This is a genomic window from Pantoea sp. ABR1s, from assembly GCF_057812235.1.
This window is the reverse complement of sequence record NZ_CM173823.1, coordinates 1,549,631-1,607,301: the sequence shown is the minus strand read 5'-3', so window position 1 is coordinate 1,607,301 and position 57,671 is coordinate 1,549,631. Positions and strand designations below refer to the sequence as shown.

Genomic DNA, 57,671 nt, shown 5'->3' with positions numbered 1-57,671 from the left:
AACAATCCCTGCTCTTTGCGGTTTTCGGTGAGGAAACCGATGCCGCGTGCAATCGCATCGCGCGGTGAATGGATGGTGACCTTTTCGCCATCGATCCAGATCTCGCCCTCTTTCGGCTTGTGCACGCCAAAAATCAGCTGTGCCAGCTCGCTGCGGCCTGCGCCCACCAGCCCGGCCAGGCCGACAATCTCTCCGGCCCGCACTTCAAGACTGCTGGGATGCACTTTGCCACCGTCGGTAAGGTGATTGACCGCCAGCCGGATATCGCCCAGCGGGATAGCACGGTCTTTGTTAAACAGGTCGCTGAGCGGCCGTCCGACCATCATCCGCACCAGTTCGCTGGCGTTAAGCTGATCACGGGTCAGGCTGCCTACATACTCCCCGTCGCGCAGCACGCTGACGCGATCGGACAGCTCATACACCTCCGCCATGCGGTGGCTGATATAGATGATCGCCATGCCTTCGCTGCGCAGCCGTTTGATGAGCGCGAACAGCTGTTCGGTTTCGCGGTTGGAGAGCGCGGCGGTCGGCTCATCCATCACCAGAATGCGGCTGTTGCGCTGCAGCGCGCGGGCGATCTCCACCTGCTGCTGCTCGGCGATGCTCAGACGGCTGACCAGATCCCAGGCGCTGAACTGCGCGCCGAGCCGGTCAATGACCCGCTGCGCCTCTTCGGCCATCTGCCGCCGCCTGACCAGCCCGCCGGGCGCGATTTCGCTGCCGAGAAAAATGTTCTCCGCCACCGTCAGGTTGGGTGCCAGGTTGATCTCCTGATAAATCAGGGTGATCCCGGCGGCCAGAGCCTCTTTCGGCCCTTTCAGCGCCCAGGGCTTGCCTTCAATTAAAATTTCCCCGCTGCTGGCGGTATAGGCACCGGCCAGAATCTTCATCAGTGTGCTTTTACCCGCGCCGTTCTCCCCCATCAGCGCGTGGACCTCACCGGGATAAACCGTGAGATCGACGCCCTTCAGGGCATAAAAGCTGCCGAAGCGCCGGGTAATTCCCCGCATTTCCAGTATCGGTGTGGCTGTCATCGCCTCGCTCCTGCGGACTGTGGATAGCCGTCAGTAAAGCAACGCCAGATAAACGGAAAATGTCAGCGCCCATTCATATTTGTCATAAACGCCCGCCTGCACGCTCCTATACTCGGCCCATCGTTGCAGTGAATAAGAGGTCGTGGGATGCAGCGCACTTATCCGTGGCAGGCCGGGGCGCGTGGCCGCCTGTTGCTGTTCAATCTGCTGGTGGTGTCGGTCACGCTGATGGTCAGCGTGGTGGCGATCTTCGGCTTTCGTCATGCCGGGGCGATTCAGGAGCAGGCACAGGCGCAGACCCTGGCCGACATGAACGGCAGCCTGGCGCTGGCGCGGGATACCGCCAACGTGGCGACAGCGGCAGTGCGGCTGTCACAGGTGGTGGGCGCGCTGGAGTATCAGAGCGAATCACAGCGGCTGCAGCAGAATCAGCAGGCGTTGCAGCAGTCGCTAAGCCTGCTGGCCAGTGCGCCGCTGGCGGCGCGTCAGCCGGAGCGCATCGCCCGGATCCGCGCCCGCAGCCTGATGCTGGAACAGACGATTAACAGCCTGCTGCTGACCGGCCACCAGCGTCATCTGCAGCGCAACAACATGCTGAGCGACCTGTGGCAGACGCAGATTCTGCTCAGCCATATCGACCAGCTGGTGCAGCGGGAACAGCGGACGCTGCCGGATGCCGCGCTGCGGGAGCAAACCGAACGGCTGATCACCATCGCGATCCGCACACCCTCGCCCATCGCCGTCATCGAACAGCTCCAGCAGGTGATGGCGCAGTGGCGCAACGTGCCGCTGACGGGCGTGACCGGCGAAAACGTGCAGCGACTGCTGGCCACCCAGCAGCGCCTGCTGCCGCTGGCAGAGGCGCTGGAGCAGAGCGACCTGGCGATCGCCTATGCCACCTACCGGATTAAAGCGCTGGTGGCGATGCTGAATGAAGATATCAGCGCCTCGGTGCAGCAGGTGGCGTTACAGAGTGAGGCGCGCACCCTGGCGACCCACCGTGAGCTGGATTCCATCATCGGCTTTATCGCGCTGTTTGCGCTGCTGGCGCTGGCAATTACCGGCTATGCCGGTATCTACATCTACCGCAATCTCGGGTCGAGCCTGACGGCGATTGCCGGGGCCATGACGCGGCTGGCGCAGGGCGAGCAGAACGTCAGCGTGCCAGGGCTGCAACGTCGCGACGAGCTGGGCGAGCTGGCGCGGGCATTTAACGTCTTTGCGCGTAATACCGCCTCGCTGGCTCACACCTCACGGCTGCTGAAAGAGAAGAGTAATCAGCTGGAGTCCACCTTTCTGGCGATGCGCGACGGCTTTGCGCTGTTTGATAACAACGGGCAGCTGGTGGTGTGGAATGCCCAGTATGCGGAGCTGCTCGGCATCGCGCCGCATGAGCTGCATCGTGGCGTTCCCTGGCAGCAACTGCTGGCGCCGCTGGCGGTGGATCTGCACGATCCCGGTGAACCGCAGGAGATCCGGCTGGCCGATGGTCGTACGCTGGAGCTGCGCTTCAGCCCAATCCCGCGGCGCGGCATGGTCAATACCGTGCTGGACCGGACCTCGCGTAAAACGCTGGAGGAGGCGCTGCAGCACAGCCAGAAGATGAAGGCGGTCGGCCAGCTGACCGGCGGACTGGCGCACGACTTTAACAATCTGCTGGCGGTGATTATCGGCAGTCTGGCGCTGACCGAAGGCCAGCTGACGCCCGGCCCGCTGGCCAGCCGGATTGAGCGGGCGCGGCAGGCGGCCGATCGCGCTGCCCAGCTGACCCAGCGGCTGCTGGCGTTCTCACGCAAGCAGGCTCTCTATCCCCGTGCGGTGTCGGTGGTGACGCTGGTGGATAATCTGCAGGGGCTGCTGCAGCACTCGCTGCTGCCCGGCCAGCAGCTGATTATTGATGCGCAGCGTCCCGGCTGGCCCGCCTGGATTGATGCCAGCCAGCTGGAGAATGCGCTGATGAATCTGGTGGTGAATGCCCGCGATGCGATGCATCAGCAAAGCGGTGAAATCCGGCTGCGCATCTGGAATCAGCGTCGTCTGGAGGGGGATGAAAAGCGTGACAGGGTCACAATCGAGGTGATAGACCACGGCTGCGGCATGTCGGCCGGGGTTCGTGAGCAGGTGTTTGAGCCTTTTTTCACCACCAAAGCTACCGGCAGCGGCAGCGGGCTGGGCCTGTCGATGGTCTATGGCTTCGTGCGGCAGTCTGGCGGCCAGATCGAACTGGAAACCGCGCCAGGCCAGGGCACCACGGTGCGACTGCTGTTGCCACGCGCGCCGGAAGCTGCCGCCGCCGCAGTGATCGCCCCGCCATCGCCTGTGCACATTGAGACGGACATTGCGGCTGCCAGTAACCGGCTGGTGCTGGTGCTGGATGATGAACCGGCGGTGCGCCAGACACTCTGTGAGCATCTGCATCAACTGGGTTATCTGACGCTGGAGTGTGGTGACGGTGAAGAGGCGCTGGCGCTGCTGCGCCAGACACCTGATATCGACCTGCTGATCAGCGACCTGATGCTACCCGGCGAGATTAACGGCGCGGAGGTGATCCGCCAGGCGCAGCAGAACTGGCCGCAGCTGGCGACGCTGCTTATCAGCGGTCAGGACCTACGCCACCAGCCGGTGACGCTGCCGCTGTGCGAACGGCTGGCGAAGCCCTGGCAGCAGGCACAGCTGGTGCAGGCGTTACAGCGCGCCTGGCAGCGCAGCGAACGGCTTAATCGCGCCCAGCAGGCTGCCACAACGGTACCGGCTTCCCACTGATGTAGCGCTTGCGCAGGCGGCTGGAGATCACATCCATCACCATCACTACCACCACCAGAATCAGCGTCAGGAACATCACCACATCCCAGTTCCACAGGCGCATATTCTCAGCGTAAACCAGGCCGACGCCCCCGGCACCGACAAAGCCCAGCACCGCCGCTGAGCGGGTATTGGATTCTATCTGGTAAAGGCTCAGCGCCAGAAACTGCGGGAATGACTGGGTGAAGATGCCGAAGCGGTGTTTCTGCAGGCTGTTGGCGCCGACGGCGCCCAATCCGCGACCCGGTGAACGCTCCACCGCTTCGTGCCCTTCGGCGTAGAGTTTGCCGAGCAGACCGACATCCTGCAGGATAATCGCCAGCACCCCGGCCAGCGGCCCCATGCCGACCGCCCGGACGAAGATCAGCCCCCAGATCGCCATGTCGATACCGCGCAACACGTCAAACAGACGTCGCATCAGAAACGCCAGCGGTTTCGCGGTTCGGCTGTGCATCACGTTGCGCGCCGCCAGAAACGACAGCGGCAGCGCCAGCAGCGAGGCAGTCAGCGTGCCGGCAAAGACAATCCCTAAGGTGATGCCGACCTGCGACAGATAGTAGCCAAACGGCCAGTTCAGAAAGTCGTGCCAGACAAACATCCGCAGGAAATAGCGCCCCAGCTGCTGACAGCCCATCAGCAGGCGCGACCACTCCAGACCAAACACCGAAAAGAAAAAGAGGTAATAGAGCAGCACCGCCAGTGTGATCAGCGCCAGGCGACGCAGATAGCGCGGCTGTGCGGCGAAGAGTTCACGATGCTGCTGCTTCATTAGCGCGATATCGGGAACGGGGCTTATCATGTCCTGTCTCCTGTCACACGGCGACGAAGCTGGCCGGAGAGCGTATCCAGCAGCGACACCACAATCAGGATCAGCAGCAGCGTAATACTGACCTGATCGTAGCGGTCCAGTTTGATGTTGGTCATCAGCTCCTGGCCGATGCCGCCTGCACCGACCAGCCCAAGGATGGTTGAGGAGCGGAAGTTAATCTCCAGCCGCATAAAGCTGTAGGAGAGAAAGACCGGCTTAACCTGTGGCCAGAAGGCGAAGCGCATCCGCTGCAGTTTGCTGGCTCCGCAGGCGGCCAGGCCGCGTACCGGCTTATCCGACGCCGACTCAATCGCCTCGTAAAACAGCTTGGTCAGGCTGCCCACGGTGTGCAGCGCCAGCGCCAGAAAACCGGGGATCGCCCCGATGCCAAACGCCATCACAAACATCACCGCCCACGCCAGCTCCGGCATGGTGCGCAGGAAGGCGACAAAGGCGCGAATCGTCATCCGCACGCTGACCGGCGTCTGAGTGTTGTCGGCGGCGAAAAAGGCCAACACCGCGGCCAGTGCCACCGCCACCAGCGTCGAAGCCAGCGCCAGTTGTAGTGTTTCCCAGATCAGCGGCAGCTGGATCGGCAGACGGTAGCCCCAGTAAGCCAGCGAGCCTTCGGTCTTGCCGTCGGCAAAGAGCAGCGGCAGATGCAGCACCGGCAGGATTTCGTGCAGGTAGTCAAAGAAGTGCGGCAGCGACTGCCAGACGTTAAGCAGATTAAATTCTGCCACCCTGCCCGCCGCCAGGTAGAGTGCCACCAGCAGCAGTGACCAGAGCAGCGTGTCTCGTTTCTGCTGGCGACGGATGCGTTGGTAGTAGTGTTCGAATTCGGTCAAAGGGGATCTCCGGCGCTAAAGCAGCGGGACGCAGGCGAGTTTGCCGCGTCCCGCTTTCCCCGCCTGAGCGGAGAAGATAAGAAGTAGCTGGATTTAGCCGCGGCTGCCTTTCATCAGGTCGCGCTTCATATCGATGATGTTCTGATAATCGGCAACCGTCGCCTGACCGATATGCTGCTCGCCGCCCACCGCTTTCACGAAGCAGGCGTGATCTTCCTTATCCAGCTTTTTAATCGCCGACACCACTTTCGCTTTAAAGTCAGCGGGCAGCTTGTTGCTGACCAGCACCGGACCGTTGGGGATCAGCGGTGACTGCCAGATAATGCGGATCTGCTTCATCAGATCCGGATGGTCCATGCGGATCAGACGGCCAAACGCGCCAGAGGTATAGCCGCTGTTGTAGTCACCGACCAGTGAGGTCCAGGTCACTGCGCCATCAAACTGGTTATTCAGCACGCCCAGAATGTCCTGCTCATGGCCGCCGGAGAAGGTCACGCTGGAGAAGGTGTTGTTATATTTGTCATCCACTGAGCCGCCGAACATCTTCTTAAACGCCTGGTTCGGCATCAGGAAGCCGGACGTCGAGTCGGGATCGGCCATACCGAAAGATTTCCCTTTCAGGTCTTCCAGTTTTTTGTAGGGGCTGTCCGCTTTGACGATCACCACCGAGTGGTAGCCGCGTGACTGATCTTTGTCATCCACCACAATGCCAACCACATCCACCGCTTTCGGGTCCTGAATGTAGACCGACGCAAACGAGGCTGGCGACATGCTCAGCACCATATCGATCTTGCCACCCAGCAGACCCTGAATCACGCCAGAGTAGTCGGAGGCGTTGCGCATCTGGGTATCCACACCCAGCTCTTTATCAAAGAAGGTCTTCACACACTGATTATCGCCAATCTGCTGGGTGGCGTTCTGACCGCCCAGAATCCCCAGATTAAGCTGTTTCGGCGCATCCGCTGCGCTGACACCAAACGCCATTACACTGGTCAGGAGTGCTAAAGAAGTCAGTTTCATTCGGGGTTGTTCTCTTGCTGTGGAAGTTAATGGATTTGGTTAAGTTCATCGCCGTACAGCTGGTGCAGCAGGCTGTCGGTCAGTCCTGAAGGATGGCCGTCAAACAGCACCACGCCGCGCTGAATGCCAATCACCCTGGTGCAGTAGCTTTTCACCAGCTCAATCGAGTGCAGGTTGACCATCACGCTGATGCCCTGCTCGCTGACCTGACGCAGCACATCCATGATGCGCTTGGTATTTTTGGGATCGAGTGACGCCACCGGCTCATCGGCCAGCAGGATTTTGGGGTTCTGCATCAGGGCACGGCAGATCGCCACACGCTGCATCTGACCGCCAGAGAGGTTTTCCGCCCGCTGCAGCGCCTGCGGCAGCATGTTCATCCACTGCAGCAGTTCGATGGCGTGCGCCCGGTCATTGTCGGAGAAGATTTTAAAGAAGGATTTCAGCGTACCGGTCTGGCTCAGACGGCCCAGCAGCACGTTGGTCAGCACGTCGAGGCGTGGCACCAGACAGAAATCCTGAAAGATCATGCCGCACTGGCTGCGCCATTCGCGCAGCTGGCGGCTGTTGAGCGTAACCACGTTACGATCCGCTTCGCCATGATGCAGACTGATAATCGCGCCGGAAGTCGCTTCAATCGTGCCGTTGAGCATGTGCAGCAGGGTCGATTTACCCGCGCCAGAGCGGCCAATCACCGCCACCAGCTCACCGGCGTGCAGGTCGAAGCTGACCTGATCCAGCACCTGAGTGTCGCCGTAGGCTTTGCTCAGTTTCTGCACCGACAACACTTTTTGTCCGCTAAGGCTGGCCGGTGGCAGGTCGTTGTCGACCACCGTTTTCAGAAGTGCCTGTGCCATGGTTTCTCCGTCATCGCTGATTGCGTTCTGCGGGTTATTAAGGCGTGACGCGATGAACACGAGATGACAGTCAGATGATCAAACCGTGACAGGCCAGTGCGCGCCGCACAGCAATGTCTGGCCGTCATGGGCAGCCAGCACGCCGTCCGGCAACGGGTTCTCAGCTAACCAGTTATCCATCTCATGACTGAGATGGGTGAGCCAGGTCTGACGCGGCTGGAGCATCTCTGCTATCGCCAGCGCCTGGGTCACATCATTATGGTTACGCGGCTCTGGGCGCGGCGGATCGTTGCAGTCAATCACCAGTTGATCCAGCGGCTGGCCGCGCAGGAAGTCGGCGGTGTCGGGTGGCAACCCGCAGGTATCACACAGCCAGGCGAGCCGGGTGCCGTGCCAGTCGAACAGATAGCCATGCGTCAGCTTCGAGTGTTGCAACGGCAACGGCGTGACCTGCAGTTCTCCAAAGGCGTGCGCTACAAACGGCGTTAAGGCGGGACGGAAATCGAGCAGGCCAGGATGTTTATAGAGATCGTCACAGCCTCGCGGATCGGGTGGACCCCAGACCGGAATCGGCGCACCCACTCCCCAGCGCAGTGCAAACAGCCCCTGCACATGATCCATGTGGTAGTGGGTCAGCAGAATGCGCGTCAGCGTGCCGGGCGGGAAGCGCGACGCCAGCAGCGGCAAGCCGGCATCCAGCAGGATGCGCTCGCGACCAAACTCAATCAGCGCGCTGCAGGGTGCACGCGCGTAGCCGCTGTTGAGCTGCGCACGCTGACAGGCGCGACAGTCGCAGCCCGGCAGCGGTGCGGCAGTGACCCCGCCAGTACCCAGAAAAGTGAGTTTCATTGATGCGCCTTTGGTAGCGGATGTCGATGCCGGACTGTCACCGCCGGTGCCAGGATAAGAGAGTGTCATTGATGCGCCTCCAGTATCTGACGCAGCAGGCACACGGTATCCGCCAGCGCGCCGTCGTTGTTGAGGATAAGGCAGCCATCGGGCTGTGGCTGTGCGGCGCGCGCCAGCCGCCGGGCGATCTCCGCCTCATCTTCCCGTCCGCGCTGGCGCAGCCGCGCTGCCAGCACGGCGGGTGTGACCTGCAGACAGACCGGCAGCAGCTGCGAGCCGAAACGGGCCTGCGCCTGCGCCAGATGCAGCCGCGAACCGTTCACCACCACATTCTGCCCGCGCAGCAGCCACTGCTCCGTCTCACAGCCAATGCCATAGCTGAAACCGTGCGCCTGCCAGCTCACCGCGAACAGTCCCAGCGCGGCGCGGCGGGCAAACTCCGCCTCGGTCAGCGCCACATGGTTTTCACCGCCCGCATCGGCGGCGCGGGTAATGTAGCGATGGGCGATCAGGAGCCGTGGCGGAGGTGCTGCCCGCAGCGCATCCAGCAGGCTGTCCTTACCCGAACCCGAAGGACCGGTGAGCCAGATCAGCCGCGCCATCAGTACACCTGCCGGCCTTTGCTCCAGACATGCCGCACGTGCGGGTAGCCGTGTGCGGTATGCGCCAGCACCAGATCGGCGCGGCAGCCTTCGGCGATTACCCCGCGATCTTCGAGCCCTAAGGCGCGCGCCGGGTTACAGGTGACCAGCGCGATCGCCTGCGCCATGCCGAGGCTATTGCGCTCATCATCTGCCAGCCGGAACGCTGCATCCAGCAGGCTCGCCGGATAGTAATCGGAGGAGAGAATATTCAGCAGGCCGTGTGACGCCAGCTCCCAGGCGGCGACGTTGCCGGAGTGCGAGCCGCCGCGCACGATGTTAGGCGCGCCCATCAGCACCTGCATATTGCGATAACGCGAGGCGCGTGCCGCCTCCAGCGTAGTAGGAAACTCCGCGATGCGGCTGCCTGCCGCATGGGACTCCTCCACGTGTGCCGCGGTGGCATCATCATGGCTGGCAATGGCGATGCCATGTTCCCGGCAGAGTCCGGCAATCGCCTGACGATTGGGCTGTGACCATTCTGCCGCCAGGGTGAGCTGGTCATGCTCGAACTGATCCATCTCCGCGTCGTTGAGCTGATATTTGCCCTTATAATATTCGCGATACTTCGTCAGGGATGCGTACTGACGCTGACCCGGCGAATGGTCCATCAGCGACACCAGCGCCAGCTCCGGCGTGCCCATCAGCGCTTCAAACAGCGGCGCAGTGGTGGGATGCGGCAGTTCACAGCGCAGATGCAGCAGATGCTCGGCCCGGTTCAGTCCTTTGCGGTTGCTGTCGCGGATGGCGTCGATCATCTTGCTGAGGTTATCCAGCCGGTGCCCGCCGTCGCGCACATCCCCGACGCCAATCGCATCCAGCACCGTGGTAATGCCGCTGGAGACCATCAGCGCATCGTGGCTGCTCATCGCCGAGTGTGCCGGCCAGTCCACTTTCGGACGCGGCGTGAAAAACTTATCGAGGTTATCGGTGTGCAGCTCCACCAGACCCGGCATCAGCCAGGCGCCTTCGCCATCCAGCGCGCCCGGCTGCTGGCTGGTGGTTTCGCTGAAGCTGCTGATGCGCTCGTCGCGAAACTCCAGCGATCCGGTTACCACTTCGTTTTCCAGCACCAGTCTGACGTTATTGATGATCATGCCTGCGCTCCTGTCTCGATTGGGTGCATCAGGTGCAGCCGGTCCGCTACCCGCTCGCGCACCGCCCGATCGTGAAAAATACCGACGATGGCGGCACCACGGGCGCGCGCCTGTTCAATTAGGCTCACCACCGCCTCGCTGTTGACACTGTCGAGCGAGGCGGTGGGTTCATCCAGCAGCAGCACCGGATAGTCGGCGATAAAGCCGCGAGCGATATTGACGCGCTGCTGCTCTCCGCCAGAGAAAGTGGACGGGGCCAGCGACCAGAGACGCTGCGGCACGTTGAGCCGGGTCAGCAGTTCGGCGGCACGTGCTTCACATAAGGCGCGCTCGACGCCGCGCTCCAGCAGCGGCTGCATCACAATCTCCAGCGTCGGCACGCGCGGGATCACCCGCAGAAACTGGCTGACCCAGCCCAGCGTGTCGCGGCGCAGGGCGATAATCTGGCGCGCCGATGCCTGCGCCATGTCGATCCACTCGCCCTGATGCGCGACCCGAATGTGGCCGCTGTCGGGCTGATAGTTGCCGTAAAGCGCGCGCAGCAGTGTGGATTTACCGCTGCCGGAGTGACCGTGCAACACCACGCATTCGCCCTCGCCTGCCGTCAGGCTGGCGTTGTGCAGCACCGGCAGCGCCGCGCCGTTCTGGTTATGCAGCACAAAGGTTTTACACAAATTCTCGACCCGCAGGCGCGGAGTGATAGTTGTCATTTAATTGAGCACCGAAGAGACCAGCAGTTGAGTGTAAGGATGATGAGGATCGTCCAGCACGCGGTCAGTCAGACCGCTCTCCACCACCCGCCCCTGCTTCATCACCAGCAGGCGATGCGCCAGCAGTCGCGCCACGCCGAGATCGTGGGTGACAATCACCACCGCCAGATTCAGTTCGCGCACCAGCGTCCGCAGCAGATCCAGCAGTCGCGCCTGCACCGACACATCCAGCCCGCCGGTCGGCTCATCCATAAACATCAACTGCGGCTGCGTCACCAGGTTCCGTGCGATCTGCAGCCGTTGCTGCATACCGCCGGAAAAGGTGGTGGGCAGATCGTCGATGCGACCAGCGTCAATCTCCACCGCCTGCAGCCAGCGGCTCGCTTCGGCGCGGATATCGCCATAGTGGCGCTGTCCGGTCGCCATCAGCCGTTCGCCGATGTTACCGCCCGCGCTGACCTGCGAACGCAGCCCGTCCATGGGATGCTGATGCACCACGCCCCATTCGGTACGCAGCAGGCGACGGCGATCGCTTTCACTCATCTGATAGAGGTCGCGATTCTGATAGAGGATGCTGCCCTGCTGCGGCGTCAGACGCGCTGACAGGCTCTGCAGCAGCGTGGTTTTACCGGAGCCGGACTCGCCGACAATGCCCAGCACTTCACCGGGATAGAGATCAAAACTGACCTGCTCAAACCCTTTGCCCGGCGCATAAAGGTGGGTGAGCTGGTTCACCGCAAGCAGCGGCTGTTCACTGTGCATGTTGCTGTTCCTGCTGCTGATGGCAAAAGTCGGTGTCGGAGCAGACAAACATCCGCGTTCCCTGATCGTCCATCACCACCTCATCGAGATAGCTGTGGCGCGAGCCGCACAGCGCGCAGGGTTCATCCCACTGCTGCACGGTGAACGGATGATCGTCGAAGTCCAGGCTTTCCACACGGGTGTAAGGCGGCAAGGCATAGATGCGCTTTTCACGCCCGGCACCAAACAGCTGCAGCGCGGGCATCATGTGCATCTTCGGGTTGTCGAATTTGGGAATGGGCGATGGATCCATCACATAGCGATCGTTGACCCGGACCGGATAGGCGTAAGTCGTCGCGATGTGGCCGTAGCGGGCGATATCTTCATACAGCTTCACCTGCATGATGCCGTACTCCTCCAGCGCATGCATGGTGCGGGTTTCGGTTTCGCGCGGCTCGATAAAGCGCAGCGGCTCCGGAATCGGCACCTGGAAAATCAGGATCTGATCCTCTTCCAGCGGCGTTTCCGGGATGCGGTGCCGGGTCTGGATCAGGGTGGCATCGGCGGTGCGCTCGGTGGTGGCAGCATTGCTGACCCGCTTAAAGAACTGGCGGATCGACACCGCATTGGTAGTGTCATCTGCGCCCTGATCGATCACCTTCAGCACATCCTGATCGCCAATCATGCTGGCGGTGATCTGGATGCCGCCGGTGCCCCAGCCGTAGGGCATCGGCATCTCACGTCCGGCGAACGGCACCTGATAGCCGGGGATCGCCACCGCTTTCAGGATGGCGCGGCGGATGGTGCGTTTGGTCTGCTCATCGAGATAGCCGTTGTTATAGCCGGTGAGTTCAGCCATGGTTGCGCTCCTGATAATCGTGCTGCAGCTGTTTCAGCAGTTCCAGTTCCGCCTGGAAATCGACGTAGTGCGGCAGCTTGAGATGCGAGACAAAGCCTGCGGCTTCCACGTTGTCGGCGTGCGACAGCACAAACTCTTCGTCCTGCGCCGGGCTGGTAACACGCTCATGCTGTTCGCTGCTTTGCAGCGCCCGGTCCACCAGCGCCATCGCCATCGCTTTACGTTCGGCGCGGCCAAACACCAGCCCATAACCCCGGGTAAAGTGCGGCGCAGTCTCGTCGCTGTGGGCAACGCCGTTGACCATTTCACACTCCGTCAGCAGCAGCTCACCGATCTCCAGCTCAAAACCCAGCTCTTCGGGACAGATACTGACGCTGAGAGTGCCGGTGCGGATCTCGCCGGCAAACGGATGGGTGCGGCCATAGCCGCGCTGGGTCGAGTAGCCGAGCGCCAGCAGAAAGCCTTCGTCGCCACGCACCAGCTGTTGCAGCCGCGCGGCGCGTGAGGCGGGAAAACTCATCGGCTCGCGGGTGATATCGACAGGCTCGCTGCCGTCATCCACCTCGGCGGCGGCCAGCCCTTCATCGCTCATCATGCTGAACATGTGCGGGCACTGATCAGGCACCGAACGATCGTCACGCGGCGCGGCGGGCGTTTCGCCATTGGCCAGCAGGGTGAAGTCGAGCAGCCGGTGGCTGTAGTCGTAAGTTGGTCCCAGCACCTGGCCGCCCGGCAAATCTTTATAGACCGCCGAGATGCGGCGTTCGATCCGCATCGCACCGGTCGCCAGCGGCGTGCTCTCCGCCAGGCGTGGCAGCGTGGTGCGATAGGCGCGCAGCAGAAAGATCGCCTCGACCAGATCGCCGCTGGCCTGCTTAATCGCCAGCGCCGCCAGCTCAGGATCGTAAATTCCTCCTTCGGTCATCACCCGATCCACCGCCAGTCCCAGTTGCTGCGCCACCTGATCGCAGCCGAGTTCGGCTAACGCCCGATCGCCGCGCCGCAGATCGGCCTGCAACTGATGGGCGTTCGCAATGGCTTTTTCGCCCCCTTTCACCGCGACATACATCAGCACACCTCCACAACGGTGGTGCGCGGCACGGCCATAATCGCTTCGCCACAGGTGAAGATCAGATCCACGCCCTGTGGAAACGGATGCGGACGAGTGCGCAGATATTCCAGCACGCTTTCGGGCAGCTGTGGCGCGATGGCGCGGGTTTCCCGCAGGCCAGGGCCGGAGAGGCGCAGCGTCAGGCCGCCATTCAGCGACGGCACTTCGATAATCAGCGTGGTGCTTTTTTCCGGTGACATATTGTCACCCGCTGCGAACTGCGTCGGGTCGGGCTGCGCCGCTGCATGGCTCAGGGCAAAAGGCGCATCCTGCTGCGTGGTGATCGGCGCACCGGTATGGAAGCGCAGATTGTTGCGCAGCTGTTCGTTGTCAATTTCCGCATCCAGCCAGACCGGGCTTTCCTGATCGACCAGCGTCAGCAGCAGCGCCGTGGCCGCCGGTGACAGTGCGCCCCAGCCCTGTTGCAGCGGCAGCGAGACCATCACGCCCGGTTCGCTCATCGCTTTCAGAATGCGGCGAAACGCGCGCTGCGCATCCGCCACCGGATGGTTAAAACTTGCCAGTAAAGTCATCAGTTATCTCCGCGAACCAGCGTAAAGAAATCCACTTTGCTGCTGGCGATCTCGCGGGCGCGCAGCTGTCGCTGCTCATCGCGCCACGCCGCCAGCGGGGTAATAATCTTCTCTTCCAGCAGTTGCCGGGTTTCCGGCTGCTGTAAAAGCGCATCCAGCAGGGCACAGCGTTCGGCATGGGCTTTGTCGCGCCCTAACAGGTAGCTGTAACCCAGAGTGCCGTCGCTGAGCTGCACCACCGCGCGCGTCACCGTGGCATCGCCCATCACAAAGCGTTTGCCGGTGGCCCCCATCCGCGCCTGCAACCGTGTCAGCCCGATCTCTGCCGGACGGATCAGGGTATAGGCGGGCTGGAGGTTAAGCGCCTGCCAGTGCGTCTCAAGCAAGGCGGCGCTGCTGTGCGCCAGCACCGACAGCCAGCGCTGGCGATCCGTTTGCTGTTCCATTAGTGCTCCAGAGTCAGTTCAATCATGTCGCCGCGCGTCAGGCTGACGGAGTATTCCGCCACCGCGCCATCACTGGTTTTGTTCAGGGTCCGCACGCAGAGCAGCGGCGAATGCAGCGCGATGTCGAGCTGCCGACACTCTTTGGCCTGCGCCCGGCGGGTGCTGATGCGGGTCTGGGTGCGCACCAGCTGCTTGCCGGTGTGCTCCACTAAGAAGTCGTGCAGCGATCCACTGTTAAATTGCTGAAGCTGTGGCCACCAGCTGAGGTCGGCGAGGAAATGGTTGATCAGGCAGAGCGGCACGCCGTTGGCGCGACGCAGGGTGCGCAGATGAATGACGTTGTCGCCCTCTTTCACGCCCAGCGCATTGGCAACGTCGTTGCTGGCCGGACGCAGCACCGCCAGCAGCCGTTCGCTGGTGGGATGACTGCCCTGCTCCAGCAGGTTCTGGCTGAATCGCGCCTGAGCATGCAGCGGATAGTCATAAGGGCGCATCAAAACCAGGATGCCGACGCCGTGACGGCGCTGCAGCAGCCCTTTGTGCACCAGCTCATCCACCGCCCGACGCAGCGTGTGGCGATTCACCTCATAGTGATCGGCCAGCTGTTGCTCGGAAGGAAGATAGTCGCCGCAGCGGTAGCGCTCTTTGAGCGCCTGCTCCAGTTGTGCGGCAACAGCCTGATAGACAGTGGTCGGATGTCTGGATAACTCCATCACGATGAAATCCTCACGGGTTACAGAGTGGGAACGCAGTGAAAAGACGCTGCGGGATGGTGTTAGCTTGAGGGGATCAGATGACAGAACCGTGACGCGGGGGTGAAGGAGAGGTGAATGTGGTAGTCAGGGATTTACAGCAAGCAGGCATTGAGCCTGTTCGCATAGAACGACTGGCTGCCTGGTGTACACTGGAACGAACTAACGTTGCGCTTAAGGAGAGAATATGTACGGACCGGATCCCGCCAATCCCCATCCAATGGAAGGCTTCCCACAGGTTTGTTTTATCAAAAATACGGTGAAAAACCCCAACATCATAATCGGGGATTTTACTTATTATGATGACCCTGAAGACTCAGAAAACTTCGAGCGCAATGTCCTTTATCACTTCCCCTTTATTGGTGACAAACTGATCATGGGTAAATTCTGCGCGATAGCCAGGGGCGTTCAGTTCATCATGAACGGGGCAAACCATAACATGGCAGGTTTCTCCACTTTTCCGTTTTACATTTTCGGAAATGGATGGGAAACAGCCCAGCCTCAGGCCGGCGATCTGCCCTATAAAGGCGATACGGTGATTGGTAATGATGTATGGGTGGGTTATCAGGCGCTGATTATGCCAGGCGTTAAAATCGGCAACGGCGCAATAATCTCGTCACGTTCTGTTGTGACGTCGGATGTCCCGGCCTATTCGATTGTGGGTGGCAACCCGGCCAGAGTGTTCAGGCAGCGTTTTACCGATGAAACCATATCCCGACTAGAGAAGCTGGCCTGGTGGGACTGGCCGGTAGAAAAGATTACTCAAAACCTACCGGCAATTATCTCCGCAGACCTTGAAGCACTGCCAGATGAATAGCCGGGCAGAAGTGGAATAAACGCTGTCCGCTGCTGACATAGGGCGACGATCATCCGACACGGGTTCGCATAATTTCGCGCAGATTGATGTATCAATGTGTCTGCTTTAGCACTGGAGCGCAGGTTAAAACAGGAGTTGTTATGCTCTACATCTTTAGTGGCCTTCCGGGTTGCGGAAAAAGCACTATCGCTAAAATGTTATCTGAAAAATTAAAAGCGGTGTATTTACGCGTCGACACAGTTGAACAGGCTCTGCGTAATAGTTCAGCAACTTTCAGGGATATTGGCCCTGAAGGCTACTTCATCCTTTATGAGCTTGCGCGGGACAATCTCAGACTGGGATTACCTGTTATCACTGACTCGGTGAATGACCTTAACCTGGTACGTGATAGTTTTCGTGATATCGCACTATCATCAGGTGTTCCCTTTCTGGAAATTGAAATCCTCTGTTCGGATCCCGAACAGCATCGTGCGCGTGTAGAGAACAGAATCTCAGATATCCCTGGCTTAAAAGTGCCTGACTGGCAAGCCGTTGTGCATCGTGTTTATGAACCGTGGAGCAGAGAACATCTGAAGCTGGATACGGCTGAATTATCGCCTGCTGAGTGTGTTGATATCATCCTCCAGACGAGCATTTAGCCCTGACCGCGTTTAGCCCGCACCCTTAACGGCAATGAACGGTTTGAGCCTCCGGCTGCACCGATTAAAACAGGTGTGGGCACTCTACTTGCTCAGACCTGAGCGACAATATCAGCAGGGTTATGAAGAAGATGGGTAAGGCAGCCAGAGTTGGACAAGGGTCAGGTCTGCTCTAAGCGATGAGCGGAAGTTATGTCTGAAATAATAGCCCTCGAATTTGAAGAAGGCTTTAAAAAATAAGGTAAATTTTACATGACCGTAACCCATTTCATCATGAAATCCAACCATGTAAATTTTTAAAATGAACCTTCTAACTTCTACAATGAAATCAACTGTAAGTTAGTTTTTATTGTCATATTATCGCTGTGTCATATCTGACGAATGTTGAACCAGCCTGTTGTTTCCTCAATGACACGCCACAGTTTCTGGGGTATAGCAAGTTGCTCTACGTCTGATGCAGCAATATTGAGAGCAATTTTTCCTTCAGCTTTGCCATCTACGAATTTAACCCAGTCTGGGTTCATAACCATACCCTGACCGATTGCCGTCAAAGATACCCCTGCTTTAACAGCATCCTCGGCTTGCTCTGGTGTTCGCAACTGTCCGGCAACAATCAGAGGTATACGTCCAGCAAGGTGATCGCGCACGATTTCGATGACTTTGGGGCCATTCGGTGCATCAACTGGCCGGGCTTCAAGTGCATTACCGAGTGATACATGAAGATAATCAATACCCTCATCGACCAGGCGGTCAACCAACTGAAGCGACTCATCAATGCGCAACCCATCTTCGTAATGCTCATCCAGTGAAATGCGGTATCCCATCAGGAATGGCTTGGTTGCATGCTCAGCAATCGTTTTACGCACACTCTCGATGACGCTGAGCGGGAAACGCATACGGTTTTTAAGGGAGCCGCCCCATTGATCTTCTCTACGGTTGGAATGCGGTGAGAAAAAGTTCTGAAGTAAAAAACCATGAGCACCATGTAACTCAACACCATCAAATCCTGCTTCTATGGCACGGCGAGTTGCTTCCCCGAAATCATGAATAACAGTTTCGACTTCAGTGCATGTCAGTTCACGAGGGGTAACGGACGGTGCGAAAGGACCGGCGTCACCGGGAATAGCGCTTGCAGCTACAATATCCGAAACCAGTTCAGGGCTGGTTTTCACACCTGCATGGAATATTTGTAAGATTGCCGGTGCTCCACCGCTTTTAGCAGCAATAGCAAGGCGCTTTAAACCGGGAAGAAATTTGTCGTCATACGCAGCAAACTCACCCGTAAACCCAATGCCGTTTTCCTGAACATGTGTACAGCCAGTAATGACCAGCCCGATGTCCTGAACGCGTCGACGATAATATGCTTCTTCCTCATAAGATACCGTGCCGTCATCATTACCCGACCAGGTCGTCATCGGGGCCATCACAATACGGTTGCGCAGCGTCACACCTTTACCCAGTGGATATTTTTCAAGTAGTGGAGTTTGTTTCATGGAAAGTCATACCTATACGAGATTTTTCTTGAAGAAAGGAGCCAGCTTACTCGCTGCAACCGTTGCACCCTGACCATCATAGAGGTCCATATGTGTGGCACCCGGAATGATATGCAGCGTTTTTTGAACAGAAGCAGCAGTTTTGTGTAATTCCTGGCTGTGCCAGAGCGATCCTGCTTTACTACCGGCTACAATCAGAAGTGGTTGTGTTAAATAGACATCCGCCCCTTCAAATCCGGTGAAAGACGCCAGCGTACTGATACTTGTCATCAGCATTTGATTGGTAGAAGTCGGATATTTTCCGCGTTCGGTCAGATAGTAGTCCGCAGCTTCCTGAAGATCTTTTGGAGCACTGGCATCACCCAATTTAGGCACATAGTTGACATAAACCGGTGCGCCGCCTGCTGCTTCGATTGTGCGCTGTTTAGCAACAGCATCCAGAGTTGGAATGAGTTCAGATTCTGATGTTGTTCCCTCCCAACCCTTACGGGTAGCGGCTCCGACATCCACAGCACTGACTGTTGCCAGCGCTTTGATTCGGCGTTCCGTCATCGACGCTTTAACCGTGATACCACTGCCTGCACAAACGCCTAATGCGCCGATACGATTATTATCGACATAAGGAAGAGTGGTCAGGTAATCGACTGCGCTATAGAAATCGACGACTCGCTTCATGGGATCATCAATAAAGCGTGGTAATCCGCCACTTGCCCCCTGATGAGAGGCATCAAACGCCAGGGTGACAAATCCGTCTTTAGCCAGTTTGAGGGCATAAAGTCCCGCAGTCTGTTCCTTGACGCCACCACCAGGGTGGACAACGACAATAGCAGCGTATTGACGGTTTTCGCTGAAGTCCGGGGGAACATAGACGTTTCCGGACATCATTATTTCATTGTTCCGGAATAGGACACTGCTGACTGTGACGCCATCTACGTGTGTCGTGGTGCCAGATGTACGAGGTGTTGGTGAGAGCAGGGCTGAAGCATGACCCGCCATCAATAATCCTGCTGAAGCCACTGAACTCGTCAGGATAAAATTTCGGCGGCTTAACCCGCCTGCTTTTTTACTCATTGCAAGACTCCTTCATTTACACGATGACAGCGCTGGCCGCTGAAAGAACACAGATTGTTTCAGCGGCCATTTTAATCTCTTTAGGATTCAGAAATTAGATGCTTAATTTTGCATGGGCTTAGAAGGAGGTTTTATTAATAGGGTTATAAGAAACTGAGTTCCATATAGACCAGGATAAACAGCGCTCAAAGGTTATGGGGCGCGGAGTGCTTCAAGCACAAGTGCAAATGCCGGAGAATGCTGTAGACGGCTGGGGTAGTAAAGATGATAGGGGGGACGGGGCGGACACCAGTCTGTCAGCACCTGGACTAACGTCCCGCTTTCAAGGGAAGTCTCAACGGTATCAAGCGGCAGATACGCAAGTCCCAGTCCATCAAGCGCGGCCTGCCTCATCATATTTACTGTGCTGAAAGTTGCTCGCCCATCAATACGAACCTTAATTTCAGTCCCATCCTTCTGAAACTCCCAGCTATAGAATCCGCCATGAGTGGGCAGGCGTAATCTGATACAGCTATGGTCTTTTAAATCACGAGGCGTTCCCGGATATGCCTTCCCCATGAAATAAGAGGGCGCTCCGACCACTGCAAAACGAAAGTCCCTGGCAAGAGGCAGGGAAATCATATCCATATCGACCTGTTCGCCCAACCGAACTCCGGCATCATAACGCTCAGCGACAATATCCTTGAGTCCGTACTCGCTGATAATTTCAATGTTAATATCGGGATATTCGAGCATCACAGGGGCGAGTTTAGGCCAGAGTATTGTATCGGCGGCGTGTTCAACGGCAGTAATTCGTACAGTACCTGCTGGTTTTTCTCTCAATCCGCTGAGCGCGGCGATCTCATTTTCAATTTCGTCAAAATGTGGGCCTATACGGGCAAGTAACCGCTCGCCAGCCTCAGTCACAGAAACACTTCGCGTGGTACGGGTAAGAAGACGAAGACCAAGGTCTGCTTCAAGAGTTCTTACGGTGTAGCTTAGCGCCGACTGTGAGACACCTAACTGAGCGGCAGCTTTAGTGAAGCTTTTTTCTCGGGCCACTGCGATAAAAGCTTGATAATCTTTCACATTTTTACGGCGCATTTATTTACCAGGTTTTTTATGGATTAGCATTCCAGACTTAAAAAAATAATTCTTGTCGAGGAGGTTTGTCTATTAGTAACTATCCAGCGGCCATCATCCGCGAAAAGTGTCCATACATCTGGCAATTGCTCACTGTCAAAATTATATGTGGGCATAACTATAGTGATTCTAAAAAAAATAAGTAATGTTGGTTTCTCAGCATTCACTAATGCTCAATAGAACCAAGGCTTAGCAACGTCCGCTTCAGACACCATGCGGACAAAGACACCATCGCCTGCCCTGAAAGAACAACGGAGCGACAGCCATCAGGATGCACACACCCTCTCAAACTGCCGCTCCCAGCTTGCCCCTATTCTGCCGTCCCTATTCCCACCTTCTCACGCCCGGTATCCGTCAGTGACGCTCTCACCTGCGGCAGGCTTTCCGGGTAATTCTGCTGAATAAACTCAATCATTTTTTCACGCACGTAACAGCGTAAATCAAAGGCGATCGGGGAGTTCTGCGCGGTCATCAGCATCCTGATCGTCATGGTTTTCTCGGTGGTGTCGGTCACCTGTAGCACAGACGTTTCCTGATCCCAAAGCTTGGTTTCGCTCAGCACCTTTTCAAAATGCTTGCGCAGCGGCTCCAGCGGCATGGAGTAATCCACGTAAAGGAACACCGAGCCTAAGATCTGGGCGTTATTGCGCGTCCAGTTCTGAAACGGGTTTTCGGTAAAGTAGGTGATCGGCAACACCAGCCGACGCAAATCCCAGATGCGCACCACCACATAGGTCAGGTTGATCTCCTCAATCCAGCCCCACTCTTTTTCTACCACTACCGCATCATCAATTTTAATAGGCTGGGTAAAAGCGATCTGAATACCGGCGAACAGATTGACCAGCGACTTCTGCAGCGCAAAACCAATAATGATACCGGCAACACCCGCACCGGCCAGAATGGTGGTGCCGAATTTCCGGACGCCAGGGAAGCTGAGCAGAATCAGCGAAACACAGAACAGAACCAGGATGACAATAACCACTTTTTTGACATAGATAATCTGCGTGCGAATTTTACGCGCACGAAGGTTATTGGAAATATTAATGTCATAGCGGATATAAAGCATATCCTGCGCCACATTGGTCAGCCGGATTAAGACCGAGCAAAATGACATAATAATAAAGACATTGATGATATTGGTGATTAAAGAGAGAGATTCCGGTTGGAAATCGATGTAATTAACGCCGACATTAATCATTAATAACGGAATAAAAAAGAACATCGAGCCGCTAAGATGCTTCTCAAGGGATTTAAACAGTTTTCTGTCACGAATCTGCCAGTAGCGGATGAACCGGAGCAGGATAAGGCGGGCCAGAAATCCCAGCACAAAAGAGAGCGAGACGAGTAATACAACAGGCACCCATGACGGGAAACCAGATAACTCACCGAATAACAATGGCATTATTTTCCCTTATAGTAAGCTGACAACCTCAGGCTGTCAGATAAGTGACAAACTCAGTAACCGTTGTCTTCACGGCTATCCGTTCGTAACACAATCAGCGCACATGAGTATGAACCATAGCGGCGAAGTTAACAGGAAATGCACGGTGATGCGTCCAGAGAGGCTGTCGCGCGCCAGCCTTATGGCTACTGATACAGAGGCCGAATGTTGGCCCTCATGTCACCGTCCAGCCAGCTAACCCCATTAAAATATCTGATACAACACGGCCACTTTTTCACTCCCCTTTTTTTAGCCAGCCCTGATCATCCGGCAACAAAAACGTTGCCAGAATCACTAAGCGCAACGCTTTGCGTGGACGTTTTTGTGCAATCTGCTAATTTTTAAGCTGTTCCCCTGCTGCTGAGAAAAACAACAATATGATTAACACCCTTAAACTTTCCTCTGATTTTCGTCGCAGTTTCCTGCGTGAGGTATTGGTGCCGCTGGTCGCTATCTTATTGCTGACGTTTGTAGGTGCAGGGGCTGCGCTCTTTGTTGGCACCTCACTTACCAATACGGAGGCCCGGCATCAGCAGCAACGGATGATTGAGGCCTCTTTTTCACAGAGCCTGAATGAGCATCTGCGCCAGCTGCATAGCCTGTCGCGCTGGGGACCCTTTGAGCAGCATCTGGAGGAGGGCAACAGCAGCAGGTGGCTGGATGAGAACATTGGGCTGTGGCTGTATGAGATGTTCGGCCATCAGCTGATTCTGGTGCTGGACCAGCAAAATCAGATCGTCAGAGTCTGGCGCGAAGGCCAGCCGGTCTCCGCCCCTGAAGATGACCCGCTGATTGGTGAGGTGCTGCAAAGCACGCTGGTCAACGATCCGGCACGCCAGGATAACGCCGATTATGCCCGCGTGACAAACCGGGCCGCCGCGCTGGCAGTAGGTAACATCCAGCGGGAGAGCAATGCCCTGCCGCGTTTCCGGCTGGTGAGCCTGAAATTTCTTGATGACGGCTATCTGGCGGGCCTGGCGGAACGCAATCAGCTGCAGGGGCTGCACTTCTCCGACGGCACGCCACAGCCGGGAACCGGTGCGCGCTATCTGCTGATCGCCCAGGCGGGTGAGGCGGTTGGCTATCTGAACTGGATCCCCTCCCGTCCCGGTGCGCAGATGCTGCGCACCATCGGGCCATCTACCGGGCTGGCGGTACTGGCGATATCCCTGCTGTGCCTTTATATGGTGCGGCGACTCTGGAACTCGTCGGTGAACCTCTCGCAATCCATGCTCAGGCTCGGCGCGTCGGAGGCTCAGGCACAGCACCTGGCGTTTCATGATGTGCTGACCGGCCTGCCGAACCGCGCACTGGTCGAAGACCGCTTAACCCAGGCGCTGGCTCTGGCGACGCGCCACGATCAGCGGGTGGCGCTGCTGCTCATCGACCTCGACCGCTTTAAAACCATCAACGACACTCACGGTCATCATGCCGGAGATGAACTGATCATCGCGGTCGCACAGCGCCTGAGCCGTATCGTGCGGGCCAGCGATACGGTAGGACGCATCGGCGGTGATGAATTTATCGTGGTGATGCCAGATGTCGATAATATCGGCCAGGTGCATAGACTGGCGCAGCGCATTATCGATGAACTGAGTGAGCCTTTTACGCTGTTTGGCAGCGATGTCTGGAGTGGCGCCAGCATCGGACTGGCGCTGGCACCCAAAGATGGGGTTGATCGGCTGGAGTTGATGCGCAAAGCGGATATTGCGCTGTATGAAGCCAAAAGCGGCGGGCGCGGCACGTATCGTCAGTTTGAACGGGCGATGGATGAGTCGGTGCGGACCCGACAGACCATCGCTGCCGACCTGCGTACGGCGCTGCATACCCATCAGGGGCTGGAGGTTTGGTATCAGCCGCTGATGGATATTGGCGGCCAGCAGATGGTGGGCATCGAAGCGCTGCTGCGCTGGCACCATCCAGCCCGCGGCCTGATTGCGCCCGGTGAATTTATCGCGATTGCCGAAGAGACCGGCCTGATTATTCCGCTGGGCGAATGGGTACTGGCTGAAGCCTGCGTCACTCAGCAGCGTTTTCCCGAACTGCTGGTGGCGGTCAACGTCTCGCCGGTGCAGTTCCGCTCTACCGGCTTTGTTGAGCGGGTGATGGCGATTGTCAGCCAGAACGGCGGCGATCCGAAGCGCCTGGAACTGGAGATCACCGAAGGGGTGTTAATCGAAGATGAACGTGAAGCACGCGCCATTATTGTGGAACTGCGTGACGCGGGCTTCCGGATTGCGCTGGATGACTTTGGCACCGGTTACTCAAGCCTGAACTATCTCAGCAACTTTCCGGTGGATAAAATCAAAATCGATCGCTCATTCACCCAGTCGCTGGGCGTGGCGGAAAATTCAGTGGCGATTGTTGAATCGGTGGTGAAGCTTGGTCATGCCATGGGTCTGATGGTGACAGCAGAAGGCGTCGAGACGCCAGGGCAGATGTCTGCGCTGGCAGATGCGGGCTGTAATCAGCTGCAGGGCTATCTGTTCAGTCAGGCGGTGCCCGCCGATCAGCTCTCAGCACTGATGAAAACTATTGTGCCAGACAACGCGCAGCATGAGTGATACTGATGTGGAAAGCCTGAGCGCAGCTCTGTGCTCAGGCTTTCCGGCTGCGTGATGCATCTGAGATCAGAAGATCAACATCACCCTTCACCCGTTGTTGCGGGAAATTAAACCCCCAGGCTATCCAGCAGCGCGGCAGAATGGGCGACCGCGCCAAAGATGCCACCCTGCATATGGATCATGCTCAGCGCCGCCTCATGATGACGCAGCTCGGTCGCAGCGCAGCAATCGGACAGCACCAGGCACTCAAAGCCGCGATCGTTGGCTTCGCGCAGCGTGGTGTGGACGCAGACGTCGGTGGTAATGCCGGTGAGGATCAGATTACGGATGCCGCGACTGCGCAATATCAGCTCCAGATCGGTGGCATAAAACGATCCCTTACCCGGCTTATCAATCACCACTTCACCCGGCAGCGGTGCCAGCTCCGGGATAATCTCCCAGCCCGGTTCACCGCGCACCAGAATACGGCCGCACGGTCCCTCATCCCCAATCCCGGCGTTCATTCGCCGCGAGCGCCAGCGTTTGTTGGCGGGCAAATCACTGAGATCGGGCCGGTGTCCTTCGCGGGTATGAATAACCGGAAACTGCCGGGCGCGCATCGCCGCCAGCACCTGCTGCAACGGTGCGATGGGCGCGCGGGTCAGACTCACGTCATAGCCCATGCTGTCGACATAACCGCCCACGCCACAGAAGTCGGTCTGCATATCAATCACGATCAGCGCGGTGTCAGCCGGCGTAAAAGTGCCGTCAAACGGCCAGGCGTAGGGGGTTGAATTAACGCTGTAGTCGGGCATTGCTGTTCTCCATTACCGGGCGCGGCATGCGCATTCTGCTGATCACGCTGTAGCTGATGGCGGCAGTTACCAGACCAATAACCGCTTCACCAAATTGAGGGAAAGCGACGTGGGCGATCACCGCACACAGGCTGCCAATCGCCCAGGCGGCAAACGCAGTACCACGAAAACGCTGCGCCGGACGCTGCTCGCTGATGCGCGCCATAAAAATTAAATCCACGATCATCACGGCACCAAACGGCGGCACCACAATGCCAAGCAGGCTGAGCCACTCCAGGAAGTAAGACCAGACGCCCGCCAGCGCCAGTACGCCGCCAATGGCACCCAGGATCAGCGTCCAGAGCCGCATTTTGCTGCTGAACAGATGACTGAAGCCTACCGCCCCGTTATAGAGGCAGTGTGTGCAGACCGATCCGAGATTGATAAAGACAAACAGGCAGGCCACTACCGACAAAAAGGCGCTGTGCCCCATCAGCATCGGCAGGAAGTTACCGCCATTGGTCAGCGGATCAACCGCGGCACCCACGGCCACAATCACCACACCGAACAGGTAAGAGATAACATTGGCAACCGGGAAGGCAGAAAACGCGGCGATCACCGCCGAACGGCCATTCTTCGACCAGCGGGTAAAGTCAGCGGTCATGGTGCCGGAGTCAGCAAAACCGGCCACCACCATGGTGACGGCGGTGCCCATACTCATTGCACCGGCTGCGCTGGCGCTGCCCTTCCACTGCGTCACCACGGAGAAGTCGTGCTGTTTACTAATCAGCCACAGCGCCACCATTCCCAGCACCACAAACAGCGGCGCGGCGATCATCCCCAGTACCGACAACGCCCGCACGCCCAGGAAAGTGATGCCGGTATAGAGGATCATGGCAAAGGCCGTCACCGCCAGCGCATTCCAGCCGAAGGTCTGATTAATGACCGTGCCGGTAAGGCCGGTCTGGAAGGCATACCAGCCGATCACCACCGTCGAGAGAAAACCCGAGACCAGGATGTAGCCTTTGCTGCCAAAGGTGCGTCTGGCCTGCAGGGCGAAATTCATTCCGCTATTACCGGCGTACCAGCTCAGCGCGCCGACATAGGCGAACAGCACCAGATTTCCCAGCAGAATAGCAATCAGCGCGGGCCAGAACCCCAGATGCCAGGTGATGATGCCGCCAAACAGCGCATTGGTGAGGATCATCGGAAATCCAAACCAGACGGCCGAGACAGAGCGGGTAGAATGACGGTGCGAAAGCGGTACCGGCTGATGTTCAAACTCCTGCTCCAGCGCAGGCGTAGTAGACGTTTTCATTGGGCGATTCCGGGTTGAAGGTGATTCCACGGCTGAATGCGCTCGAAAGCGGCACTGGCAGCCAGCACTAAGGCATCATCAAGATGACGTCCGACAATCTGCAGACCGATGGGCAAGCCGCTGGCAGTAAAACCGGCGGGAACGGACGCGGCGGGCTGACCGGTGAAGTTGAACGGGTAGCAGAACGAGAGCCAGTGATCGCTGCGGACCATGCGGCCATCAATGATCTCCGGTCCCTGCATCCCCAGCGGAAACGGCGGCACCGCCAGCGTCGGGGTAATCAGCAGGTCAAAGCGCTGCATAAAGCGCCACAGGCAGTTGCTGACCGCTTTGCGGGTGGTGACGGCATCGGTGAAGTTTTCCGCCCGCCAGTCGCGCTGTAGCATAGCGACCAGGTGCGGCGACATCTCGCTGCCCTGCTCCGCCATCATCCGGCGCATGCCGGTGAGATCGCTCTCCATCGCCACCAGCGCGCCAAAGGCCGCCGACGGTTCAGGGAAGCCCGGATCGGCCAGTTCCAGTTCAGCACCGATTTCAGCGGCAAAACGCTGCACCGCCGCGCTGACCACTGCCCGCACTTCCGGGTCAACGGCCACATAGCCAAAATCCGCGCTGAAGGCGATGCGCAGTTTGCCTGGCAGATGGTGTGGCGCACCCAGCCAGTCGACATCGCTGCAGGGAATCGAGTGGCGATCGCGCATATCTGGTCCGGCCATCAGCGACATCATCAGCGCGGCATCGCGCACGCTGCGCGTCATCGGACCGATGTGCTCCAGTGACTCCCAGCTCGACACGCCGGGGTAGCGTTCATCACGGCAGCCGGGCCAGAGCGGCACCCGGCCCATCGACGCCTTGAAGCCGAAAATACCGCAGTGCGCCGCCGGAATACGTACCGACCCGCCGCCGTCGCTGCCCAGTGCAATCGGGCAAAGCCGCGCCGCCACCGCCGCACCCGAACCGGCGCTGGACCCTCCTGGCGTCATGCTCAAATCCCAGGGATTCCGTGGCGACGGAAACAGCGGATTGTGCCCGACCCCGCTGTAGCCAAACTCCGGTGCGGTGGTTTTGCCAAGCAGAATGGCGTCGGCGGCCAGCAACCGTTCCACCGTGATGTCATCATCTTCCGGCACGAAATCTTTGTACGCCGCCGAACCGGAGGTGGTTCTGACGTTTGCGGTGCAGATTAAATCCTTCACCGCCAGCGGTACGCCCGCCAGCGCGCCCAGTGTTTCTCCGCGTGCCCGTCGGGCATCCACGGCTCTGGCCTGTGCCAGCGCCAGTTCAGGCGTCGGAGTACAAAAAGCCTGTATCGCCGGTTCCCGCTGTTCCATCCGTGCCAGCGCCGCCACGGTCAGCTCGCACGCCGACACGTCCCCGCTGCGAATCAGAGCGGCCATCGTGGTGGCATCTTCGTCTAATAAGGAGTCAAACATGGGTTACCTCGCCAAAAGTGTACCTGTCAGCTAGTGCATGAAGCGTGCCAGTTAGCGGTGATTCATCCGGTCTGAAACGGGGATGCCAGATGGAATACGGGCTGGGATACAAGATCGAATTCTTATGATGCCAGGTGCAGGCGGCTGTTTATTTTTCCAGCACGATGATGGCGCAGGGCTGCGCGATAAGGGGGCGTAATAGCTGAATGGTTTGCGGGCTGCTTTACAAAACGATGTCGGTAATCAGCAACAGCGGCCGATATGCTGGAATGAATAACCACATTCTTACCAGGGATGTTTGACCGGTCTGAGCAGGCACTAAAAAATCACGGCTTAAAGATTCACATGCAGCCTGCAGGGATGATAAGTGCGCATTGAAGAAGATATTTATCTTGAAAACTACGAAATCAGGCGGAAAAAATTCATTTACGATCGGCGTATTCATTACAGTTACGCGTTTGTTGCCGGTAATGAGAATTACACTGTCATCGTGGGCAAGCTAATGGATGAACAGACCTTTACCCGTATCGGATACCAGATGCCACCCGGTATCGCCTTTCCGGTTAAAGGGCTGGCTGAAGTCTGTTTTGACGTGTTCGATGGTCTGGAGTGCCTCGGCGATTTCCGCCATATCAGCTTTGCAGGATTAGGCAGTGCTGTCGTTTTCAAAAGCGTACTCCTGGCGTTAATGGCACACTATGAAAGCTTCTTTATAGGCGGTTTTGTTTTCCAGGCTGCATCAGGAGAGATCGTTGACCGCAATCGCCCGACACCCCTTGAGGAGATCTACGACGCTTTGCTTGGGTTAAAAAATGAACTACGCTACAATCGCCGAACAGGGTTGCCTAAGAAAGCGCCGCAACCTTTAATCCCGAAATATTTCCGGGCTTATAAAGTAGTGACTACAGGGAGAGCTTGCTATGTCGTTTTACGATAAATACGATGGCATCACAGATGCGGCTGATGCCGAGAACAGGGAGTTAAGGGCACTATTGATTGCTGAATGGCTGGCCAGACCCGATCTGCCCGCCATTAAAGCCCAGTTAGCTCAGAGGAAAAAACGCTCGTCGTCTGCCCTGTTACGCCGCAAGTTGAAAGAGCTGAATGCGCGCGAAATGCAGAAAGCTAAGATCAGCGCTTAACGCTTAAAGGCCCGATAAACGGGCCTTTCGTATTTTTATCAGCTTCTGGCTCACTCGCAGTCGGCTTTCCGCCACCCGCAACTCACCTCTACTCCGGAAAATCCGTCTCCACCGACGTCTGTTTCCACGCTTCGATCTCAGCCAGCCGCTCTTTAAGCTTACTGGTTACGGCATCATGGCCCCAGGCACCCATCACCAGATGGCGTGGCGGGTTATCATGCTCAGTGATGGCGATCATTGCCGTGGCGGCCCGCGCCGGATCGCCCTTCTGAGTACCGCTGTATTCGGCGGTGGCTTTCATCCGTGCGGCTGCAGTCTCTGCATAGTCTGGCAGCGTGCTCGGCGTCTGATGCAGTGAGCGTCCGGCCCAGTCGGTGCGGAACGGACCTGGCTCGACACAGGTGACGCGAATGCCCAGCGGTCCCGCTTCCAGCGCCAGCGAATCTGACCAGCCTTCCACCGCATGTTTGCTGGCAGAGTAGTAGCCTGAGCTGGCAAAACCAATTAAGCCTGCCACCGAGGTAATGTTGATAACGTGGCCGCTGCGCGCCTTTCTCATCGCGGGCAGCACGGCGCGGGTCAGGGCAAACAGGCCAAAGACGTTGGCATCAAACTGCGCGCGGATTTCGCTTTCCACACCCTCTTCCACCGAGCTCTGATAGCCGTAACCGGCGTTGTTTACCAGCACATCAATGGTGCCGAACCTGTCGAGTGCCACTTTGACGGCCTGGTCGATGCTCGCCTGGTGGGTCACATCCAGCGCTACTGCCAGCGCGTTGTCGTGTCCCTCAACCAGATCGGCAATGGAAGAGGTATCACGTGCCGTCACGACGACCTTAAAACCACGCGCGATGGTCTGCTGCGCCAGTTCACGACCAAATCCGGTCGAACATCCCGATATTAACCAGACAGGGCTGGAGTGAGCAGTCATGGTAAGACTCCCGTTGATGATGATGAAGTGACTGGAGACCCGGACGCGAGTGCATCCGGGATTTAAGGTTAGCGAGGCGCGACCGCCCCACTTAGCCCTTAATGCTTTTTATTGAACAGCTGGCTGGCGGTGTCGCTGATGATCTGTGCCGCACCGCGATCGCCTTTCACCATCGACGCCATAAAAGCTTTCGCCTGTTTAAAGGTGATGTGCGGCGGTAACGGGGCCACTTCCGGATCGGTTTTCACCTCCAGCAATACCGGGCGATCGGCGCTGAGCGCACGCTGCCAGGCCGCCGCCAGATCGTCAGGATTATCGACAAAAATACCGACCATCCCCAGCGACTGCGCAAACTCGGCATACTTCACGTCCGGCAGTTGCTGCGAGGCGTCAAAGCTGGGATTCCCCTCCATGACCCGCTGCTCCCAGGTGACCTGATTGAGATCCTGGTTGTTGAACACGCAGACGATCAGGCGTGGATCGGCCCACTGCTGCCAGTATTTCTGGATGGTGATCAGCTCCGCCATGTTGTTCATCTGCATGGCGCCGTCACCCACCAGCGCCACCACCGGTTTGTCGGGGTGGGCAAATTTTGCGGCAATCGCATAAGGCACCGCCGCGCCCATACAGGCCAGACCGCCGGAGAGCGAGGCGCGCTGACCCTGCTTAACCCGATAGTCGCGGGCGAACCAGTTGGCACAGGAACCGGAGTCCGAGGTGACAATGGCGTTATCCGGCAGTTGTGGCGACATCTCCCACACCACCCGCTGCGGGTTGACCGGATTAGCCGGTGCCATGGCGCGCTCTTCCATCAGCGTCCACCAGTCGCGCACCTGAAGCGCAATATCTTCCTGCCAGCTGCGATCCTCTTTGTGCTCCAGCAGCGGCAGCAGGGCGCGCAGGGTTTCAGCCGCATCGCCATGCAGATTCACTTCGCTGGGATAGCGCAGGCCGAGCATGGCGGGATCGATGTCTATCTGCACCGCACGCGCCTTGCCCTCTTCCGGCAGGAACTCTGTCCACGGGAAGCCGCTGCCGATCATCAACAGGGTGTCGCAGTTCTGCATTAAATCGGATGAGGGCTTCGTGCCCAGCAGGCCAATCGAACCGGTCACAAACGGTGCATCGTCCGGCAGCACATCTTTGCCCAGCAGCGCTTTTGCCACACCCGCACCCAGCACATTCGCGACCTGTACCACCTCGACGGCGGCGTTACGTGCGCCTGCGCCAATCAGAATCGCCACTTTTTTACCGGCGTTAAGCACCTCAGCGGCACGTTGCAGATCCGCTTCATAAGGGATCACTTTGGGACGCTGATAGCCGCTGCCGGAATGGGTAAAACCGTGCAGATGCTGCGGCGGCTGCCACTCTTCATCCTGAATATCTTTAGGGATGATGATCACCGCCACGCCGTTTTGCGCTTTAGCGATGCGTATGCCCCGGTCGAGCAGATGGCGCACCTGGGTCGAAGTCGAGGCTTCCTGAACGAAGTTGGCAACGTCCGAGAAGATGCGATCCAGGTTCATCTCCTGCTGATAACTGGAGCCGCGCGCGGTCGCTTCCGCCTGTCCGGCAATCGCCAGCACCGGGGCATGATCCATTTTGGCGTCATAGAGTCCGGTCAGCAGATGGGTCGCGCCCGGCCCGCCGGTAGAGAGGCAGACGCCCAGCTCACCGGTGAATTTGGCGTGTCCGGCCGCCATAAAGGCCGCCATCTCTTCGTGACGTACCTGAATAAATTCGATGCCGTCGCCTTTGGCGTTAGCACGCTGAATGGCGCCCAGCACCCCGTTGATGCCATCTCCCGGATAGCCATAGATGCGTGTGACGCCCCACTCTTTCAGGCGCTGGACAAAAAAATCACTGGTTTTCATGCTCATCGTCGCGTTTCCCCTTGTAGTCCATGCAGACTTAAAGCGTAGTAGACGATGGGCAATCGCCGTTAATTGTTCGCCATTGCCGGGTATCGCTGACGCAAATCACTGAATATTTGTGCCATATCCGCCGTTTCGCCTATCTCTGCCACCGCCCGGAATACCTGGGTTTTCAGGAAGTGACGCCAGCTCACCGGCGCGCTTGCCAGAAAGGCGGTAAGTAACTGATAACGCTGTGGCGTCCAGAGCATTTCGAAGCGACTCCGTGCTTCGCCGTGCTCAAAATGGTGCGCAGCCTGCTGCGGCATCGTGGCGCGCAGGTGCTCCGTTGCTGCCCGATCCACGTGGTGATCAACCACTACCACGCCATACTGCGTCCTGGCTGCCGCGACGCTGAGATAACCGCAGCGCACATCCTGCATCACCGCGTCGGCATCGCGCTGTGTTGGCAGGCCATAACCGCCCGCGCCGGGTCCGCGCACTTCGACCACGTCACCCGGCAGGCAGTGGATCACATCAGTGTTACCGTGATTGATGACCTCACCGTCACGCCGGGTACGGAAGTAAGAGAGCGCCCCACTCTGGCCGCCGACTACGCCCGCCGAGGCAAACACCGATCGGTTACGGTTGCGCGCGGTAATGGTGGTATTGGGCGAGAAAATCTCAAACGCCATTTCGGTGGCTAAACCGCCGCGATAGCGACCGGCTCCGGCGCTGTCCTGAGCCAGTCCGTAGCGATGAAAGCGGATCGGTACTTCCGCTTCGTTGATCTCAATCGGGGTATTTTTCAGAAAGGCTGAAAGACCGCCGGAGCCGTCAGGCCCGTCGTGACGCGGCGTGCCACCCGCGCCGCCGCCCACCGGACCCAGCGAGGCGACCACGCTGCGATTCTGCGTCTGGGTACGGATGTTCATGATTGAGTTGCCGCCCGGTGAATTCGCGGGCAAACGCTCCGGCATCGCCAGCGAGAAGACGCCGATAGTGGCAATCTGCGACAGTGCACAGGTCAGCGAGCGCATCCCTACCGCTGCGGGCGCTTCACAGTTCATTACCGTGCCAGGCGGCAGGATTGCCCGGGTGGGTCGCAGCGTACCGGCGTTAAGCAGCAGTGAGCGGTCCAGCGTAGAGAGCACATAGGTAACACCCACCAGCGCCAGCGGATGTCGCTCACGTCCGCCAGTCGGCATATTCAGCGACGAGGCCAGCTGCGGATCGCTGCCAGTGTAGTCCAGCTCCAGTTGATCGCCCTGCACCCGCAGAGTAATGGCGATACGGCAGGGATAACCGCCCTCGCCATCTTCATCGGCGTAGTCGGCATAGAAGTATTCCCCGTCGGGAATGGTTTTGATAATGCTGCGCGCCTGCGCTTCGGCGTAATCGAGAATGCCCTCAATGCCCTGCAAAAAATCGGCGATGCCAAAGCGGGCAATAATGTCGTGGATTTTACGCTCGCCGACGTTCACCGACGCCAGCTGGGCTTTGAAATCGCCCCAGTTCTGATCCGGCACCCGCACATTGAGCCGCATGATGCTGGCGACCTCTTCGTTGAGCTGACCCTGCCGCATGATCTTCAGCGGCGGGATGCGAATACCCTCCTGCACGATATCGGTCAGCGAGCGCGACAGCGAGGCAGGCACCGCGCCGCCGACGTCGGTGTTATGAATGTGGCCCACCACGAAGCAGACAATTTCACCCTGGTGGAACACCGGTTTCCAGATATGGATATCGGGCGAGTGGGTCGCCACGTTGCCGGCGTAAGCGTCGTTGGTAATGCAGATGTCGCCGTCAGCGTACTCTTCAATCAGTGCCAGCACCGGCGCATAGTCGATGCCGCTGTACCAGGGGGCGCCGAAGCTGCGCGGCGAGGCAAACGCCAGGCCGCTGCGGCTGACAATCTGGCAGGAGAAATCTTCCGTCTCTTTAACAAAGGTGGAGTGCGCTGTGCGCATCAGCGTAAAGGCCATCGCATCGGCAGCGGCGGCGCAGTAGTTCGCCAGGATCTGTAAGTTACGTCCATCAATCGCCATGTTATGCCTCGTTCGCCGTGATCAGCAGATTACCGAATGAATCGACCGTGACGCCCATGCCGGGCGGCACGCAGGTGGTGCAGTCATCCTGGGCGATGATGACCGGGCCACTGAGCAGATGTCCGGCACGCAGCACTGAACGCAGCACTAAATCAACCTGATGCCAGCCGCCGTCGATCCACGCCCTGGTCTGTTTCAGTACCGGCACTTGTTCCGTGGCCGGAGCCAGTGGGTTAATCACCGGTTTCGGCGTCGGTGATGCAATCACCAGCCGCAGGTTGATCAACTGCACCGGCGCCTGCGGGTCACAGTGACCAAACAGCTGCTGGTGCTGGCGATCAAAGGCGTCATGCAGCGCAGTGAAATCCGCCTGCGCCAGCCAGTTCGTCTCCAGCGGTACATCGATCTCAAACGACTGACCGCGATAGCGCATATCCGCGCTGAACTGCAGGCTGTAAGGCATATCGCTGCCGTGCTCCTGGGCCAGCCAGCCACAGGCGCGCTGCTGTAATGCTTCGGCTTCACTGGCCAGGGTGTCGGCCAGGGCGGGTGTCAGATCGCCGTAGAGCGTGCGGATAAAATCGTTGCGGATATCTGCTACCAGCCCGCCCAGCGCGGACAGCACGCCCGGCGTCGGCGGCACAATCACCCCTTTCATATTCAGTTCGCGGGCCAGAAAGCAGCCCATCATCGGACCCGCTCCGCCAAAGGCGAGGAACCAGAATTCACGCGGATCGAGACCAAAGCGCGACAGCAGCCCGCTGGTGTCGCTGTACATGCTGGAGATCGCCAGCTGGATGGCGGTTTCTGCCGTTTCCTGCACCGTGACGCCAAGCGCATCCGCCAGCGGCTGCCAGGCCGCACAGGCGGCGTCCACATCAACAGTGACGGCGTTATAACCCAGCGCGCCATGGCCCATCATGCCGCAGGCGGCGAACGCATCGGTGGCAGTGGGTTGCGTGCCGCCGCGCTGGAAGCAGACCGGGCCAGGCAGCGATCCGGCACTGTCCGGGCCCATCTGCAGCACGCCCTGACCATCGATCCACGCCAGCGAGCCGCCGCCCTGACCCACCGAAGTGACGGCGACAGAAGGAATAAAGATCGGGAAATCCCCGATGATTTCGCCGTTGCCCTGTGCCACTTTGCCGTCGATGATCACCGCCACGTCGGCGCTGGTGCCACCGATATCCAGGCTGAGGATTTTGTCAAAACCACAGGCGCTGGCGAGATAGCTGGCACCAATCACCCCGGATGCGGTGCCGGAGAGCACCATCTGCACGCATTCGCGTTTCGCCTGATCGACGCCCATCACCCCGCCGTTGGATTTGGTGATGCGCGGCGGCGGCTTGACGCCGAGCCGTTGCAGCGCCTGCTCAAAGGATTCCAGGTAGTGGATCACCATCGGCTGCACGTAGGCATTAATGGTGGCGGTAATGGTGCGTTCATATTCACGGATGATCGGCCAGATGTCAGCGGAACAGGAGGTCAGCAGCTCGGGTGCCACCTCGTCGATAATCGCCTTCACCGCCGCTTCATTGTGCCGGTTGCGATAGCTGTGCAGCAGCGACACCACAATGCCCTGACAGCCTGCCGCGCGTGCCTGAGCGATTGCGTCGAGCACGCTCTGGCGATCAGGCGCGTGCAGCACGTTGCCGTGCGCGTCACTGCGTTCACGGATGGCAAACACCCGATCGCGGGTGATCAGCGGAGCAGGACGCCGGGAGAAAAGGTCGTGGATATGCGGGATTTTAAGCCGGGCCAGCTCCAGGACATCGCAGAAGCCCTCCGTGGCGAACAGCGCCAGCCGCACGCCGCGCCGCTGGATCACCGCGTTAATGCCTACCGTGGTGCCGTGGGTGAAGTAACCAATCTCAGCGGGATCAATGCCCTGATGCTGCTGAAACTGCGCCAGTCCGGTAACGATTTCGCTGCCTGGCTGATCCGGTCGCGACAGGACTTTCAGGGTTTGAATCTGGTTCGTTTGCTGATCGAGCACGGCGAAATCGGTAAAGGATCCACCAATATCCACGCCAACGCGGTATCGCATATCAGGGTAACTCCAGTGTCAGGAAGGGGGAAATTCCATCAGTGCCTCGGGATGTTGCACCACACGCCAGCCGAGCCGCTGATAGACCTGATGGGCATCCTGGGTTGAGAGCATCCAGCGATGCACCGTTTGCAGCTCCGGGTGTTCACGGACGCAGGTTGCCAGCCAGCTGCCCAGCCCGTGACCGCGCCAGTTTTCATCAATCATTACGTCGCACAGCCAGCCAAACCGGGTGTAGTCAGTAATCAGTCGGGCAAAGCCAATCTGTCTCTGCTGGTGATAGAGGCCAAACGGCAGTGAACCGGCAATCGCCCGCACGGTTTTGGCCAGCGGCTGGCCTTTGGCCCAGTAGGACTTCTCCGCCAGCTGGATGTGGATCCACGCCAGGTCGAGCCGCTGGCGGCTGGTGGAGACAGTGAACGCCTCGCGCTGCCACTGCTGGTCAGCAATCTGTAATGAGTCCATGACAACTCCTTGTATCGGTTGAAAACAGTGTAAAAGGGTTCGCCCAACGGTTGAGGCTGTAGCGCGCCACAGAACCGGCTGTTGCGACTGAATTTTGCCTCATGAAGAAATTTTATGCTGAGGGGGCGTCTGGCACATTAACGGGAGAAGTGAAGCGGATGGGCGAACATAAGTGCGGCTGGTGTGAATCGCGAAAGAGCAGACAGATACAAGACAGGTGACGGCCCTCTCTCCACCGGTAAACATGGCGAGGGCGACGCCTGGCCGCCCGTTACACGCCGAACTCCACCGAATTGTGCTTGCCGATCAGCGATCGCAACGGCACGCTGCTTTTCATGATCGGGGATTTGATCACGATATAGCTGAAGTACTTATCGATGCCGATCTGAGCGTCGAGCATCTTCTCAATCACTTCCTGGTAATGTTCAATGCTGCGGGTAATAAAGCGCAGCAAATAGTCATAGCCGCCGGTAATCAGATGGCACTCCATCAGCTCATCGACGTCGCGCATCGCACTTTCAAATTTCATAAAGTCTTCGCGGCGATGGCCTGACAGGGTGACTTCGGTAAAGACCGTCACCGAATCGGTAATGCGGGTGAGATTAATGTGCGCTTCATAACCCGTGATAAAACCGGCCTGTTCCAGACGTTTGACCCGTTGCAGACAGGGACTGGGCGAAAGGCCTACGGCGTCGGCGAGGTTAACGTTGCTGATACGGCCATCTTTCTGGAGTTGCACCAGGATGTTGATGTCGATGCGGTCGAGTTTCATTAAGCCGTTCATAGCACCCCCCTCATTGTCAGAGCCTGTCCCGCCAGGCGTCATTGTTGCAGGCAGTCTGGAGACGGACAGCGCGGAACAACCGGCGCGTACATGGCGTACGTGAGGATTGTAAGCACTGACCAGGTTCAGACTGACAAATGAAATAGCCTGATGGGATAGACGCTTAATTAAATGTGCAGAACCTCCCGAAGGTATATCACGCTTTACCGTAAACGCGCCAGCGCTTCGCAGTGGTTATACCAGCGGGAGATTTTCAAATTACTTTAACAATATCAATGAGGAATCGCACTTTATCCCAACCGGCCTGTGGCGCGGGCCAGCGCAATATCGAAGATATGCAGCGCCTCTTCCAGCTGTGAGTCGGTAGTGACCAGCGGCGCCAGGAAACGGATGGTGTTGCGATGCAGGCCGCATTTGATCAGCAGCAATCCTTCCTGACAGGCGCTGTCGAGGATCTTCTGGGTTAAGGCCGCATCCGGGCGACCGGTTTCGAAATCGAGGATCTCCACCGCCTGCATAAAGCCCACGCCGCGGACGTCACCGATGCAGGCATATTTATCCGCCAGTTGCCGCAGTCGTGCATTGAGTTGCTCACCAAGCTGGCAGGAGCGCTGCAACAGGTTTTCCTGCTCAAACAGATCCAGTACCGCCAGCGCCGCCGCACAGGCCAGTGCGTTGCCGCCATAAGTACCGCCTAACCCGCCAGGCGTCGGTGCATCCATGATCTCTGCACGCCCCACCACGCCGGAAATCGGCAGACCGCCGCCCAGGCTTTTCGCCAGCGTGACTAAATCGGGTTTGATACCCAGTTGCTGGAAAGCGAACATCGTGCCGGTACGCCCGAAGCCGGACTGGATTTCATCACAAATCAGCAGAATACCGTGCTGGCTGGTGATGCGACGCAGTGCCTGCATAAATGCCGGGCCAGCGGGCAGGAAGCCGCCGTCACCCTGAACCGGCTCAATGATAATCGCCGAGACCCGCTCCGGCAGGATCTGCACCGCAAACAGCTGATCCAGCGCTTTCAGGCAGTCCGCTTCAGTAATACCGTGCAGCGGGTTCGGGAAGGGCAGACGGTAAATATCGCCGGGGAACGGGCCAAAATTCTGTTTGTAAGGCGCGGACATGCCGGTCAGGGTGATACCCAGCAGGGTGCGGCCATGAAACGCACCATCAAAAGCGATAATGCCAGAGCGCTGGGTGTGTGAGCGGGCAATCTTCACCGCATTTTCCACCGCTTCCGCGCCGCTGGTAAAGAAGACGCTTTTGTACGCCTCATCGCCGCCCACCAGTTTGTTCAGCCGCTGCGCCAGCTCGATGTAGCCCGGATAGGCCACCACCTGAAAGCAGGCATGAGACACCAGACCGAGCTGGCGGGTCACCGCATTGACCACCGCCGGGTGATTGTGGCCGACATTCAGCACCCCGATGCCGCCGACAAAGTCGAGATAGCGATTGCCCTCCACGTCCCACACTTCACTGCCTCTGGCGCGTTCGATCACCAGCGGATGGGCGGTAACTACGCCGCGCGGCACGTTCTGCTCGCGTGCATCCAGTAACAGGCTGTTATCGGAGTATGCTTGCTGCTCTGCCATGACATTCTGCATTTTAAACCCTCATCCACGTAACGTTCGGTTGGCTCAAGTATCGCAACCCGCTGGTTTGTCACGCTGCCGTAATTCCTCAGACAGCGGCATTTCCTGTCAAAATCCTGCGGCATTCAGCAGGGAAATTTCTCTGCCAGCGCCTGACGAATCAGCGTGACAAAAACGTTAACGCCATGCGGGATCAGCGCATCGTTGAAGTCGTAAGCGGCATGATGCAGCGGCTTGCAGGGTGCCGACCCCAGCCACAGATAGGCACCGGGCCGCGCCTGCAACATAAAAGCAAAATCTTCTGAGGTAAGTGCGGGCTGGGGCGCGGCCTCAGCCTTAATGCCCGCCTGCGTCAGCGCCTGCAGGCAAAACTGCGCTTCAGCATTACTGTTCAGGGTCGCCGGGTAGTAGCGCAGATAGCTGACCTCTGCGTGCAAACCGTGGGCGGCGGTGATGTGCTCCGCCATCTGACGCAGTCGTGCTTCAATCGTCGCCTGCGCTGCCGGGCTGAAAGTGCGCACCGTGCCGGTGATGTTCGCCTCCGCCGGGATCATGTTGTGCGAAAAGCCGCCCTGCATCCGGGTGACGGTGAGCAGCGCCGTTTCGCACGGATCCAGGGCGCGTGAGACCAGAGTATTCAGCTGCACCACCAGCTCGCTGGTCGCCAGCAGAGTATCGCGCGTCAGATGCGGCTGCGCGGCATGACCGCCTCCGCCCAGTACCCGGATATCAAAACGGTCAGCCGCTGCCATGATCGCGCCAGGGCGGGTCTGTACCTGGCCGAGCGGCAGTTCCGGCCAGTTGTGGATGGCGTAGACCGCCTCGCAGGGAAAGCGGCTGAACAGGCCATCGTCAATCATCGCCTTTGCGCCCGCCAGCCCCTCTTCGGCGGGCTGGAAGATAAAGCAGACGCTGCCATCAAAGCTGACGTCGCGCGCCAGTTTTTCTGCGGCTCCCAGCAGCATCACGGTGTGACCATCGTGGCCGCAGGCGTGGCTCACCTGCTCCGCGCGGCTTTGCCAGTCGGTGCCGCTCTGATCCTGCATCGGCAGCGCATCCATATCAGCCCGCAGGCCAATCATGCATTCACTGCTGCCCTTTTTCAGTATCCCGACCACGCCGGTTTTACCGATGCCGCGATGCACCTCAATGCCCAGCTGTTGCAGAAAGTTCGCCACGATGTCGCTGGTGCGCTGCTCCTGAAAGCCCAGTTCCGGGTGCGCATGCAGGTCGCGGCGCAATGCCACCAGATGTTCCATCTTAATATCCTCGCGAACGATCAATCTCACCGTGCAGCGGCTCGCCACGCTGATGGCGCCGCAGGTTTTCCAGCAGTGCCGCAATGGCGCTCTCATTCTGCGTCTGGCTGGCGATGTGGGGTGTGAGCCAGATGGCGGGATGGTGCCAGAAGGGATGACCCGCCGGTAACGGCTCCGGGTCGGTCACATCGATCACGGCGGCACGGAGCTGACCGCTCTCCAGCGCCTGCAGCAGATCGTCCTGATTCAGCTGGGGGCCGCGCCCGGCCTGCACCAGCGCCGCACCCTGTGGTAGCTGATTAAACAGGGTGCGGTTAAGCAAACCCTGTGTGGTGTCAGTCAGCGGCAGCAGGCAGACCAGAATCTCGCTGTGCGCCAGAAACGCCCCGAGCTGATCGTCACCGTGCCAGCAGCGGACGCCGGGAATCTGGCGCGGTGTGCGGCTCCAGCCAGCGCAGTCAAAGCCCAGCGCCACCAGCTGTTGCAATGCGGCCTGGCCCAGTTCGCCCAGCCCCATGACGCCTACCCGACGCTGCGCGGCAGGTAATACCGCGTGTGTCAGCCACTGCTGCTGGCGTTGCTGATGAAAATAGCGCGGCATGTCGCGATGCAGGCCGAGCACCGCGAAGGTGACATACTCCACCATGCCCTGGGTCAGGCCTGGCTCGATCATCCTGATCACCGGCAGGTCGGGCGGCAGCGCGCCAAGGTCAAACTGATCGGCCCCGGCACCCACGGAGAACAGCAGTTTCAGCCGGGGGAAGAGCGCGGTGATGTCAGCCGGTGGCTGCCAGGCAACCAGCGCCTCAACCTGCTCTGGCTCGCCGGTCTCAGGCCAGATATGCAGCTGAATGTCAGGCGCATGCGCTGCCAGCCAGCGCTGCCAGATGCGGCCACGTTCCGGCTCCGATTTATAGACGATATGCATCAGGCCATCGCCTGCGTCATCAGTCCAAACGCCTGCATACCCTGCGGTGTCCAGGGCGTGCCGCGCACCATAGTCGCAGGCGCATCGACCTGAGGGATGCCCAGGCTCTGTAGCCAGGCGGCCATCGGCAGCGCGGCATCGGTGTCGATGCGCAGGAATTCCCCCTGCAGCGGCTGCATCAGCGAGGCGACCAGCGCCTGCGCTACCGCGAAGTCTCCCGCGATGATCGGGCCTATCGCCCAGCCGTGACCAAAGCGGCGCAGGCTGGCGAAGCCCTGAATTTGCTGTTGGTCATCCTGCAACAGCACCGTCTGGCAGTCGCGCAGCAGGTGGTCGAACAGTGCCGGACGATGCATACCGTGCGCCTGCTGATCCAGCGTCACCAGTGTGGCGTGATCGGCCAGTGTTGCCGGACGCAGCTGCAGTCCCGCCGGGATCACGACGTCTGGAATGGTGGTCACTGCGCGGGTCTGGTGCTGGCGAATCTCACCGCAACTGACAAACCCGAGTTTTTCATACAAACCTTTGCCCATTTCGGTGGCGTGCAGACGCACATTACAGTCGGGTAATTTTTCCAGTTGCGCCAGCATCAGCTGTTTGCCCAGGCCACGCCCCTGCTGCTGGTTATCGACGATCACCAGCCCCAGCGTGGCGGCGCGCTCGCCCCAGCGCCAGAGCACCGCGCTCGCAATCAGCTTGCCCTGCTCTTCAATCACCGTACCCTGGCCCAGCTGCAGCGCCAGCGCCCAGTCTTCACGTCGGTGGGGCCATTTCAGTGCCTGCGTTAAGGTGAAACAGGGGTCGATATCGTCCGGCGTCATTGCGCGTATTTTCAGGCTCATTGCAGGTCTCCTTACATCATGCCTGGCGTTTCAAGTCCGCTGCCGTCAACCAGACGGCTGTAGCGATAAGGGGTGGGATCAACGACTGGCGTGGCTTCGGTCGCCAGATCGGCTGCCAGTCGTCCGGCACCCGGTCCGATACCAAAGCCGTGGGCGCTGTAGCCCGCCGAGAGCACCAGCCCCGGCAATTTCGCCACGGTGGAGATCACCGGAATCGCGTCCGGGGTGCTGTCAATCATGCCGCCCCAGGACTGCGCCAGCCGCAGGTTCGCCAGCGCCGGATATTCACGCCGCATCGCCGCCAGCCCCTCTTCCACGATCGTTGCATCGGCTGCCGGATCGAGTATGCGCATGCGCTCAAACGGCGACTCGCGGTCAAATGCCCAGCCACCCATCGCTTCCGGGCCATTGAAGAACGGCGACAGGCCAAGATTCAGGGTGAGATTCTTGCGGCGACTTTTAAAGGTCGGATAGAACTGGCGGGCATAGCGCAGCCCCTGCGCGCCCGGTTCCAGACGCCCGCGACCCGAGACTGAGACAGTGTAACTGCCGTCCATCTGTGGCCGACAGGCAAAGCCAGGTGTGTAGAGTGGCATTGCAATCGCCTGTTCAATGGGCTGCGTGCGGAAGGCGGTGCCAATCACGTTGCCCAGCGGCAGATCGATACCGTGACGACGGCAGAACATGGAGGTCCAGGCCCCGGCGGCACAGATCACCCGGCTGGTTTTGATCAGGCCGCGCTCGGTCCAGACGCCGCTGACCCGTCCGGCGGCGATATCCAGCCCGCGCACCGCACATTGCTGAAACAGCAGCGCGCCTTTTTTCAGCGCGCCCGCCACCAGCCCGGGCGCGGCCAGCCGTGGTTCGGCGTGACCGTCGGTTGGCGCTGAGAGACCGCCCCGCCAGTTTGTGGTGCTGCCGGGCGTCATCGCTTTGGCCTGCTCCGCCGTGAGGATCGAACTGCGCACGCCATAGTCTTTTGCCATCTGGATCCACTTATCCCAGGCCGCGATGTCCGACTCTTCCTGCGTGGCGTAAACCAGCCCGCTGCGGCGGAAACCCAGCTCTTCGCCGGTTTCATCGTTAAGCTCACTCCAGCGTTGCAGCGCATAAATAATCAGCGGCAATTCACGTTCATCGCGGTTCTGCTGGCGACACCAGCCCCAGTTACGGCTCGACTGCTCCGCTCCTACCAGGCCTTTTTCGATTAGCACGACCTTCAGTCCCTGCTTCGCCAGCTCCCAGGTGGCGGCGGCTCCGGCGATACCGGCGCCAATCACCACTACATCGGCGGAATCGGGAAAATTCGCACTGTCCTGTACATAACGAATCGGTGCAGGCATAACAAGACTACCTCTGTTGTCAGTATCTGGTCTGGCACAGGGCGATATCGCCGCGGTGCCTTGACCCGTGCCGCCCGCGCATTACATCAGTGCTGTGCAGGCGGATTAATCAGGGTGCCAGTTGCTTCAGGCAACTCACTCTGCTTTTAAAATCTCTTCATGCTCATCCAGCCAGCCCTGACGCAGCTCCGGCACCGCGCGTTTCAGCCGCTCGAAATACAATTCGCTGGTCGGCTTGTCGTAGTCGCTGCGCGCCAGCTGGGTGACGATACGACCGCTCTTCATCACCACGATTTCATCACATACCGCGCGTACCGCATGCATGTCGTGGCTGATGAAGATCACCGAGAGTCCCAGTTCGCGGCGCAGTTCGCTGATTAAGTCGAGGACGGCGGCGGCAACCACCGTATCCAGCGCCGAGGTCACTTCATCACACAGAATCAGATCCGGCTCAGCCGCCAGCGCGCGCGCCAGATTGACGCGCTGCTTCTGCCCGCCGGAGAGCGCCCAGGGACGCCGCCACAGCACGCTGCGCGGGAGCTGCACCAGATCCAGCAGCTGATAAAGCCGCTGCTGTCGGGCCGCACCGCTCAGACCGTGAAACAGCGTCAACGGACGCGACAGTATGCGTTCAACGCTGTGGGCCGGGTTCAGCGCGGTGTCTGCCATCTGAAACACATACTGAATGCGGCGCAGCTCATTGTCAGGCCGTTTTTGCATATCGCCCGAGATGTAGTGGCCGTTAAACAGAATATGGCCGTGGCTTGGAGCGTTGAGTCCGGCAATAGCGTGCGCCAGGGTGGTTTTGCCTGAGCCTGACTCACCGATGATGCCAATCGCCTGCCCTTTCCACAGCCTGAGGTTGATATCCTCCAGAATGCGTATTTTCGGGTAGCCATCGCTGCCACGCGGACCATAACCTGCGCTGAGGTCGCGCACCTCAAGCAGCGGCTGAATATCGGCGGCAACCGGGCACCAGTTGCTGGGCCGCTCTTTCTGCCGCGCCGCCTCCATCAGTAAGCGGGTGTACTCCGCCTGCGGTGCGCCGATCAGATGCGCGGTGCTGCCATACTCCGCCATTTTGCCGCGCAGTAGCACCAGTATCCGGTCTGCCATCTGCGCCACCACGGCTAAATCGTGACTGACGTAAATCGCCGTGACGCCGCGCTGCACCACCACGCGGCGAAACGCCTTCAGCACTTCCACCTGCGTGGTCACATCCAGCGCGGTAGTAGGTTCATCAAGGATTACCACGTCAGGATCGCCAATCAGCGCCATCGCCGTCATCAGACGCTGTAACTGACCGCCCGACACCTGGTGCGGGAAGCGGTCGCCAATGGTCTCGGGGTTGGGCAGCGCCAGTTCGCGGAACAGCTCAATCGCTTTGGCTTTTGCCGTTTTGCGGGTCAGGGTGCCGTGGATAACCACCGGCTCAATCACCTGGTCGAGGATCTTCATGCCCGGATTAAACGACGCTGCCGCGCTCTGGGCGATATAGGCGACTTTGTTGCCACGGAAAGCGCGCAACTGCCCCGGCGTCAGGCTGTTAACGTCGGTGCCGGCAACGTGAATGTTGCCGTCGGCGATGCGGCAGCCGCTGCGGGCGTAACCCATCAGCGCCATCGCGATAGTGGTTTTACCTGAGCCGGATTCGCCAATCAGCGCCAGCACTTCGCCCTTCTGCACGGTAAAGTGAATATCGGAAACCAGGTCGATCTCTTCGCCGCGATCGGTCTGCGCAGTGACGCGCAGTTTATCCACCGAAATCACCGGCATGGCGGTATGTGGTGTCACGTTCATGCTCCCTCCTTCGCCAGCGTCATCGGACGCATCGCCTGCAGGCTGTCAATAAACAGGTTGGCGCCAATGGTCAGGCTGGCAATCGCCAGCGCGGGCATCAGCACCGCAGGCGAGCCGTCAAACAGCCCCTGCATATTTTCACGCACCAGCGTGCCCCAGTCGGCGTATGGCGGCTGAACACCCAGACCGAGGAAGCTCAGGCCGCTCAGCAGCAGCACGATGTAGACAAAGCGCAGACCAAAGTCAGTCAGCATCGGGTGCACCATATTGGGCAGGATATCGTGAATGGCGATATACCAGCGGCTTTCGCCCCGCAGCCGTGACGCCCGGACGTAGTCCATGCTGCGCAGCGAGCTGGCCATGGCAAACGCGATACGAAATGCGCCCGGCCAGTAGGTGAAGACCGCCGTGAGGATCAGCATTGGCAGTGAGGAGCCAAATACCGCGACTATCATCAGGGACAGCACTTTACCCGGCAGTACCAGCAGCGCGTCGTTGACGCGGCCCAGTACCTCCTCCAGCCAGCGCCCCGCCACCGCTGCCAGCAGCGCCAGCAGCGTGCCGATCAGGCTGGCCAGCAGCGCCGCACTCAGCGCCAGACCGATAGAGAACTTCGCGCCATAGAGAATGCGGCTCAGCATGTCGCGCCCAAGGTAGTCGGTGCCCAGCAGGTTATCAGACGTCAGGCCGCCCATCAGCGGGCCGCCGCCGATGTCATCAATGCTGTGCGGGGCCAGCGGGGTGCCGAATACTGCCATCAGCAGCCAGAACAGCGACATGATCAGACCCAGCCGTCCCGACCAGGAGAGCGACTGTAAGAAACGCCAGGGCAACGAGAGAATATTCATGCGCTTCTCCATTTCGGGTTAAAGGCGATAGTCAGAATGTCTGCCGCCAGCAGCAGGACCAGGTAGCAGGCGGCGAACAGCATCACGCAGAGCTGCACCACCGGCAGATCGCGATTACTGACCGCATCCACCAGCTGGCTGGCGAGACCGGGATAGCTGAAGATGGTTTCGATGATGATCACCCCGCCAAACAGATAGGAGAGGCTGAGTGAAATGGCATTGGCGATGGGGCCGACCGCGTTAGGCAGTGCGTGACGCAGTACCGCTCTCAGCGGTGAAACCCCTTTCAGCAGCGCCATCTCCAGATAAGGGCTGTCGAGCTGGTTGATAATGGCTGCCCGCGTCATACGTGCCATCTGCGCCACCAGCACGCAGCAGAGAGTCAGCACCGGCAGCGCATAGGCTTTGAGGTAACTCAGCAGGTCGCTATCCGGGCTGCCAAACGACATCGCCGAGACCCAGTGCAGCTTGACGGCAAAAATCAGCACCGCCACCGTCGCCACCAGAAACTCCGGCACGGCAACCGTCGCCATGGTGCCGATGACCAGCGCCCGATCGAGCCGGGAACCGCGATTCATCGCCGCAATAATGCCGATAATCAGCGCCAGCGGCACGCAGATCAGCGTGGTGATACCCGCCAGTTCAAAGGTGGCGGGAATGCGCTGCGCCACCAGCTGCGAGACCGGCAAATGGCTGGCAAACGAGGTGCCAAAGTCGCCCTGCACCATGCCTGTCAGCCAGTGGAAGTAGCGCATCAGCAAAGGCTGATCGAGACCCAGCTGCTGCCGTAACGCCGCCACCGTTTCCGGCGTGGCATTCTGGCCGAGGATCATCTGCGCTGCGTCGCCCGGCAGCAGGCTGGTGATGAAAAACACCACCGCCGAGACGATAAGCAAAGTCAGGATGCCGGCACCAATTCGCCGGGCAATCAGGAACAGCATGTATCGGTTCATCGGCGTACTCCTTCCTCAAATAACGTATCAGGCGCTCAGCCACGCAAATTCATGGAAGCGATAGCCCATCATCATGCCTGACGGCCAGGCCTCCACCCCTTTGACCTTTTTGTTGTAGCCATCTGTGGAGCTGATAAAGGTCGGGATAAGGGTGCCGCAGTGGTCATAAATCAACTTCTGCATGTCGCCATACATCTGCTTGCGTTTCGCCTGATCGCGCTCACCGCGTGCCGCGACCACCAGTTGATCAAACTGAGGATTTTTCCAGCCCGATTCGTTATTCGGTGCGGTAGAGAGATAAAACTGTGAGAAGAGCATGTCGAGCGTCGGACGCGGGTTTATCGAGCCATATCCCACCGGATCTTTCATCCAGTGCGAAGACCAGTAACCGTCATACGGCACACGTCGCACTTTGATGTTCAGCCCTGCCCCGCGCGCCATCTGCTGGATCATCTGACCGCCTTCATTTGCCCCTTCGATATTCGGCGTGGTGATGATCTCCACCGTGGAGCCCGCCATGCCCGCTTTTTTGATGTGGAACTTCGCTTTTTCAATGTCCAGCGCACGCGGTTTGAGATCGGCGTTATAGAGCGGATGCCACGGCGGCACCGGGGTGTCATTACTGACGTCGCCGTAACCCTGCAGCACCGTTTTCACCAGCATTTCACGTGGCTGCAGATATTTCATCGCCAGCACGAAATCTTCGTTGTTACCCGGCTTCACATCGGTGCGGATAATCAGGTTGGTGTACATGCCCGATTTACTCTCCAGCACGCCAAATTCGCTGCTGGCTTTGATGCGCTTGCAGTCGGCAGCGGTCAGCGTGGAAACCATCTGCAGATCGCCCGACATCAGGGCATTAACGCGAGCGGCGCCGTCGGTGACGCCGATGAGTTCTACCTCATCCAGATGCGGCAGACCAGGTTTGTAGTAGTTGGGATTTTTGGTGCCGATGGTGCGCACACCCGGCATAAAGGCTTTGCAGACAAACGGACCGGTGCCGATGCCTTTGCTGAAATCTTTGGTGCCGTCCGGTACGATCAGAAACGGCGGTGTTGCCAGCATATAAGGGACGTCGAAGTTAGCGCTGCTCAGCTCCAGCTGCACCTCGTTATCATTGACCGCGCTGAAGGTTTTGAACTGATCGGCCAGCTTAAAGGCGATAGAGGCGATGGCCGGATCTTTGTGACGGCTGAGCGAGTAGATGACATCTTTGGCGGTCAGCGGTTTGCCATCATGGAAAGTGACCCCCTTACGCAGTTTGATATGCCAGGTAATGCCGTCGCTGGATTCCAGCGATTCGGCCAGCGCCGGTTGCGCCATCAGGTTTTTATCCAGCTCGGTCAGGCCGCTGTAGAACATGAACTGGCGGGTGTAATCCGCACTGTTGTTACTTTTGGCCGGATCAAGTGTATCGGTGGCCGAGGCATTCGACATCGCTGCCCGCAGTTTACCGCCCCTGACCGGCTTGTCATCCGCCAGTGCCGCCCCTGAAAAAGTGATCAGGCCGCTGCTCATCACCGCACCGGCTGAGAGCATTTTCATCAGGCTGCGGCGTGAAAGTGAGCCTTCGGTGATCATGCGCGTCAGTGCCGGATTTACCGCATCAGCGTCGTTATTATCAAATTTACTCATCTCTGTACCCTCAATAGTCAGGCGAACCGGGGATCATGTTCTGGCGGTGCTGATAACCTGGCGGTCAGCACCCGACGGGACGTTATGAAAGGCGATCCTTTGCTTTGTAATAGAGTCCTGCGAGCGGTAAAAACCATGGCTTGCCGTGATAGCCGGGCAACGCGGGCCATGTGTCGCGCTGCCAGGGATTTTCAGTGCGCTTTTCAGCCAGCAGACTGGCCATGACGCGTCCCATCCACACCGACATCTGGGTGCCGTGACCGCTGTAGCCCAGCGAATAGAAGAGGCCATCCTGTTCACCCGCGTGCGGCAGACGGTCGGCGGTCATGTCGACCATACCGCCCCAGCAGTAATCCACCTGCGACTGGCCAAGCTGTGGCAGCATCTGCGTCATCGCCCGGCGCAGGATCTCGCCGCTACGCGAGTCCGACGTCGGGTTGCTGACGGCAAACCGGGCCCGCCCGCCAAAAACCAAACGGCGATCGGCCGTAGTACGGAAGTAGTTGCCGATATTCAGTGAAGTAACGTAGGTGCGATCGTTTGGCAGTACCTGGCGCAGCAGCGCCGGGTCGAGCGCCTCCGTCACCACGATAAAGCTGCCGACCGGCACAATACGGCGCTGAAACCAGGGAAAAGGGCCGACGTTGGAGCAGCCGGTCGCCATCAGCACTTTGTCCGCCAGAATGGTGCCCTGCGCGGTCTCTACCCGATGCTGATAACCCTTCAGGCGTTCTAGCTTCGTCACGGCGTGGTGCGGAAAAATCTTCGCGCCGCTGCGGGCGGCGGCCTCAGCCAGCCCGACGCCGAACTTGCCCATGTGCATCTGACCGCCACGCTTCTGCAGCAGGCCGCCGTGGAAGTCATCGCTGGCGATCTCGTCACGCACTGCGGTTTTGTCGAGCAGTTCGATCTCCGGGTCAACGGTGCGCCGCATCAGCTCATACGCTTCCTGCAGCCCGGCCACATGCGACGCTTTGCTGGCGAGCTTGAGTTTGCCGCACAGCCGGAAGTCGCAGTCGATCGCTTCATCCTGGATCAGTTGCTGGACATAGCTCACCGCCTCATCAAACGCCCGGTAGAAGCGGCTGGCCTGCTCCAGACCCTGGCTCGCCACCAGCGAGGCGAAGTTCTGCGCCACACCGGTGTTGCAGTGGCCGCCGTTGCGCGCCGAGGCCTGACTCATCACGTCGCCACTCTCCAGCAGCACCACGCTGATGCCGCTGCGCGCCAGGTTCAGGGCCGCCGAGATGCCGGTGAAGCCACCGCCAATCACCACCACGTCCGCCTGTGCGGGCAGCGGTTCGCGTGCGGCACCGGTAAAGGCCGGAGCGGTGGCCTGCCAGAACGATTCCAGTTTCATGGGGTGTTCCTCAGAGTCCGACGACGCCAGGCAGGCCGCCGATATCGTTGATTTCGGTGTACTGGTAATACGGATTCGCCGGTTCATGACCGCGATTGACCCAGACTTTGTTTTTGATGCCGAGATCGTGGGCAGTCATCAGGTCATAGCGGAAGCTGGAGGAGACGTGCAGGATCTCCTCAGGGCCGCAGCCGAGCTTGTCCAGCATGTACTCGAAGCCCTTCATCTGTGGTTTGTAGGCTCCCGTCTCTTCTGCCGTGATAGCCATATAGATTGGTGCGCCCAGACGCGGTTCGTGATGCGGGATCAGGTCTTTCATCGAGTTGGTCAGCAGCACCAGCGGAAACTCCTTAGCCACCTTTGCCAACCCGGCGGGCACGTCGGGATGCGGACCCCAGCTGGCGCAGTCGGTGTAGATAAAGTCGCTGTCGGCTTTGTCCCAGCGGACGCCCCACTTTTTGCAGGTGCGCTGCAGGGCATTACTCACCACGTCGTAGTAGGGTTTCCACGCGCCGAGCACCTCATCCAGCCGGTAGCTGGAAAAGTCGGTGGTAAAAGCGTGCATTGCGTCCGGGTCGACGCGGTCGCTGAAACAGCGCTGCGCGGCACCCGCCATATCGAAGCGAATCAGCGTGCCGTAACAGTCAAACGTGATGAATTTCGGTTTAAACAGTGCCATGTAACACCCTCGTCATTGTCAGTTGCGCTTAGAAATCGATGAGTACACTCTTCTGGCGCTGGCAGGCCTGAAACGCCTGGCGGCCTAAATCTTTACCAATGCCGGAGCCGAGAAAGCCACCGGTCGGAATGATGAAGTCGCCGGAGCGGCCATAGCGGTTGATCCAGACGGTGCCCGCGTCAATGGCGCGCATTGCCCGCAGCGCGCGCGGCAGACTCAGGGTGTGAACACCGGCGCAGAGGCCATAAGTGTCATGGGCGGCCATCGCCAGTCCCTGCTCTTCATCATCAAACGTCTGCACCGTCAGCACCGGACCAAAAATCTCCTGCTGGACCGCCGGGTTATCCTGCGCCACGTGACTCAGCAGCGTGGGCTGCCAGAACCAGCCGTCGTCGGTGTCGGCAAAACGCTCACCGCCCACCAGTACTTCTGCGCCCTGCGCTTTTGCCGCTTCAATAACCGAGCAGACTTTGTTGCCCTGTCGTTCATCGATCAGCGGTGCGTAGCGGCTGCCCTCCTGCCAGGTGACGCCTGGTTTAACCTCCCGGCAGAGCTGAGCCAGCCGCTCAACCAGCGGATCGGCAATGTTGCGCTGCACAATAAGACGGGTGCCCGCCACACAGGCCTGACCGCCGTTGGCGGTGAAGCCGCGCAGAATACGCTGGGCCAGCACCTCAAGGTCACCCGCGTCATCAAACACCAGCTGCGGACTTTTACCGCCCAGCTCCAGCGTCACCGGCTTCATGCCGTTTTGCGCGGCATCGCTCATGATGCGCGCGCCGGTCAGGGTCGAGCCGGTAAACGAGACTTTGCGCACCAGCGGATGTTTTACCAGCGCGCTGCCGGTCACCGCGCCACTGCCCTGTACAATGTTCAGCACGCCCGCCGGTAAGCCCGCCTGAATGGCCAGTTCGGCCATGCGTACGGTAGAAAACGGGGTAAGTTCAGAGGGTTTAAGCACCACCGCATTGCCCGCCGCCAGCGCCGGTCCACATTTCCACGACGCCATCGACAGCGGGAAATTCCACGGGGTAATCGCGGCGATAACGCCATAAGGTTCGGCAATCAGCATGCCCAGGCTGCTGTCGCGGGTAGGAAAGAGATCCCCGCTGTATTTATCAGCGCATTCGGCATAGAAGCGAATCGCTTCGGCGGTAAAAGGAATTTCGTGCAGCACCACGTCATTGATCGGCCGGGTGGAGCCCAGCGCTTCCAGCTGTGCCAGCAGCGCGTCCTGCTCAATCAGATCGGCCCAGCGGCGCAGTACCCGTCCGCGTTCGCGCGGCGGACAACCGGACCAGCCGCTGCTTTTCAGCGCCTGATTCGCCACAGTCACGGCACGATCAACATCCTGCGGCGTGGCGTCCTGCAGCGTGGCATAGACCCTGCCATCCGAGGGACGTTTAACCTCAAAGGATGCGCCCTGGCTCTGGCAGTGCTGGCCGCCAATATAATGGCCAGTCGGGAGAGAAACTTTTTCCGGGTCGAAACTTAACATGGAAGAATTCCTTATTTGTTACACCCATCAGTTGCTGGTTTATTAGCGTTTAAAACTGCCGGTTTCTGCGCTGTTAATAAGCTAATGCAGAAAGTATGCCAGCCGGGCAAAAAATAAAAATGCGTTTAAAACAGTGCAAAAAAATTTTCTGCCGTATTGGCGGGGGATTTTTTGCGGAATTGCCGAACAATTAAACAGATGATTTACTTCACAAAATTTATGCGCCCTGCTGGTGCAACCTGCACGGAAATTGCACCAAAGCGGATATTTCGGGTCAGGCGGCTCAATCCGGTTCACATGATCCGCCGATTTAACGACCCGCTTCACATCCCTGATAAATTCTTTAATTTTTCAGAACAATTATTTGACGCCGGTAAGTTTTTACGGAGCCTCAGGCAAAAAAGAGCCAGCCGGATTATCCGGCTGGCTCTTTTCATTTTTAGTTACAGACTGCCAATGTGAAATGTTTTCTGTTCCAGATATTCATCAATTCCGTAGCGGGAACCCTCCCGGCCAATACCGGAGAGTTTCACGCCGCCAAACGGCGCGACCTCCAGGGAAATGGCGCCGGTATTAAAGCCGACCATGCCAAACTCCAGCGCCTCCGCTACCCGCCATGCGCGCCGGATGTTCTCGGTAAAGAAATAGGCACCCAGGCCGTAGGGCGTGTCATTTGCCATCGCGATTGCCTCCTCTTCATCATCGAAGATAAACAGCGGCGCGACCGGACCAAACGTCTCTTCATGGGCGATGCGCATGGTGGCGGTGACCTCACCGAGCACCGTGGGCTGCACAAAGGTCCCGTTGCCCTGGCTGATGCCGCCGGTCAGCAGCGTTGCTCCCTGGCTGAGCGCATCATCGATATGACCGTTCACTTTCTCCACCGCGCGGCTGTTGATCAAAGGGCCAATAGTGCTGTCGGGCGCAAAACCATCGCCCACTTTCAGGGTGGCGACCGCCTCCAGCAACCGGGCGGTGAAACGCGGATAGATACTTCGCTGCACCAGGATGCGGTTAGCGCAGACGCAGGTTTGTCCTGCGTTGCGGAACTTGCTGAGCATGACCCCCGCGACGGCAATCTCAATATCGGCATCATCAAACACGATCAGCGGCGCGTTGCCACCCAGCTCCAGACTCAGGCGCTTGATGCTGTCGGCGCTCTGTTGCATCATCAACTGTCCGATGCGGGTTGAACCGGTAAAGGAGATTTTACGTACCGTGCGGCTTTCAGTCAGCGTCGCGCCAATCTCCGTGGGCAGGCCGGTCAGCACCTGCAGCACGCCGGACGGGAAGCCCGCGCGCTCTGCCAGTACCGCCAGTGCCAGCGCCGACAGCGGCGTCAACTCAGAAGGTTTAACAATAATCGGGCATCCGGCGGCCAGCGCGGGCGCCACCTTGCGGGTGATCATCGCAATCGGGAAGTTCCACGGCGTGATTGCGGCGGCAACGCCTACCGGCTGTTTCAGCACCAGGATGCGCCGGTCCTCGCTGGGCGCGGGAATGGTGTCGCCATAGATGCGGCGTGCCTCTTCCGCGAACCATTTCACAAAGCTGGCTCCATAGAGCACTTCGCCTCTGGCTTCCGCCAGCGGTTTGCCCTGCTCGGCGGTCATGATAATCGCCAGGTCGTCAGCGTGTTCAATAATCAGTTGATGCCACTTTTCCAGCAGCGCGGCACGGCTGGCATTGGTAGTTTTGCCCCAGCTGATGCGCACAGTTTCCGCATAAGCTATCGCCTGCCCGGTTTCTGCCCGACCCAGTGCCGGAATCGTCGCCAGGGTTTCGCCCGTGGCGGGATCGGTAACCGGCAGCGTGGCGCCCTGATGCGCATCCTGCCAGCGTCCATTAAACAGCGCCTGCTGGCGCAGCAGATCGCTATCGTTAAGTTGTAGTCGCGACATATCATCCCCTTGTGGTCAGCTGATTCCACTTTATCGCGCCGGGTCAGCGCAGGATGTTGTTGTGCGGGGTGAGAAAGGTCGATAGGGGAGATTTTCGCAATGATTTGAAATTTTATGCCGTGCGGAAACAGGCGCGCATCCGGGTGGATGCGCCGTGTGCTTAAATCTGGAAGTCGATAACCGGTTCGTCGTCATTGCTGTAGGAGAGCGCCTGACGCTTGATCTCTTCCAGCGACAGGTTGGCGTTGCAGAGTTCCAGGAACTGCCAGACGTAGTTGCGTTGCAGCTGGCCGCGCTTGAGGCCGAGCCATACGGTGCTGGCATCGAACAGATGGGTGGCATCGAGGCGTACCAGCTCTTCACTCTCTTCAGTTTCACACGCCTGATCGGCCAGTATCCCCACGCCTAAACCGAGTTTGACGTAGGTTTTCACCACATCGGAGTCCTGAGCGCTGAGCACGATATCTGGTTTTAAACCGGCCGTCTGGAACGCACGGTCCACCCGCGAACGTCCGGTGATACCCTGGCGGTAGGTGATCAGCGGATAGCGGCTGAGCGTGCTCAGTGAAACTGGCTGGTTCTGCACCAGTTCATGCCCTTTCGGCACCAGTAAGGCGTGATGCCAGCTGAACCAGGGGAACGCCGCCAGGCTGCTGTTGTTGACCAGTAATTCACTGGCGATGCCAATGTCCGCCTCACCCGCCAGCAGCATGGTGACAATTTCCTGCGGCGAACCCTGATTGAGTTCAAGCCGGACGTTAGGATAGAGCTGACGAAACGCTTTGATGACTTTCGGCAGGCTGTAACGCGCCTGAGTATGGGTAGTGGCTATGGTCAGGATGCCGCTGGTTTCATTGGTAAAGACATCGGCCAGACGTCGTACTTTGCCCGCTTCATCCAGGATACGCTCAGCGATGGTCAGCAGCGCTTTGCCCGGCTCGGTCATCCCCAGCAGGCGCTTGCCGCGACGGATAAAGATCTCAACCCCGAGTTCATCTTCCAGGTCACGAATATGCCGACTTACTCCCGACTGGGAGGTAAACAGCGTATTAGCGACTTCCGTTAAGTTAAACTCGCAGCGGGCCGCCTCGCGGATGATTTTAAGCTGCTGGAAATTCACGGTATTTACCTCCCTTTACATAATCTGATTATCTGATGGTAAGAACTATTATTGATAACCGGAAATACTAAAAAATTCGGATTTATGACTTTAGGGAATAACGGGGTGGGTTTTGGGGGTACAGAGAGGTTTGAGATGGGCGGCCGGACTTCAGAATTTGACTGAAACCCGGCCTGGGGGAGAGGCTATTTTACAGAAGGCGATAGATTACGCATTCTGGCGCTCTCTGCTTTCATCTCTTCATAGCTTGCTTCCAGGATCCACAGACAGGTCGCACCCTGGTCAGTTGCCAGTAGCGCCAGACGGGTTTGTTGATAAAAATCCTCTATAAAGGCTGTAGGTTGCTCAGCCGGAACGCTGCAGACAATGTCTGTACCTGCCATATGGGGCCAGGATCTGGCGTCAATAACCCGGAGCGTCTCCAGCACGCCCGGGGTATTCTTTGCTAACGCCGAGGCAAGGGCATCCTCCATCCGGGTTGCCTGCTGAACATCAGCCGTAGCTGCCAGTTGGGGCACTTTTGCAAGCCAGGCTTGCTCTCCTGACGCGATGCCCTTCAGCGAATTTTCCCAGTCGGATGTATTCGCTCCAGCCCAGACCGCGAAGGGCATAAGGCCAATCAATATCAGATATTTCATCGGACCACCTCCAGCGTCCCGCCTTCACGCAGCACGCGTCGCCGGGTTGCAAGTGACATAATGATGCAGCCTTCTGAGGCGAAGCCCGCTGGCTTATTGACTCTTTCGCCATGAATGCGAAATGCCGAACGGCCAAAAGACTCTCCGGAAGTCTGCACCAGAATAATGGTCAGGGGTCCTTTTGATGTGGAGTGCCCTGCAATTCTGTACGTTCCCTGAGGAAGGGGCCCCATCCCTCTTACATGTTGGCGATCGGGATTATTTTTGTTAGTCAGACTACCTGAGTAGCCGGCCTCAATAAATTCACTGTTGTGGTATAAGTGACCCGTGCTTTGCTCATATGTCCATGTCATCGTTATACTCCTTTATGCTGTCACTCGATTATTCCAGCTGTCCGAGTGGACGATATTTCCGTCTGCATATCGCCAGGTAATTTTTTCGTAAATCAGCTCTACAGTTTCCAGATGATCCCGCGCCTCACCATAGCGGGATTTAACGTCATACATCATCGGGCCCACACAGATAACGGTTACGCCTTCCATCAAAGTATTGAAATATTCCACCTCCTGCCCCGCGTCATTTATCCGGTAAAATCTTATTTCCGCTGAGCAAAGCTTTTGACCTGAGGTCACAGCCCTGTAAAGGCAGGGACTGGACTTATCGATCTCTTTATCAAAACTGTAAGAAGCGTGTTCGCGGACAGCGGTTGTTTTACCCGTCACGTTGTCTGTGGAGAGCATAACGCCGTGATTCAGGCCGAGGACTTCAATAGCGCCTTCACGACCTGCCACGTCGACTGATCCGACAATAATGTTGTTACCGTCATCTTTAAGCCAGAGATAAGCTGGAATAGCCATCGTTTTAAACTCCATTTTAAAAAGAGAAAGCCAGCCTGTTTTCTGCTGACAGGCCCACTGCTTTCACAGCCTGATTAAACTATCTTCCGGCAAACATCAGATCAATTTTCATACAGCGTGAAATCAACCTGATTGAAGTTTTATTGTTTCAGATATAGAGATCGCGGAATAACCCGGTATCAGAGAAAAAAAACGTGCCCAAAAGCTATTCAGAATAATTTAAAAGTCGCATCAGCAATTCTTCACGCCAACATGGATTTATCATTCGTGCTATGAAGTTCACATTGTGTCGAAATGGAAAGATAGAACCTCTTCCTGTCCAGCCAGTAAACAGCTCTGTGCAGCAAATAAATACAGAAATTACAGACGAAGGTTTACCAGAGGCGTCCGGAGCGCTGAGGAACAACCGCAGGCAAGGATGAGCCGACAGGACGTCGGCGAAAGGACGGCACGAGCCAGGGATGGCGAGTCCGGACGGTCCGTCGGCCGCAGGGCGTGACGAAGGTACCCCGCACAGCGGGGCGCGCAGGCAGCCGGACGCCGGGATTGTTTAGGGGCGGGCGTCCGCCCCTTGACGCGTCCGCCTGCTCAGGCAACCTGAAACTCCCGAACGCCTGGCGGGCGTAACCCGCTCAGTGCAAACGCGGGGCTAAGTGATCTAAAACTCCCATATGTTTGGCGGGCGTAAACTGCTCAGCGCTAACGCGCGGCTAAGTGACCTGAAACTCCCATACGCCTGGCGGGCGTAACCCGCTCAGTGCAACCCGCTGCAAAGCGAAACCGGCTGGTTGCCAGCCCGCTGCAAGCGCCCTCTTAACTCACTAACATTAACTCCCGCTCCTCACTCAGCGGCTTATTCAGCAGCGACAGCAGAATATTCTTCACTGCCTGCGCTGAAGGTGACAGCGGCAACCGGGCGGAGACGTTCAGTGACAGCGGCAGACTCAATGACGGGCTGTTAATGCGTGACATCCAGGCATCGGTGGATCCCACCAGCGAACGGGCGGCGGACTCAGGTAATACGGTCACGCCCATGCCGCTGGAAATGGCTGCGGTCAGGGTTGAAATCGATTCGATCTCACCGATGATGCGTGCACTCAGACGACGCAGCGAAAAGGCCTCATCGACCCGCTTGCGTACTGCGCTGTAATCGCGCGGTAAAAACAGACTCATCTGCGCCACATCGGCCAGATCGACGCTGGCTCCCGGGTAATCGGTGGCGCCTACCAGAAACAGATCCTCTTTCATCAGCGGCATGCTGGTGATCCCGGCAATGGGCGCGCGATCGTACAGCACCGCCATATCCAGCTGACCGTTCATCACTTTCTCATTCAGCACGCTGCCGCTATTTTCGTGCAGGTAAACCA

At 58.6% G+C, this 57,671-nt stretch carries 52 protein-coding genes (2 of these 52 running past the window's edge); 6 read left to right on the top strand and 46 right to left on the bottom strand.

Annotated elements, in window-relative coordinates; translation table 11 throughout:
• Nucleotides 1-1,034, bottom strand: the 5' portion of a protein-coding gene (locus ACXKZD_RS07325) for a sugar ABC transporter ATP-binding protein (RefSeq protein ID WP_061703818.1). The gene continues 481 nt to the left of window position 1, outside the view; only the first 1,034 of its 1,515 coding nucleotides appear in the window; its start codon is at nt 1,032-1,034; its stop codon lies off the left edge, out of view.
• 147 nt (nt 1,035-1,181) lie between these two features.
• On the opposite strand from ACXKZD_RS07325, the gene ACXKZD_RS07320 reads away from it, so the two are divergent.
• A complete protein-coding gene (locus ACXKZD_RS07320; protein WP_488981973.1) occupies nt 1,182-3,797 on the top strand; it encodes an ATP-binding protein in 2,616 nt (871 codons plus the stop codon).
• On the opposite strand, the gene phnE (ACXKZD_RS07315) is transcribed toward ACXKZD_RS07320, so the two are convergent.
• The 14 genes from phnE (ACXKZD_RS07315) to phnF form a co-directional block, all read right to left on the bottom strand.
• Nucleotides 3,751-4,635 (bottom strand): phosphonate ABC transporter, permease protein PhnE, encoded by an 885-nt coding sequence (gene phnE, locus ACXKZD_RS07315; RefSeq protein ID WP_488981972.1) that lies wholly within the window; start codon nt 4,633-4,635, stop codon nt 3,751-3,753. The two genes, ACXKZD_RS07320 and phnE (ACXKZD_RS07315), sit on opposite strands and share 47 nt — an antisense overlap.
• A complete protein-coding gene (phnE, locus tag ACXKZD_RS07310) occupies nt 4,632-5,492 on the bottom strand; it encodes a phosphonate ABC transporter, permease protein PhnE (protein WP_033788397.1) in 861 nt (286 codons plus the stop codon). Before phnE (ACXKZD_RS07310) ends, phnE (ACXKZD_RS07315) begins: the two co-directional genes overlap by 4 nt.
• 93 nt (nt 5,493-5,585) lie before the next feature.
• The gene (gene phnD / locus ACXKZD_RS07305; RefSeq protein ID WP_010247773.1) at nt 5,586-6,512 is read right to left on the bottom strand and encodes a phosphonate ABC transporter substrate-binding protein; all 927 of its coding nucleotides are present in this window, start codon (nt 6,510-6,512) and stop codon (nt 5,586-5,588) included.
• A gap of 26 nt (nt 6,513-6,538) precedes the next feature.
• Complete coding sequence (gene phnC, locus ACXKZD_RS07300) at nt 6,539-7,369, bottom strand: phosphonate ABC transporter ATP-binding protein (protein WP_010247776.1); 831 nt, start codon at nt 7,367-7,369, stop codon at nt 6,539-6,541.
• A gap of 78 nt (nt 7,370-7,447) precedes the next feature.
• Nucleotides 7,448-8,218 (bottom strand): phosphonate metabolism protein PhnP, encoded by a 771-nt coding sequence (gene phnP / locus ACXKZD_RS07295; protein ID WP_033788457.1) that lies wholly within the window; start codon nt 8,216-8,218, stop codon nt 7,448-7,450.
• Nucleotides 8,219-8,283: 65 nt separating this feature from the next.
• The gene (gene phnN, locus ACXKZD_RS07290) at nt 8,284-8,820 is read right to left on the bottom strand and encodes a ribose 1,5-bisphosphokinase (protein ID WP_010670885.1); all 537 of its coding nucleotides are present in this window, start codon (nt 8,818-8,820) and stop codon (nt 8,284-8,286) included.
• Nucleotides 8,820-9,956: an alpha-D-ribose 1-methylphosphonate 5-triphosphate diphosphatase gene (gene phnM / locus ACXKZD_RS07285; protein ID WP_488981971.1), complete on the bottom strand. Its 1,137-nt coding sequence runs from the start codon at nt 9,954-9,956 to the stop codon at nt 8,820-8,822. The genes phnN and phnM overlap by 1 nt, the downstream gene beginning before the upstream one ends.
• Nucleotides 9,953-10,666, bottom strand: coding sequence for a phosphonate C-P lyase system protein PhnL (gene phnL / locus ACXKZD_RS07280; protein WP_033772090.1), 714 nt, complete (start codon nt 10,664-10,666; stop codon nt 9,953-9,955). The genes phnM and phnL overlap by 4 nt, the downstream gene beginning before the upstream one ends.
• The gene (phnK, locus tag ACXKZD_RS07275; RefSeq protein ID WP_033767653.1) at nt 10,667-11,428 is read right to left on the bottom strand and encodes a phosphonate C-P lyase system protein PhnK; all 762 of its coding nucleotides are present in this window, start codon (nt 11,426-11,428) and stop codon (nt 10,667-10,669) included. It abuts the gene before it with no gap.
• Complete coding sequence (locus ACXKZD_RS07270) at nt 11,418-12,266, bottom strand: alpha-D-ribose 1-methylphosphonate 5-phosphate C-P-lyase PhnJ (protein WP_033788395.1); 849 nt, start codon at nt 12,264-12,266, stop codon at nt 11,418-11,420. The genes phnK and ACXKZD_RS07270 overlap by 11 nt, the downstream gene beginning before the upstream one ends.
• Nucleotides 12,259-13,335 carry a carbon-phosphorus lyase complex subunit gene (locus ACXKZD_RS07265; RefSeq protein ID WP_488981970.1) on the bottom strand — a complete coding sequence of 359 codons (1,077 nt, stop codon included), beginning with the start codon at nt 13,333-13,335 and terminating at the stop codon, nt 12,259-12,261. The genes ACXKZD_RS07270 and ACXKZD_RS07265 overlap by 8 nt, the downstream gene beginning before the upstream one ends.
• Nucleotides 13,335-13,910 carry a phosphonate C-P lyase system protein PhnH gene (gene phnH / locus ACXKZD_RS07260; protein ID WP_010247799.1) on the bottom strand — a complete coding sequence of 192 codons (576 nt, stop codon included), beginning with the start codon at nt 13,908-13,910 and terminating at the stop codon, nt 13,335-13,337. Before phnH ends, ACXKZD_RS07265 begins: the two co-directional genes overlap by 1 nt.
• A complete protein-coding gene (gene phnG / locus ACXKZD_RS07255) occupies nt 13,910-14,356 on the bottom strand; it encodes a phosphonate C-P lyase system protein PhnG (protein ID WP_033758256.1) in 447 nt (148 codons plus the stop codon). Before phnG ends, phnH begins: the two co-directional genes overlap by 1 nt.
• Entirely contained in the window at nt 14,356-15,069 is a 714-nt protein-coding gene (gene phnF / locus ACXKZD_RS07250; protein WP_010247805.1) for a phosphonate metabolism transcriptional regulator PhnF, read from the bottom strand. Before phnF ends, phnG begins: the two co-directional genes overlap by 1 nt.
• A gap of 226 nt (nt 15,070-15,295) precedes the next feature.
• Between phnF and ACXKZD_RS07245 the strand changes: the two genes are divergently transcribed.
• Nucleotides 15,296-15,925 carry a Vat family streptogramin A O-acetyltransferase gene (locus tag ACXKZD_RS07245; RefSeq protein ID WP_488981969.1) on the top strand — a complete coding sequence of 210 codons (630 nt, stop codon included), beginning with the start codon at nt 15,296-15,298 and terminating at the stop codon, nt 15,923-15,925.
• A gap of 140 nt (nt 15,926-16,065) precedes the next feature.
• On the top strand, nt 16,066-16,563 hold the full coding sequence (locus ACXKZD_RS07240) for a P-loop nucleotide/nucleoside kinase family protein (protein WP_022624943.1): 498 nt from the start codon (nt 16,066-16,068) through the stop codon (nt 16,561-16,563).
• Nucleotides 16,564-16,931: 368 nt separating this feature from the next.
• Here ACXKZD_RS07240 and ACXKZD_RS07235 read toward each other — a convergent pair whose 3' ends face one another.
• The 4 genes from ACXKZD_RS07235 to ACXKZD_RS07220 form a co-directional block, all read right to left on the bottom strand.
• On the bottom strand, nt 16,932-18,056 hold the full coding sequence (locus tag ACXKZD_RS07235) for an NADH-dependent flavin oxidoreductase (protein ID WP_022624944.1): 1,125 nt from the start codon (nt 18,054-18,056) through the stop codon (nt 16,932-16,934).
• Nucleotides 18,057-18,068: 12 nt separating this feature from the next.
• On the bottom strand, nt 18,069-19,127 hold the full coding sequence (locus ACXKZD_RS07230; protein WP_223563993.1) for an alpha/beta hydrolase: 1,059 nt from the start codon (nt 19,125-19,127) through the stop codon (nt 18,069-18,071).
• Nucleotides 19,128-19,319: 192 nt separating this feature from the next.
• A complete protein-coding gene (locus tag ACXKZD_RS07225) occupies nt 19,320-20,210 on the bottom strand; it encodes a LysR family transcriptional regulator (RefSeq protein ID WP_060680496.1) in 891 nt (296 codons plus the stop codon).
• Between the two features lie 349 nt (nt 20,211-20,559).
• On the bottom strand, nt 20,560-21,651 hold the full coding sequence (locus tag ACXKZD_RS07220; RefSeq protein ID WP_033758264.1) for a mechanosensitive ion channel family protein: 1,092 nt from the start codon (nt 21,649-21,651) through the stop codon (nt 20,560-20,562).
• Between the two features lie 416 nt (nt 21,652-22,067).
• Between ACXKZD_RS07220 and ACXKZD_RS07215 the strand changes: the two genes are divergently transcribed.
• The gene (locus ACXKZD_RS07215) at nt 22,068-24,254 is read left to right on the top strand and encodes a putative bifunctional diguanylate cyclase/phosphodiesterase (protein ID WP_488981968.1); all 2,187 of its coding nucleotides are present in this window, start codon (nt 22,068-22,070) and stop codon (nt 24,252-24,254) included.
• 107 nt (nt 24,255-24,361) lie between these two features.
• Here ACXKZD_RS07215 and biuH read toward each other — a convergent pair whose 3' ends face one another.
• From biuH to ACXKZD_RS07200, 3 genes are read right to left on the bottom strand one after another with little or no spacing between them, the layout of a single operon-like run.
• Nucleotides 24,362-25,048 carry a biuret amidohydrolase gene (gene biuH, locus ACXKZD_RS07210; protein ID WP_062757917.1) on the bottom strand — a complete coding sequence of 229 codons (687 nt, stop codon included), beginning with the start codon at nt 25,046-25,048 and terminating at the stop codon, nt 24,362-24,364.
• Nucleotides 25,029-26,345, bottom strand: a complete 1,317-nt coding sequence (locus ACXKZD_RS07205) for a purine-cytosine permease family protein (protein WP_010670896.1) — start codon at nt 26,343-26,345, stop codon at nt 25,029-25,031. Before ACXKZD_RS07205 ends, biuH begins: the two co-directional genes overlap by 20 nt.
• A complete protein-coding gene (locus tag ACXKZD_RS07200; RefSeq protein WP_033767677.1) occupies nt 26,342-27,778 on the bottom strand; it encodes an amidase in 1,437 nt (478 codons plus the stop codon). The genes ACXKZD_RS07205 and ACXKZD_RS07200 overlap by 4 nt, the downstream gene beginning before the upstream one ends.
• 367 nt (nt 27,779-28,145) lie before the next feature.
• On the opposite strand from ACXKZD_RS07200, the gene ACXKZD_RS07195 reads away from it, so the two are divergent.
• Both ACXKZD_RS07195 and ACXKZD_RS07190 read left to right on the top strand, forming a co-directional pair.
• Nucleotides 28,146-28,715 (top strand): hypothetical protein, encoded by a 570-nt coding sequence (locus tag ACXKZD_RS07195; RefSeq protein WP_010670898.1) that lies wholly within the window; start codon nt 28,146-28,148, stop codon nt 28,713-28,715.
• Nucleotides 28,699-28,920 carry a hypothetical protein gene (locus ACXKZD_RS07190; RefSeq protein ID WP_010670899.1) on the top strand — a complete coding sequence of 74 codons (222 nt, stop codon included), beginning with the start codon at nt 28,699-28,701 and terminating at the stop codon, nt 28,918-28,920. The genes ACXKZD_RS07195 and ACXKZD_RS07190 overlap by 17 nt, the downstream gene beginning before the upstream one ends.
• 88 nt (nt 28,921-29,008) lie before the next feature.
• Here ACXKZD_RS07190 and ACXKZD_RS07185 read toward each other — a convergent pair whose 3' ends face one another.
• The 24 genes from ACXKZD_RS07185 to nac all read right to left on the bottom strand — a co-directional run.
• Nucleotides 29,009-29,851 carry an oxidoreductase gene (locus ACXKZD_RS07185; protein ID WP_033758272.1) on the bottom strand — a complete coding sequence of 281 codons (843 nt, stop codon included), beginning with the start codon at nt 29,849-29,851 and terminating at the stop codon, nt 29,009-29,011.
• Between the two features lie 98 nt (nt 29,852-29,949).
• A complete protein-coding gene (locus ACXKZD_RS07180; protein WP_033758274.1) occupies nt 29,950-31,731 on the bottom strand; it encodes a thiamine pyrophosphate-requiring protein in 1,782 nt (593 codons plus the stop codon).
• A 62-nt stretch (nt 31,732-31,793) separates the two neighbouring features.
• The gene (locus ACXKZD_RS07175; protein WP_122458193.1) at nt 31,794-33,752 is read right to left on the bottom strand and encodes a hydantoinase B/oxoprolinase family protein; all 1,959 of its coding nucleotides are present in this window, start codon (nt 33,750-33,752) and stop codon (nt 31,794-31,796) included.
• Nucleotide 33,753: 1 nt separating this feature from the next.
• Nucleotides 33,754-35,799, bottom strand: a complete 2,046-nt coding sequence (locus ACXKZD_RS07170; protein ID WP_488981967.1) for a hydantoinase/oxoprolinase family protein — start codon at nt 35,797-35,799, stop codon at nt 33,754-33,756.
• A gap of 18 nt (nt 35,800-35,817) precedes the next feature.
• Complete coding sequence (locus tag ACXKZD_RS07165; RefSeq protein ID WP_033772121.1) at nt 35,818-36,264, bottom strand: GNAT family N-acetyltransferase; 447 nt, start codon at nt 36,262-36,264, stop codon at nt 35,818-35,820.
• 271 nt (nt 36,265-36,535) lie between these two features.
• A complete protein-coding gene (locus ACXKZD_RS07160; protein WP_010247853.1) occupies nt 36,536-37,048 on the bottom strand; it encodes an Lrp/AsnC family transcriptional regulator in 513 nt (170 codons plus the stop codon).
• A 290-nt stretch (nt 37,049-37,338) separates the two neighbouring features.
• Nucleotides 37,339-38,655: a 4-aminobutyrate--2-oxoglutarate transaminase gene (gabT, locus tag ACXKZD_RS07155; protein WP_488981966.1), complete on the bottom strand. Its 1,317-nt coding sequence runs from the start codon at nt 38,653-38,655 to the stop codon at nt 37,339-37,341.
• Between the two features lie 113 nt (nt 38,656-38,768).
• Nucleotides 38,769-39,902 carry a M20 aminoacylase family protein gene (locus ACXKZD_RS07150; protein ID WP_045140246.1) on the bottom strand — a complete coding sequence of 378 codons (1,134 nt, stop codon included), beginning with the start codon at nt 39,900-39,902 and terminating at the stop codon, nt 38,769-38,771.
• A gap of 1 nt (nt 39,903) precedes the next feature.
• The gene (locus ACXKZD_RS07145) at nt 39,904-40,830 is read right to left on the bottom strand and encodes a 2-hydroxyacid dehydrogenase (protein WP_033767686.1); all 927 of its coding nucleotides are present in this window, start codon (nt 40,828-40,830) and stop codon (nt 39,904-39,906) included.
• Nucleotides 40,830-41,672, bottom strand: coding sequence for a GNAT family N-acetyltransferase (locus ACXKZD_RS07140; protein ID WP_488981965.1), 843 nt, complete (start codon nt 41,670-41,672; stop codon nt 40,830-40,832). Before ACXKZD_RS07140 ends, ACXKZD_RS07145 begins: the two co-directional genes overlap by 1 nt.
• Before the next feature lie 11 nt (nt 41,673-41,683).
• The gene (locus ACXKZD_RS07135; protein ID WP_050680108.1) at nt 41,684-43,015 is read right to left on the bottom strand and encodes an NAD(P)/FAD-dependent oxidoreductase; all 1,332 of its coding nucleotides are present in this window, start codon (nt 43,013-43,015) and stop codon (nt 41,684-41,686) included.
• Between the two features lie 135 nt (nt 43,016-43,150).
• Complete coding sequence (locus tag ACXKZD_RS07130; protein WP_488981964.1) at nt 43,151-44,815, bottom strand: ABC transporter ATP-binding protein; 1,665 nt, start codon at nt 44,813-44,815, stop codon at nt 43,151-43,153.
• Entirely contained in the window at nt 44,812-45,663 is an 852-nt protein-coding gene (locus ACXKZD_RS07125; protein ID WP_010247873.1) for an ABC transporter permease, read from the bottom strand. Before ACXKZD_RS07125 ends, ACXKZD_RS07130 begins: the two co-directional genes overlap by 4 nt.
• Nucleotides 45,660-46,616, bottom strand: coding sequence for an ABC transporter permease (locus tag ACXKZD_RS07120; RefSeq protein ID WP_010247875.1), 957 nt, complete (start codon nt 46,614-46,616; stop codon nt 45,660-45,662). Before ACXKZD_RS07120 ends, ACXKZD_RS07125 begins: the two co-directional genes overlap by 4 nt.
• 27 nt (nt 46,617-46,643) lie before the next feature.
• Entirely contained in the window at nt 46,644-48,251 is a 1,608-nt protein-coding gene (locus tag ACXKZD_RS07115; RefSeq protein ID WP_033778880.1) for an ABC transporter substrate-binding protein, read from the bottom strand.
• Nucleotides 48,252-48,333: 82 nt separating this feature from the next.
• Nucleotides 48,334-49,611 (bottom strand): NAD(P)/FAD-dependent oxidoreductase, encoded by a 1,278-nt coding sequence (locus ACXKZD_RS07110; RefSeq protein WP_022624965.1) that lies wholly within the window; start codon nt 49,609-49,611, stop codon nt 48,334-48,336.
• Nucleotides 49,612-49,621: 10 nt separating this feature from the next.
• Nucleotides 49,622-50,290 (bottom strand): haloacid dehalogenase type II, encoded by a 669-nt coding sequence (locus tag ACXKZD_RS07105; protein WP_010247881.1) that lies wholly within the window; start codon nt 50,288-50,290, stop codon nt 49,622-49,624.
• A gap of 28 nt (nt 50,291-50,318) precedes the next feature.
• Complete coding sequence (locus ACXKZD_RS07100; protein ID WP_346448357.1) at nt 50,319-51,788, bottom strand: aldehyde dehydrogenase family protein; 1,470 nt, start codon at nt 51,786-51,788, stop codon at nt 50,319-50,321.
• 443 nt (nt 51,789-52,231) lie between these two features.
• A complete protein-coding gene (locus ACXKZD_RS07095) occupies nt 52,232-53,689 on the bottom strand; it encodes an NAD-dependent succinate-semialdehyde dehydrogenase (RefSeq protein ID WP_488981963.1) in 1,458 nt (485 codons plus the stop codon).
• A gap of 160 nt (nt 53,690-53,849) precedes the next feature.
• Complete coding sequence (gene cbl, locus ACXKZD_RS07090; protein WP_010247887.1) at nt 53,850-54,809, bottom strand: HTH-type transcriptional regulator Cbl; 960 nt, start codon at nt 54,807-54,809, stop codon at nt 53,850-53,852.
• A 185-nt stretch (nt 54,810-54,994) separates the two neighbouring features.
• Nucleotides 54,995-55,447 (bottom strand): hypothetical protein, encoded by a 453-nt coding sequence (locus ACXKZD_RS07085; RefSeq protein WP_167423409.1) that lies wholly within the window; start codon nt 55,445-55,447, stop codon nt 54,995-54,997.
• The gene (locus tag ACXKZD_RS07080; RefSeq protein WP_010247892.1) at nt 55,444-55,800 is read right to left on the bottom strand and encodes a tlde1 domain-containing protein; all 357 of its coding nucleotides are present in this window, start codon (nt 55,798-55,800) and stop codon (nt 55,444-55,446) included. Before ACXKZD_RS07080 ends, ACXKZD_RS07085 begins: the two co-directional genes overlap by 4 nt.
• Before the next feature lie 12 nt (nt 55,801-55,812).
• Complete coding sequence (gene tssD / locus ACXKZD_RS07075; RefSeq protein WP_122459598.1) at nt 55,813-56,304, bottom strand: type VI secretion system tube protein TssD; 492 nt, start codon at nt 56,302-56,304, stop codon at nt 55,813-55,815.
• An 813-nt stretch (nt 56,305-57,117) separates the two neighbouring features.
• Nucleotides 57,118-57,671, bottom strand: the 3' portion of a protein-coding gene (gene nac / locus ACXKZD_RS07070) for a nitrogen assimilation transcriptional regulator NAC (RefSeq protein WP_223564005.1). The gene runs 364 nt beyond the window's last position; the window shows 554 of its 918 coding nt (coding positions 365-918); its start codon lies off the right edge, out of view; its stop codon occupies nt 57,118-57,120.

Bases quoted from the DNA above. Each gene is read 5' to 3' on its own strand.
- phnC (WP_010247776.1), bottom strand. From the start codon at position 7,369: ATGGCACAGGCACTTCTGAAAACGGTGGTCGACAACGACCTGCCACCG.
- ACXKZD_RS07135 (WP_050680108.1), bottom strand. From the start codon at position 43,015: ATGCCTGCACCGATTCGTTATGTACAGGACAGTGCGAATTTTCCCGAT.
- ACXKZD_RS07085 (WP_167423409.1), bottom strand. From the start codon at position 55,447: ATGAAATATCTGATATTGATTGGCCTTATGCCCTTCGCGGTCTGGGCT.
- ACXKZD_RS07145 (WP_033767686.1), bottom strand. From the start codon at position 40,830: ATGCATATCGTCTATAAATCGGAGCCGGAACGTGGCCGCATCTGGCAG.
- ACXKZD_RS07115 (WP_033778880.1), bottom strand. From the start codon at position 48,251: ATGAGTAAATTTGATAATAACGACGCTGATGCGGTAAATCCGGCACTG.
- phnP (WP_033788457.1), bottom strand. From the start codon at position 8,218: ATGAAACTCACTTTTCTGGGTACTGGCGGGGTCACTGCCGCACCGCTG.
- ACXKZD_RS07230 (WP_223563993.1), bottom strand. From the start codon at position 19,127: ATGAGTAAAAAAGCAGGCGGGTTAAGCCGCCGAAATTTTATCCTGACG.
- ACXKZD_RS07180 (WP_033758274.1), bottom strand. From the start codon at position 31,731: ATGAGCATGAAAACCAGTGATTTTTTTGTCCAGCGCCTGAAAGAGTGG.
- ACXKZD_RS07225 (WP_060680496.1), bottom strand. From the start codon at position 20,210: ATGCGCCGTAAAAATGTGAAAGATTATCAAGCTTTTATCGCAGTGGCC.
- ACXKZD_RS07125 (WP_010247873.1), bottom strand. From the start codon at position 45,663: ATGAATATTCTCTCGTTGCCCTGGCGTTTCTTACAGTCGCTCTCCTGG.
- phnN (WP_010670885.1), bottom strand. From the start codon at position 8,820: ATGGCGCGGCTGATCTGGCTCACCGGTCCTTCGGGTTCGGGTAAGGAC.
- phnD (WP_010247773.1), bottom strand. From the start codon at position 6,512: ATGAAACTGACTTCTTTAGCACTCCTGACCAGTGTAATGGCGTTTGGT.
- ACXKZD_RS07095 (WP_488981963.1), bottom strand. From the start codon at position 53,689: ATGTCGCGACTACAACTTAACGATAGCGATCTGCTGCGCCAGCAGGCG.
- ACXKZD_RS07100 (WP_346448357.1), bottom strand. From the start codon at position 51,788: ATGTTAAGTTTCGACCCGGAAAAAGTTTCTCTCCCGACTGGCCATTAT.
- tssD (WP_122459598.1), bottom strand. From the start codon at position 56,304: ATGGCTATTCCAGCTTATCTCTGGCTTAAAGATGACGGTAACAACATT.
- ACXKZD_RS07235 (WP_022624944.1), bottom strand. From the start codon at position 18,056: ATGAAACAAACTCCACTACTTGAAAAATATCCACTGGGTAAAGGTGTG.
- gabT (WP_488981966.1), bottom strand. From the start codon at position 38,655: ATGCAGAATGTCATGGCAGAGCAGCAAGCATACTCCGATAACAGCCTG.
- ACXKZD_RS07220 (WP_033758264.1), bottom strand. From the start codon at position 21,651: ATGCCATTGTTATTCGGTGAGTTATCTGGTTTCCCGTCATGGGTGCCT.
- ACXKZD_RS07190 (WP_010670899.1), top strand. From the start codon at position 28,699: ATGTCGTTTTACGATAAATACGATGGCATCACAGATGCGGCTGATGCC.
- ACXKZD_RS07320 (WP_488981973.1), top strand. From the start codon at position 1,182: ATGCAGCGCACTTATCCGTGGCAGGCCGGGGCGCGTGGCCGCCTGTTG.
- biuH (WP_062757917.1), bottom strand. From the start codon at position 25,048: ATGCCCGACTACAGCGTTAATTCAACCCCCTACGCCTGGCCGTTTGAC.
- ACXKZD_RS07270 (WP_033788395.1), bottom strand. From the start codon at position 12,266: ATGGCTGAACTCACCGGCTATAACAACGGCTATCTCGATGAGCAGACC.
- ACXKZD_RS07205 (WP_010670896.1), bottom strand. From the start codon at position 26,345: ATGAAAACGTCTACTACGCCTGCGCTGGAGCAGGAGTTTGAACATCAG.
- phnM (WP_488981971.1), bottom strand. From the start codon at position 9,956: ATGATCATCAATAACGTCAGACTGGTGCTGGAAAACGAAGTGGTAACC.
- phnH (WP_010247799.1), bottom strand. From the start codon at position 13,910: ATGACTTTACTGGCAAGTTTTAACCATCCGGTGGCGGATGCGCAGCGC.
- ACXKZD_RS07200 (WP_033767677.1), bottom strand. From the start codon at position 27,778: ATGTTTGACTCCTTATTAGACGAAGATGCCACCACGATGGCCGCTCTG.
- phnL (WP_033772090.1), bottom strand. From the start codon at position 10,666: ATGACAACTATCACTCCGCGCCTGCGGGTCGAGAATTTGTGTAAAACC.
- ACXKZD_RS07265 (WP_488981970.1), bottom strand. From the start codon at position 13,335: ATGTATGTCGCGGTGAAAGGGGGCGAAAAAGCCATTGCGAACGCCCAT.
- ACXKZD_RS07170 (WP_488981967.1), bottom strand. From the start codon at position 35,799: ATGCGATACCGCGTTGGCGTGGATATTGGTGGATCCTTTACCGATTTC.
- ACXKZD_RS07150 (WP_045140246.1), bottom strand. From the start codon at position 39,902: ATGGAACATCTGGTGGCATTGCGCCGCGACCTGCATGCGCACCCGGAA.
- ACXKZD_RS07245 (WP_488981969.1), top strand. From the start codon at position 15,296: ATGTACGGACCGGATCCCGCCAATCCCCATCCAATGGAAGGCTTCCCA.
- ACXKZD_RS07160 (WP_010247853.1), bottom strand. From the start codon at position 37,048: ATGAACGGCTTAATGAAACTCGACCGCATCGACATCAACATCCTGGTG.
- ACXKZD_RS07080 (WP_010247892.1), bottom strand. From the start codon at position 55,800: ATGACATGGACATATGAGCAAAGCACGGGTCACTTATACCACAACAGT.
- ACXKZD_RS07215 (WP_488981968.1), top strand. From the start codon at position 22,068: ATGATTAACACCCTTAAACTTTCCTCTGATTTTCGTCGCAGTTTCCTG.
- phnK (WP_033767653.1), bottom strand. From the start codon at position 11,428: ATGCACAGTGAACAGCCGCTGCTTGCGGTGAACCAGCTCACCCACCTT.
- ACXKZD_RS07120 (WP_010247875.1), bottom strand. From the start codon at position 46,616: ATGAACCGATACATGCTGTTCCTGATTGCCCGGCGAATTGGTGCCGGC.
- phnG (WP_033758256.1), bottom strand. From the start codon at position 14,356: ATGGAACAGCAAACGGATCGCCAGCGCTGGCTGTCGGTGCTGGCGCAC.
- phnF (WP_010247805.1), bottom strand. From the start codon at position 15,069: ATGGAGTTATCCAGACATCCGACCACTGTCTATCAGGCTGTTGCCGCA.
- ACXKZD_RS07105 (WP_010247881.1), bottom strand. From the start codon at position 50,290: ATGGCACTGTTTAAACCGAAATTCATCACGTTTGACTGTTACGGCACG.
- ACXKZD_RS07140 (WP_488981965.1), bottom strand. From the start codon at position 41,672: ATGAGCCTGAAAATACGCGCAATGACGCCGGACGATATCGACCCCTGT.
- ACXKZD_RS07240 (WP_022624943.1), top strand. From the start codon at position 16,066: ATGCTCTACATCTTTAGTGGCCTTCCGGGTTGCGGAAAAAGCACTATC.
- ACXKZD_RS07130 (WP_488981964.1), bottom strand. From the start codon at position 44,815: ATGAACGTGACACCACATACCGCCATGCCGGTGATTTCGGTGGATAAA.
- ACXKZD_RS07165 (WP_033772121.1), bottom strand. From the start codon at position 36,264: ATGGACTCATTACAGATTGCTGACCAGCAGTGGCAGCGCGAGGCGTTC.
- phnE (WP_488981972.1), bottom strand. From the start codon at position 4,635: ATGATAAGCCCCGTTCCCGATATCGCGCTAATGAAGCAGCAGCATCGT.
- ACXKZD_RS07175 (WP_122458193.1), bottom strand. From the start codon at position 33,752: ATGGCGATTGATGGACGTAACTTACAGATCCTGGCGAACTACTGCGCC.
- ACXKZD_RS07110 (WP_022624965.1), bottom strand. From the start codon at position 49,611: ATGAAACTGGAATCGTTCTGGCAGGCCACCGCTCCGGCCTTTACCGGT.
- ACXKZD_RS07185 (WP_033758272.1), bottom strand. From the start codon at position 29,851: ATGACTGCTCACTCCAGCCCTGTCTGGTTAATATCGGGATGTTCGACC.